Source organism: Kribbella sp. NPDC104740, assembly GCF_055583505.1.
Genome location: NZ_JBVJNV010000002.1, coordinates 619227 through 676897 on the forward strand (window position 1 = coordinate 619227; position 57671 = coordinate 676897).

Genomic DNA, 57671 nt, shown 5'->3' on the forward strand with positions numbered 1-57671 from the left:
TTCCCGGTTCCCGGCCCACCGGTCAGCACGGTCGTCCACTGCCTGGCAGCCGTTTCGGCCGCGGCCCGCTGCTCGACGTACGAGTCGCCGGGGAACAGCCGGTCGAGCCCGGCGATCAGCGCGGCCTCGTTGGCGATCACCGGCGCCAGTCGCGTCGTCTGCCGGCGCAGGTCCTGCTCGACCTGCTCCTCCTCGCGCCAGTACCGGTCGAAGTACAGCCGCGTCTCGTCCAGCCGCAACGGAAAAGGTGCCCCCAGCAACGGACTCGCGCGCAGCGCCCGCTGCCACGCGTCCAGCGCCGGCCACTCCAGCTCGGCGCCCTCCTCCGCCACCTCGTCCCGGACGAGCGCCAGATCCAAGCACGTCGACCCGGCCCGTACGGCGCGCGCCACCAACGCACAGGCCAGCGCGACCGTCTCGTCGGTCTCCTCCAGCATCGCCGTCAGCCGCAGCGCGACATGCACGTCAGCGGCCAGGATCACCCCGGCGGCGTTGAACTCCTGCAGGAGCCCCGTCGCGGCCAGCGCCAGCGTCGAGTCGAACTCGTCCACGGCCGTGCTCATCAGGCCCTCCCGTCCAGCAGCTCAGACAGCGCGACGACCAAGGCCGACGGCAACGACCAGCTGAACACGCCGGTCGGATGCCCATCCACCACTGGCGTCTCAGCCCCACACATCCCGCGCAGGTACAGGTACACCACCCCACCGAGATGCTTCGAGGGGTCGTACCCCGCGAGCCGCCATCGCAGATACCTGTGTAGCACCACCGAGTACAGCAACGCCTGCAGCGGGTAGTCCGAGTGCAGCATCGCCGCGCCGAGCTGGTCCTGCGTGTACTCCGCCGAGGTCGACGGCTGCTCCGGATCGCCGAGCCGGTTCGTCTTGTAGTCGACCACCACGAACCGATCACCCGGCACCCGCAGCACGACGTCGATCGACCCCGTCAGATATCCGCGCAGACTCTGACCACCGAGCAACGGCTGCTCCAGCCGCTCGGCGTACGCGAGCAGCGGATCGCCAACCGGCAGATGTGCACGCAGCAGCGGCGCCAGCTCCTCCAGCCGTACGTCGGCGCCCGCGTCGTCCCCACCGGCCAGCGGGATCTCGAAGTCCAGCTCCCGCAACCGGTCCTCGCGCCCAAGCTCCCGCAGTGTCAGCCCCGGCACCAGCGGACCGAGCGGCGTCGCGTGCATCGGGAGCATCGCCTCCGCGAGCACCTCCGGCGTCACGTCCACCCGCCACAACGGCAGCTGCTCGCGAATCCGCAACGCCAACTCGGCCTGCAGATCAACCGCCTTCGGATCGGCCTCCTCCAGCACCCCGTGCACCAGCGACCCGAACTCCGCACCCACCGGCAACCCGTCCATCGGCGACGGCACCGCGTCCACCGACGCGACCACGGTCGGCACCGCGTCGACGGACTCGTCCTCGAGCTGCCCGTCCTCCGGCTCGCTCGTCACTCCACCGGGCTGCTGATCGGCCGCCCGGATCAACCCCGAGTACGACGTACGCCGCCACGCCAGATCCACCTCGCGCGAGAAGGTCGCGATCCCGAGCCGCCCCGGCAGCCGCTCGTCGACCGGCTCGAGCTGCTCGGCGATCACCGAGTCCTCCACCACCGGACCGCCCGCCTGCTGCCAGCGCCGCAACCAGACCAGCACCTCGTCGTCGGACGACGCCCGGTCGAGCTGGTCCGGAACGACCGGCTCGCCCTGCTTGCGCCCACGCAGCAGCCGGGACACCCCACCGTTGATCTCGTCCCACGACGGCGCCCACCACGCCACCACCTGTGACTGCGCCCGCGTCAGCGCGACGTACGTGAGCCGGATGTCGTCACCCGCGACCTCGGCTCGCCAGCGCTTCTCGTTCGCCGCGTAGCCCTTGCGGTTGCGCCCGCCGATATCGAGGCTGCGCACACCGTCCTCGTGGAAGAGCAGCAGCTCCTCCTCGTCGAAGATGTGCCGGTTGAAGCCGAACGGCAGGTAGACGATCGGGTACTGCAGCCCCTTGCTCACCCACACCGTCATGATCTGTACGGCGGCCGCGTCGCTGTCCAGCCGACGCGTCCGTTCCGCCGTCCGGCCCTTGCCGGTGCACTCCTGCCGCAGCCAGTCGAGCAGCGCGGGCAGGCCGAAGCGCTCCCGGTGCGCGGTGTCGTGCAGCAGCTCGGCGAGGTGCGCGAGGTCGGTCATGTCCCGCTCGCCACCACGCCAGCCGAGCACGCGATCAGCCATGCCCCGCAGCTGCGCGGCCTCGAAGACCGCGGCGACTCCCCTGGTCCGCAGCAGATCGGCCCAGGCGCGCAGCGTCTGCCCGATCCGGTCGGTCAGGTCGTCGCCTCCGGCGTACAGGGTGGCGGCGGTGTGCCCGAAGAACATCGTGGTCGCGGCGGCCCGGACCAGCCCGGAACGGTGCGGCTGGTCGAACGCCTCCAGCAGGCTCAGCCAGTCCTTCGCGGCCTGCGAGGAGAAGATGTCGAGATCACCCGAGTAGACCGCGGGGATCCCGGCCGCGGCCAGCGCCTCGCGACAGGCCCGCGCGTCCTTGTGCGCCTCGACGATCACCGCGAGATCGCCCGCGCGCAGCGGCCGGCCGTCGTACGTCGCACCGGAGGCGAGCAGCTGACCGATGTCGGCCGCGAGGTCGCGGGTGATGTGGTCGCGCAGGTCGTCCATCGGCACGCTCTTGCGCCGCGGCGACCCGAACCACTCCCGCTGTACGGCGCGCAGCCGGAACGGTGAATCGCACGGCGCACCGGCCAGCCGCGTCCCCTGGTGATGCGCCTCGACGGGGTGCACCACGATGTCCTCGTGGCCGAGCCGGGCGCCGCCGAGCACGACCTGCAGGCAGTCGACCAGCGGCTGGTCGCTGCGCCAGTTCGTCCCCAGCGTCCGGCGCTGCCCGGCGGTCGCCGCCGCGGTCAGGTACGTCGCGATGTCGCCGCCGCGGAACGCGTAGATCGCCTGTTTCGGGTCGCCGATCAGCACCAGCGTGCTGGTCCCGTTGAAGGCCCGGTCGATCACCTTCCACTGCACCGGGTCGGTGTCCTGGAACTCGTCGACCATCACCACCGACCAGCGCCGCTGCATCCGCTGCCGGGCCGGGGCGTCCGGCTGCTCCAGCGCGGTCGCGAGCCGGGTCAGCAGGTCGTCGTACCCGAGGATGCCGAGCCGGCGCTTGCGCCGCTCGACCTCGGCCAGGACCTCGTGCGCGAACGCGACCCGGACGCCTTCGGGCGTCGCCGCGTCGTACTGCTCGGGGACCAGCCGGGTGTGCGGATTGTCGACGACCTTGATCGCGAGCTCCAGCGCGACCGCGCGGGTGATCGGTGGCTGCGCGGCCGACCGGGCGAAGCGCGCGAGGTACAGGTCGTCGACGACCTCGGTGACCAGGTCGGTCAGGTCCTCGACCAGCGTCACCCCGGCGTCGGTGTCACCGGCGACGCCGAGCGAGCGCAGCACGAGCTGGCAGAACTGGTGCGTCGTCGCAATCGTCGCCGCGTCGAAGTTCGCCAGCGCGTCGCGCAACCGGGTGTGCCGCAGCGCGACCTCGGCCTCGCTGCCGCGAGCCAGATGCCCGAGCAGCCCGTCGTCGTCGTGCCACTCCTTCGGGTCGGCGAGCGCCTGCTCGGCGTCCGAGATCTGCGAGCGGACGCGTTCGCGCAGCTCCTGGCTGGCCGCGCGGCCGAAGGTGATCAGCAGCATCTCGTCGAGCCGGGCGGCGCCTTCGGCGACGTACCGGGTGACGAGTCCGGCCAGGGCGTAGGTCTTGCCGGTCCCGGCGCTCGCCTCGAGCACGGTGGTTCCGGTCGGCAGCGGGCCGAGCAGGTCGAAGGGGTCCATCAGCGGGCTCCCTGCTCGAAGCGCAGCATCGGCTCCCAGACGCGCGCGGCATACGCGCCGAGCCGCGTCGACTCACCCGGCATCTCCTCGCCGGGCCGCGGCGGTTCGAGCAGTACGTCGAGCGGCTTGTTCGCACCCCAGACGCGGACGTGCGCCGGGTCGGCGTTCTCCCCGTCGTAGTTCGTCGGCCGCCAGCGGCGTCCGGCCGCGACCCTCGGGTCGTCGTCGGTGCGCGTCGCCTGGCACCAGGCGAACGACGTCTTCAGCGGCAACGGCAGCGGCGCCTGCCGGCCGGCGTCGTACACGGCGACCAGGTCGGACAGGAAGGTCTGCGCCTGCCCGTCGACCGGGCCGAACAGCCGGCTCGCCGGCGTACTGCGGCCGCGGCCGATCGCCTGGGTCGTCCAGTTGTGGTCCTCGTCGTCGGCCGACAGCGCCAGCAGCTGGATCCATGCCGTCAGCAACTGCTTCGCGTCGAGCCGCGAGTAGCTCACCGAGACCAGGCGGTACCCGTACACCCCCGGCACCGTCCCGGTCAGCCGCCGGCCGCCGCCGAGGTCGATGTCCACGTCGAACGCCTTCGCCTCGCCCTGCCGGTGCGGGTACGCCGCGACGGCCAGGCCGCGCGCGATGTCGCGGATGTCGGTCGCGGTCCGCCAGCCGAGCCGTCCCGGCGGCAGCGTCCCGCGCCGCCACTCGGCCTGCAGCGCCTGGTCCGGGTGGATGCCGGAGAGCATGTCCTGCAGCATCCGGTCGCCCACCGACCACTTCTCCAGGTTGTCGATCTCCACCGGCATCGCGTCCGACACCCCGTCGACCTCCCAGGGCAGCGTCACGTCGAGCGAACGGAAGAAGCCCTTCACGGGGTCCTTGAAGAACTGGATCAGCTCGGCCAGCCCGACGTCCTCGCCGCTCGCCAGCAGCAGCGGCGCCCCGACGAACTCCGGGCGCGGCTCGCGCGGCTTGTTGTCGACCCGGGCCGCGACCAGCGCGGTCGGGTCGAACGTGAACGGCCCGGGCGTCCCGAGCCGCCCGGCCTCCAGGTTCTTGCGGTCGAACGGCTGCAGCGGGTGCTTCACCACGACGCTGTCGCGGACCGGCGACTCCGTCGTCCGGTCGAGCGCGTCGACGAGCTCGCCGAGCGGTACGGCGGGCGGCCGCGGCTGCCCCGAGTACTCGTTGGCGCCGGTGTAGGTGATCACCAGCGACTCGGTCGCCGCCATGATCGCGTCCAGCATCAGCTGCCGGTCCTCGCTGCGCACATCGCGCTCGCCGGTCACCGGCTGCCGGGCCAGGACGTCGTCGCCGTCGGCCAGCCCGATCCGCGGGAAGATCCCGTCGTCGAGCCCGAGCAGGCAGATCACCCGGTGCGGCACCGACCGCATCGGCACCATCGTGCACACCGTCAGCGTTCCGCTCCGGAAGTTCGCGCGCGTCGGCCGCCCAGCCAGATGCGCCGACAGCAACGACCGTACGTCGGCCAGCCGCAGCTCCGTCCCGGACAGCTCCCCCGCCCCGGCCGCGACCTGCGCGAACTCGCGCTGCACCTGCCCGAGCTGCCAGCCGTCGTCGCGGCTCACCGAGGTCAACCGGTCGATGCCGCCGCGCAACGCCTCCAGCCAGGCGGCCAGCGAGTGCGTGCCGTCCAGCAGATCAGTTGCCGCACGCAACCGATCGACGTACTCCGCGAACCGGCCGGCCAGCTCGATCCGCGTGCTGCCGACGTCGTCGAGCGGCAGCGTCGTCCCGATCCAGGCATGCGCGTCGGCCGACATCGTCACCCCGGCGAGCACCCGGTCGAGACCGAACTGCCAGGTGTTCTGCGGGAAGTCGGCCAGCCCGAACCGGTCCCGGTCGTCGCGGCCGAACGCCCAGCGGACGCCGGACTCACGAACCCACGCGGTCACCGTGTCGAGGTCGTCGTCGGTGAAGCGGAAGCGTCGTCGTACGGGCTCGGCCTGGGCGAGGTCGAGGACCTGACTGGCCGTTGCCCGGCTGCCCGCGAGGTCGAGCAGCTGCGCGGCGACCGACAGCAGCGGGTTCGTCTGCGTCAGCGACCGATCGGCCAGCTGCACGCGGAGCTTGTGCGCCGGGTGCCCGTTCCGGTCGAGGTCGGCCAGGCCGAAGCGGGCGCTGATCAGCGGCGCGTAGGTCTCGATGTCCGGGCACATCACGAGGATGTCCCGCGGCTCCAGCGTCGGGTCGTCCTGCAGCAGGCCGAGCAGCACCTCGCGCAGTACGTCGACCTGCCGCGCGGTCCCGTGACAGGCGTGCACCTGCACGCTCCGATCGGTCGGCGCGAGCCGGCGGCCTTCGGCGTTCACCGTGTTGTCGCGCAGGTCCTGCTGCAGCCAGCCGAGCAGAGAGTCAGGCGTCGGCAGCGACGAGAGGTGGTTGTCGACGGTCGGTACGGCGGCGATCGCCAGCTCCAGCTCGCGGCTGTCCCGGCCGAGCGTCGCCAGCAGCGGATGCTCGGCGCGCTGGTGGCTGGTGTCCTCGGCGCGGATGCCGGCCTGAGCCCCCTGCAGCCGCTCCCACAACGCACCGCTCGGATTGGGCAGCCACAGGTGCACCTCGCGCTGCTCGGCCAGCGCCGAGATCAGCTCGATCTCGGTCGACGGCAGCCGCGTGTGCCCGAACAGCGAGAGCCGGGTCGGCAGCTCGAACGCCGACGGCTCCTCACGCAGCTGCGCGATCGTCCGTGCGTGGCGTTCAGCCGGCGTCGGCTCGCCGATCCGCGCGACCAGGCGGCGCCAGAGCTCGGGCTGCCAGGACAGGTCGCGGTCGATCGCCGTCCCGAGTCCGTCGGTGTCGCGACCGTCGCTCCAGTCAGCGAGCAGCGTCGGCCGTTGGACGCCGTACGCCGCGAACAAGCGCGCGAGCCGCGCGGCCACGGCGTACCGGCGGCCGCGCCGCAGCTCGCCCTCGGCGCCGGTGTCGAAGTGCCCGAGGTGCCGGGCGACCGGCTCGCACCACGGCTGGTCGAGCGAGTCGTCGAGCACCGCGAGCAGCGGCCACGCCAGCGCGTCCGCGGCCCACGGGTCGTCGTCGTTGATCCCCAGCACGGTCGACACCAGCGACCGCGGCGACGTGAACCGCACTCCCGCGCAGACCCCGTCCCGGCCCGCCGGCCCCGCACCCAACCGGTGCGACAGCCGCTGTGACAGCCAGCGCTCGACGCCCTTGGCCGGAACGACCACGAGCTCCTCGGCGAACGGATCACCAAGCGGTACGGCGAGCAGCTCGCCGAGACCGTCGGCCAGCACGTCCGTCCGCTCGGCGCGGTGCAGGTACAAGGTCACCGGGGAAAGGATGCCACGCTCGGCCGACGGTTTTCGGCAGGGTGTGGACTACCAGTCGTGGACCGTTCCGTCCTTGAGCCGGTTGTACGGCAGGTACGCCGGCTGGTACGGGAACTTGGCCGCCGCGTCCTCGTCCAGCTCGACCCCGAGACCGGGCTGGTGACCCGGGTGCAGGTACCCGTTCTCGAAGGTGAACGTCTGCCGGAACACCTCGTTGGTGGCGTCGCCGTGCTGCATGTACTCCTGGATCCCGAAGTTGTGGATGGCCAGGTCGAGGTGCAGCGCGGCCGCCATCCCGACCGGCGAGATGTCGGTCGGGCCGTGGATGCCGGACTTGATCTGGTACTGCGCGGCGTAGTCGAGCAGCTTCCGCATCGCGGTGATGCCGCCGGTGTGCGTGACCGCGGACCGGACGTAGTCGATCAGCTGGTCCTTGATCAGCGTCTGGTAGTCCCAGACGGTGTTGAAGACCTCGCCGATCGCCAGCGGCGTCGTCGTGTGCTGACGGACCAGCCGGAGCGCGTCCTGGTTCTCGGCCGGCGTGCAGTCCTCCATCCAGAACAGGTCGTACGGCTCCAGGTCCTTGCCGAGGCGCGCGGCCTGGATCGGGGTCAGCCGGTGGTGCACGTCGTGCAGCAGCGGCAGCTCCGGGCCGAACTCCGACCGGACCGCCTCGAAGACCTTCGGGATGTGCCGCAGGTACGCGCGGGTGTCCCAGTCCTCCTCCATCGGCTGCGCGGCGCGCAGGGCCGGCTCGTAGTGGTGCTCGGGCTCTTCACCGGCAGGCGCGCGGACGCCGTACACGGCGTCGATCCCGGGGACCGAGGTCTGCACGCGGATCGAGCGGAAGCCCTGGTCGAGGTGCCGGCGGATCGAGTCGAACAGCTCGGCCTCGTCGCGGCCGGAGGCGTGCCCGTACGCCATCAGGCCGTTGCGGGAGGCGCCGCCGAGCAACTGGTAGAGCGGCATCCCGGCGGCCTTGGCCTTGAGGTCCCACAGCGCGACGTCGACCGCGGCGATCGCCGCCATCGTGACCGGACCTCGCCGCCAGTACGCCGACCGGTACAGGAACTGCCAGGTGTCCTCGATCCGGTGCGCGTCGCGGCCGAGCAGCAGCGGGACGACGTGGTCGGTCAGGTACGACGCGACCGACAGCTCGCGGCCGTTCAGGGTGCCGTCACCCCAGCCGACCAGCCCGTCGTCGGTGGTCAGCTTCAGGGTGACGAAGTTGCGGTCCGGGCTCGTCACGATCACCTCGGCGGCGGTGATGTTCACGATGCGGTTTCCTCCTCGGTGACCAGCTCGAGCGCCTGGCGCGCGATCTGCCACTCCTCGTTGGTCGGGATCACCAGGACGGCGACCTCGCTGTCGTCGGTGCTGACCAGGCCGTCCTCGGCCGGGTCGGCGTTGCGGACCGGGTCGAGCCGGATGCCGAGCCGCTCCAGCCCGTGCAGGGCGGCGGCCCGGACGTCGGCCGAGTGCTGGCCGACCCCGGCGGTGAACACGATCGCGTCGACCGTGCCGAGCACGGCGTAGTACGCACCGACGTACTTCTTGATCCGGTGGCAGTACACGTCGAAGGCCAGCTCGGCCTTCGGGTCACCGGCCGCGCGCAGCTTGCTCAGCGCGCGGAAGTCGTTCTCGCCGGCCAGGCCCTTCAGGCCGGACTTCTTGTTCAGCGCGTTGTCGATCTCGTCGACCGACCAGCCGGCCTCGCGGACCAGGTGGCCGTGCACCGCGGGGTCGAGGTCGCCGGACCGGGTGCCCATCACGAGACCTTCGAGCGGGGTCATGCCCATCGAGGTCTCGACCGACTCGCCGCCCTGGACGGCGGCCGCCGAGCAGCCGTTGCCGAGGTGCAGGACGATCAGGTTCAGGTCGGCCAGGTCGCGGCCGAGCCGGTGCGCGGCCTGCTCGGAGACGAACGAGTGCGACGTGCCGTGGAAGCCGTAGCGGCGGATGCCGTGGTCGTCGAGCCATTCCGACGGTACGGCGTACGTGTAGGCGTGCGGTGGGAGCGTCTGGTGGAAGGCGGTGTCGAAGACGGCGACCTGCGGGAGGTCGGGGAAAAGCCTGCGCGCGACCTCGATGCCTTCCAGGTTGGCCGGGTTGTGCAGCGGCGCGAGCGGAACCAGGTCGGTGACCTCGGCCACGAGCGCGTCGTCGATCAGACTCGGTGCGGCGAACTTCGCGCCGCCGTGGACGACCCGGTGGCCGACGGCCGCGAGCTCGAGGTCGTCGAGCGACGGACCGTGCTTCGCGAACGCGTCGAGGGCGGCGCGGAGGGCGTCCTCGTGGCTGGCGAGCGCGTCCGAGCTCTCGGTCTCGCCGTCCGGGCCGCGGTGCTGCTGGTGGCCCTCGGACTCGCCGATGCGTTCGATCAGCCCGTCGGCGAGCGCTTCCCCGGAGCCCGCGTCGACGAGGCTGTACTTGAGCGAGGACGACCCCGCGTTGATCACGAGCACGTAGTCGCTCATCGGCTGCCACCTTCCGCCGGCGGGATCGCCGCGCTCGTCTGCTCCGCCGCGCCCTGCTGCGCCTGCAGCGCGGTGATCGCGACCGTGTTGATGATGTCTCGCACCGTGGCTCCTCGGGACAGGTCGTTCACCGGTTTGCGCAGGCCCTGCAGCACCGGGCCGACCGCGACCGCGTTCGCCGAGCGCTGGACCGCCTTGTACGTGTTGTTGCCGGTGTTCAGGTCGGGGAAGACGAACACGGTCGCCCGCCCGGCGACCGGAGAGTCGGGCAGCTTGGTCCGGGCGACCGCGGCGTCGATCGCCGCGTCGTACTGGATCGGCCCCTCGACGAGCAACTCCGGCGCCCGTTCGCGCACGATGGTCGTTGCCTTCGACACCTTCTCGACGTCCGTGCCGGTGCCGGAGGAGCCGGTCGAGTACGACAGCATCGCGACCCGTGGGTCGACACCGAAGGCGACCGCCGTCGAGGCCGAGGAGATCGCGATGTCGGCCAGCTGCTCGGCGGTCGGGTCCGGGTTCACCGCGCAGTCGCCGTACACGAGGACCTGGTGCTGCAGGCACATGAAGAACACCGACGACACCACCGAGACGCCGGGCTCGGTCTTCACGATCTCCAGCGCCGGGCGGATCGTGTGCGCGGTGGTGTGGATCGAGCCGGACACCATCCCGTCGGCGAGGCCGAGCTGGACCATCATCGTGCCGAAGTACGAGACGTCCTTGACCAGCTCGCGGGCCCGGTCGAGATCGACGCCGCGGTGCTGCCGCAGCCGGTGCAGCTCGACCGCGAACTGCTCGGCCAGCGGGTCGTTGTCGGGGTCGACGACGTGCGCCGCGGACAGGTCGAGGCCGAGCCCGGCCGTCTTCGCGCTGATCGCGACCGGGTCTCCGAGCAGCGTCAGCTCGGCCACTCCGCGCCGAATCAGCACGTCGGCGGCGCGCAGGATCCGCTCCTCCTCGCCCTCGGGCAGCACGATGTGCTTGCGGTCGGCAACGGCCGCGTCGATCAGCCGGTGCTCGAACATCAGCGGCGTGACCGCGTTGCTGCGGGCGACCGCCAGTTGGTCGAGCAGCGCCTGGCTGTCGACGTGCTGCTCGAACAGCGCGAGCGCCAGGTCGATCTTGCGCGGCGAGTCCTTGGTCAGGCGGCCCCGGACGGCGGTCAGCGCCGCCGACGCCGCCTGGGTGTCGAGATCGGTCTCCAGGATCGGCAGCGTCACGCCGAGGCTCTCGATCAGCTGCTGGACCTGCGGCGGCAGCGTGAAACCGCCGTTCAGCACGATCGCCGAGATCTGCGGGAAGGTCCGCGAGGCGTGCGCCATCAGAACCCCGAGCACGACCTCTGGCCGGTCGGCCGCCGTGATCACCGCGGCGCCGTCGAACAGCCGGTCGAGCACGTTCGGCATCGTCATCCCGGCGACCAGCAGCCCGCTGACCTCCCGCGAGAGCAGCTCGGGATCGCCGCTGACCATCCGTCCGTCGACCGGCGCCAGCAGGTCCGCCGGGGTCGGCTGGCTGAGCACCGGCTCCTCGGGCAGCGCGTACGCCGGTACGCCGTCCGCGCCGAGCGCCGTCGCGAACCGGTCGAGGTCCTGCGGGTCGGCGCGGTTCACGACGACCGCTGCGAGCGCACCGTGGTTGGCGGTCAGCTCGGCGACGGACAGGTCTCTGATCGCCTGCAGGTCGTCGAGGGTCCGGTCGAACCCGTTCAGCACCAGCAGCACCGGCGTACCGAGGTTGGCGGCGATCTTCGCGTTGTAGGAGAACTCGGTCGGCGTCCCGACGTCGGTGTAGTCGCTGCCGACGACCAGCACGGCGTCGGCCTGCTCGGCGACCGCGTGGTACCGGCGCACGATCACGTCCAGCGCGGCGTCCGGGTCGTCGTGCACCTCGTCGTAGGTGACGCCGACGCAGTCCTCGTACGCGAGGTCGACCGCGTCGTGCGAGATCAGCAGGTCGAGCACGTAGTCGCGCCCGCCGTGCCGGTCGGTGTCGGGTCGGACGATCGGCCGGAACACGGCGACCCGCCCGACCCGGCGCGAGAGTTGCTGCAACACCCCGAGGGCGACCGTCGACTTCCCGGTGGACCCTTCGACGGATGCGACGTACACGCTGCTCCCCATGCCAGAACCCTATGTCAGGAGCTGGCCTTCCACTCCCCAGACGTTCAGGAGTGCGAGTGCCTCGGCGTCCCGGGAACCGGCCGGCGCGCTGTAGAGGACCAGGTTCTGGTCGCGGTCGGTCAGCGCCATCGCGTCGCAGTCCACGGTGATCTCGCCGACCGCCGGGTGCTTGAACGTCTTCGTCAGCATCTGCTCAGCCTGGACGTCGTGCCGCTCCCACAGCCTGGCGAACTCGGGGCTGCCTTCTCGGAGCTCCTGGATCAGCCCGGTCACCGTCGGGTCCTGTGGGTAGCGCGCCACGGTCGAGCGCAGCTGCATCACCACGTGGTGCCGGAACTCGGTCGCGTCCGACACGCCGTACAGCGTCCGGCCGCCGCTCGGCGCCGGCGCGAGGAACGCCCGGCGGGCGAGGTTTGCGGTCCTCCGGCGTCAGGGCACCGAAGTCCTCCATCAGCGCCGCCGCCAGCTCGTTCCACGCCAGCACCTCGAACGCCGCGGACGTCACGAACGCCGCCGTCTGCGGCAGCCGCTCGATCAGCGCGAGGATGCTCGGCCGCACGTCCCGCCGGTGCAACCCGCTCCGGCTGGGCGCCGTACCGGCCAGCACGTGCAGGTGATCCGACTCGGCATCCGTCAGCAGCAACGCCCGCGCGATCCCCGCCAGCACCTCACCCGACGGCCGCGGCGCCCGCCCCTGCTCCAGCCGCACGTAGTACTCCGTGGAGATGTGCGCCAGCACCGCCACCTCCTCCCGCCGCAGCCCCGGTGTCCGTCGCCGGGCACCCGACGGCAGCCCGACGTCCTCCGGCCGGAGCCGCTCCCGCCGGCTCCGGAGAAACGCCCCGAGCTCCTGCTTGTCCATACCCCCAGTCTGCCCGCCGCCTCGCGCCGCAGCCTGGTACAGCCTGTGCCTGTCTGGGCTCCTCGCGCCGCAGAACAGTGGTCGGCATGACAACTGGACTGCTCACCGACAAGGTCATCTTCATCACCGGAGCCAGCCGCGGCATCGGCGCCGCGGCCGCGCACCTGTTCGCCGCCGAGGGCGCGGCGGTCGTCCTCGCCTCCCGCGGCATCGAGGCACTCGAGAAGATCGTCGCGGAGATCCGCGCCGACGGCGGCGCGGCGGACGCCGTACAGCTCGATCTCGCCGACAGCGCCAGCATCCGTACGGCGGTCGACCGCACCCACGAGCTGCACGGCCGCCTCGAAGGTGCCTTCAACAACGCGGCCGCGATCCAGACTCGCCCCGGCCCGCTCGACACGACCAGCGACGCGGACATCGAGGAGCAGTTCGCGGTCAACTTCCGCGCCCACTGGACCGCGATGAACGCCGAGGCCGCGCTGATGCGCCGGGGCTCCGGTGGCGCGATCGTGAACACCTCCAGCATCGGCAGCCGCCGCGCGAACCCCGCACTTCCGGCGTACGGCGCGATGAAGCGCGCCCTGAACAGCCTCACCGAGACCGCCGCCGTCACCTGGGCCGCCGACGGCATCCGCGTCAACGGCATCACTCCCGGTGGCACCGCGACCGAGATGATCGACACCTGGGAAGCGGCGACGCCGGGCGTCGTCGACATGATCACGTCGTCCAGCCCGCTCCGCCGGATGGCCGAGCCGCGCGAGATCGCCGAGCTGGCCGCGTGGCTGCTCAGCGACCGGGCGTCGATCGTCACCGGTGCGATCATCCCCGCCGACGGTGGCGCCGGGGCCTAGCCGGCTGCCTCGGCGGCCCACAGCCGGTTGCTGGCCTCGACGTCGATGCTGCCTCGGCGCAGTGACCCCGGCGGCGACCCCGTACCACCGGCGAACGCGCCGATCACGAACACCCCGAAGTCGACCAGCCAGGAGAAGAACAGCGCCCACTGCGTCGCCCGGAGGTACCGTCGCCCGTTGCCCAGCGGCTCGACCCGCTGGGCAACGTCGGGACCGAGGACCTCGGCCGGGTCCAGATGTCTGTTCATGCCGCGAGACGCTAGCGCGTCGGAGACCGCTCCGAACTACGGGCGAAGTACGGGCAGCGCCACGACGTCACCGCTCCCTGTCCTCCCTCCCGGGCCAGTTGCCGAGCGCAAGCATCTGGCCGTTCGGTGACCTGGGGGCGTCAGTAGGATGACCATCGTGTCCCGACGGCCGCTGGATGACCTCGCGGGTGAATCCCCTGCCCACGGACCGCCGGCCGGCCGCTTCGGCGAGCTGCTGCGCTCCTTCCGCCGCCGGTCCGACCTGACGCAGCATGCACTCGCGGACCAGGCCGGCCTCAGCACCGCAGCCGTTCGCGACCTGGAACAGGGCCGGACCAGAAGCCCGAAGCCGGATTCGATCGACGCGCTGGCCGCCGTTCTCGCATTGAGCACGCACGACACCGGCGTCCTCCATGCCGCTGCCAAGCCCCCGCGCACCAGCCGCCCCAGCACCGGTACGGTCCGGATCAACATCCTCGGCCCGCTGGACCTGCGCTCCGGTGACGCTTCCGTCCCGGTCAACTCCGCCGCCCAGCGCACGCTGCTGGCCCGCCTGGCCCTCTCACCTGGCACGACGGTCAGCCAGGACGAGCTCATCGACCTGCTGTGGCCCCGCCGAACACCGGCGAACGCCGCAAGCCTGCTCCAGACCCGCATCGCGAGATTGCGCCGGCTGCTGGAGCCGGGTGGCCCGTCAGCTCTCTCGCTGGAGCCCGGGAGCCCGTCGATCACCGGCGACCGCACCGGCTACCGGCTGGACGCGACCGCCGAGACCCTCGACCTCCTCGCCTTCCGCCAGCTGGTCGCGCAAGCCACCGAGACACCGAAGGCCGCGCTGGAGAAGCTCACCAGCGCGCTCGCACTCTGGCGCGGTGAGCCCGACAGCGACGCGTCCCACCTGCTCTACCTGGCGATCACCAACGAGTACGCCAAGGCCGTCCACACCTTCGCCGCAGTGACCCGTGAGGCCGGCGTACCAGAGCGCGCGCTGCAGCCCCTTCGGGACCTGACCGCGCACCACGAGCTCGACGAACCGCTGCACGCCGAGCTGATCCAGACCCTCGCCGCGGCCGGCCGGCAAGCCGAAGCGCTGTCGGCGTACGAGCGCATCCGTACGGCGCTCGCCGACCAGCTCGGCATCGACCCCGGCGAACGACTCCGCGAGGCACACCTGGCAGTCCTCCGCGCACCCAGTAGCAGAAGGCAGCAGCAAGCGCCCTCAGCGCCACCGGACTTCGTCGGTCGCGACGAGGAACTGGCCGCGATCTGCACAGCCCTCCGCCAACCAGCGGCCGTCTCCTCCCGCGCCGTCCTCGTCAACGGCATCGCCGGCGTCGGCAAGACTGCCCTGGCTCTCACCGCCGCTCACCACCTCCGTGCTGAGTACCCCGACGGCCAGCTGTACGCCGACCTGCGCGGCGCCGACACCGTTGCCCCACAGCCGTTGCAGGTACTCGGCCGGTTCCTGCGAGCGCTCGGCGTGCCCAGCAGAAGGATCGGTACCGAGGAGGCGGAGGCGGCCGCGCTCTTCCGCAGCGAGCTGGCCGACCGCCGTCTGCTCGTCGTCCTCGACAACGCCCAGGACGCGGCACAGGTCCGTCCGCTCCTCCCCGGCGCCGGCCGCAGCGACGTGATCATCACCAGTCGTCGCCGCCTCCCCGACCTGATCGCCACCGAGGTCATCGACCTGGAGCCGCTCCCCACCGACGACGCCGCCCGCCTGATCGCCTCCACCGCCAGGACCCTCGACGCCCACGCCGAAGACGTAGCAGCACTCGCTGAAGCTTGTGGGCGCCTCCCCCTGGCCCTCCGCATCGCCGGCGCCCGTCTGGCGACCCGCCGCGAGTGGACGGTCGCCGACCTGGCTCGCCGCCTCGACGACAGCAACCGCCGTCTGTCCGAGCTGACCCTCGGCGAGTCCAGCGTCCTCACCAGCTTCCAGCTCAGCTACGCCGACCTGAGCCCCACCGCGCAGCGCGCGTTCCGCCTGTGCAGCCTCCACCCCGGTGACGACTTCAGCGCCGACAGCACCGGCGTCCTGCTCGGCCTGACCACCCCTGACGCCGAACGCATCCTGGACGACCTGCTCGAAGCCAACATGCTCCTGCAGCACACCAGCAACCGCTACCGCTTCCACGACCTCCTCGGCCTGTACGCCGCCCGCCTCCTCGCCGACGACCCAGAGTCCGACGCTGCTCGGACAAGACTCCACACCTGGTACGCCGACACCGTCACCGCCACCATCGACCGCGCGTACCCCCAGCTCCTCCGCCTCACTGCCGGCGAGCCGAGCACCTCCTCCTCCAACGCCACCCTGACCTGGCTGGCGGACGAACTCCGCTCCCTGGTCGCCCTGGTGACCACCACCACCGACCCGCAGCTCGCCTGGCACCTAACCGACCAGCTCCGCGGCTACTACCTCATGTGCCGCGAGGCAGACGGCTGGCTGCAGGTAGCCCAAGCCGGTACGACGGCCGCCCAAGCCTCCGGCAACCACAGGGCGCTGGTAGCCATGCTGATCAACCGCGGCCAGGCCCTGGCCGCGGCAGGCCGCGACGACGACTCCCTCGCCGACTGTCTTGCCGCCCATGTCCTGGCCGTAGCCACCGGCTGGACCACCGCAGCCGCCTACAGCGCCCACCAGGTCGGCTGGCACCACCTGGAACGCGGCACCCTGCACGAAGCCGCCCACTGGATGACCCGCTCCCTCAGCTGCACCCAGACCGAACCGCCCGGTCACGTCGCGGCGATCGCCGTCAACGGGCTCGGGATGGTCCGGCTGTACCAGGGCGAGCTGCGCGAGGCCGCCGACCTGTTCGCCGAGGCGCTCAGGCTGAACGCCGGCAGCCGCCCGGCGTCCGACCTGATCATCAAGGGCAACCTGGCCAGCGCCCTCCGCCAGCTCGGCGACGTCGACGCGGCCGCTGACCTGCTGAACGACGTACTGGACGCTTATCGGCAGCAGTCCTACCCGCGCGGAGAGCTGTCGACGCTGGACGAGCTCGCGCGGCTGCACCTCCAACGGGACTCCGCCGCTGCGCTGGACCTGGCTCTGCGAGCCCGCGACCTCGCCGTCACCGGCCGCGACCGCAAGGCCCAGGCCCAGACCATGGCCACGGTTGCGCAGGCCCACCTCGCTCTCGGCGACCGCGCCGCGGCGATCAGCTCCGGCGAGGAGTGCCTCGCGATCGCCCGCATCTCCTACCCGTACATCGAAGCCGAGGCCCTGATCGTTCTCGCCGCCGCACATCACGACGCCCCCGCCGCTCTGGCCCATGCCGTCCACGCCGAAGCGATCGCCGAAGCCTGCGGCTTCACGCTCCTGGCGGCCGAGGCAACGACGCTCCGCCGCCGGCTGACCCCGGAACGCACGGATCCACGGCCCCGCTGACGAACTCGCCCTTCCGCCCAGCCGCAACAGCCGGAAATTGTCCGTGGGCTTGGGTAGCGTCCTCCTGTGGACGTTGGGAAACGGATTCAGGAACTGGCCGACCAGATCGTCGAGCTGCGCGACGCCTACTACCGGGGATCGCCCTCGGTGGCGGACGCCGAGTACGACGCGATCGAGGACGAGCTGCGTCAGTTGATCACGGACAACCCGGCCCTGGCGCCGGACCCGAATCCGCTGGAGCAGGTCGGCGCCCCGGCGGTGCTGCACGCCCCGGTGCGGCACTCGCGGCCGATGCTGTCGTTGGAGAAGGCAACCAAACCGGAGCAGGTCGAGGCGTTCTTCAACCGCTTCCCCGGCCGGTCGGTGGTGGTGATGCCGAAGCTCGACGGGCTGTCGCTCGCCCTGGTCTACGAGGACGGCAAGCTCGCCCGCGCGATCACCCGTGGCGACGGCACGACCGGTGACGACGTGACGCCACTCGTCCGCGCACTGGCGGACGGCGTACCGGCGTCGGTCGAGGCGGAGGGCCGCGTCGAGGTCCGCGGCGAGGCGGTGATGCTGCGCTCGACTTTCGCGGCGTACAACAAGAACCACGCCGACAAGCCGCTGATCAACCCGCGCAACGCCGCGGCCGGGACGCTGCGCGCGAAGGACCCGGCGACGGTCGCCGAGCGCCGGTTGCAGTTCCTCGCCTTCGACCTGCTGACCGATGCCGACAGCACCGACTCCGACCTCGATCGCGCGCTGCGCACGTTGGGGTTCACCGCCGCCGACATGCGGCACTGCGACGACGCGGCCGCGGCGCAGGCAGTGATCAGCACGATCGAGGAGCAGCGCAACGATCTCGACTACGACCTCGACGGTGCCGTGCTCCGGCTGGCCGACCGGGACGCGTTCGCCGCGGCCGGGACGAGGTCGAGCTCACCGCGCGGCGCGCTCGCGTTCAAGTTCGCGGCCGAGGAGAAGACGACCGTGCTGGCCGACGTGCGCTGGGACGTCGGGAAGACCGGCAAGATCGCCCCGGTCGCCTGGCTGGAGCCGGTCTTCGTCGGCGGGACGACGGTGACCCGCGCGACGCTGGCCAACCAGGAGGTGATCCGGGCCCGCGGCATCAAGATCGGTGACACGGTGCTCGTCCGACGCGCGGGTGACGTGATCCCGTTCGTGGCCGGCGTCCTGGACGCGTCGAAGCGGACCGGCGCCGAGCAGGACATCGTGCCGCCGACCGTCTGCCCGTCGTGCGCGCAGCCGCTGACCGAGCAGGGCAACAGCCGCGAGCTGTTCTGCACCAACGTGTCCTGCCCGGCCCAGACCGTACGCCGCCTGATCCACTGGGCGTCGCGGGCCGCGGCCGACATCGACGCGATCGGCGGGGTCTGGATCGAGCGGCTCGCCGAGGCCGGGATCCTGGAGAACCCGTCGGACTTCTACCAGCTGACCAAGGAAGGGCTGCTCGAGTTCGACCGGGTCGGCGAGGTCTCGGCGACGCGGATGATCGAGTCGATCGACACCAGCCGCCAGGTCGGGCTGCGCCGGGCGCTGATCGGGCTGGCGATCCCGATGGCCTCGGAGGGGACGGCGGCGCGGCTGTGCCGCGCGGGCTTCGGGTCGCTGGAGGACGTGCTCGACGCCGGCGAGGAAGGGCTGGTCGCGGTCGACGACATCGGGCCGAAGGTCGCGGCGTCGCTGATCGAGCACCTGACACGGCTCCGGCCGGAGTTGGAGCGGCTGCGGGCGGCGGGCGTTTCGCTCGACGTACTGGAGGAGGACCTGCCGCCGGTGATCGCCGCGGGCGCGCCACTGGCAGGCAAGACGGTGGTCGTGACCGGGTCGATCAGCGACCCACGCTCAGGTGAGAAGGTGCCGCGGCCCGCGTTCCAGCGCCTGTGCGAGACCGCGGGCGCGACGATCGCGTCGTCGGTCTCGGCGACCACCGACCTGCTGATCACCGGCGCGGACGTGGGCGCGTCGAAGCTCACCAAGGCGGAGAAGCTCGGTGTCCAGGTCGCGGACCAGTCCGAGATCTGGCCGCAGCTGTTCGCCGCGGGGATCACCGTCTAGCCGGCCACTCCTCCAGCTGGACAGCGCGCTGCCGCTCGCGGGGCTCGCCGTCCAGCCGCAGGGAGGGGCCGGACGACTAGCTGGAGGTTTGGCGCAGCCGCTGCTTGGCGTCCCGCTCCACGAAGAGCGGGACGAAGTCGCGGATCGGCGCCTGGTCGAACTCCGGCTGGACCTGGTGGACGACCTCCGCGACGCTCTCGCTCGGGACGCCAGGGAACTGCTTCGCCAGCCGGTCAACGATCTCGTCGATGGCCCGGTGCTCTTCTGACCTGTCCATGTTTCAACCATCGCGCAGCCCACCGGGCGACACAATGCGGGCCAGATTTGTTCACCTGCTGTCCATCTGGCCCAGACCGCCTGCCTCAGCGCCAGCGCGCGACCAGCTCGGCCAGCGGATCGGCCAGCGCCATCTGCAGCAACGGCCCGAAGGTGATCCGCTGCACGCCGGCCGCCTTCAGTTCGTCGTACGAGCCCGACGCCGCGCCCTTGACCGGATGCGCCGTCACGTTCACCGACCCCGACAACTCCCCCATCAACGTCCGCAACGACGCCGCGTCCGGCACCAGCACCGGGTACACGCACCGGGCCCCCGCGGCCTCACAAGCCTGCGACCGCCGAATCGCCTCGGCGAGCGGGTCGTCGAACTTCTCGTACTTCCCGATGAACGCGTCGGTCCGCGCGTTGATCACCAGCTCGACCCCGGCCGCGTCAGCCGCCGCCCGAATCGCTCCGATGTAGTCCGCGTGCTCCTCGACGGACCGCAGCCGCCCCTCGCTGTGCACCGTGTCCTCGATGTTGATCCCCGCAGCCCCGGCCTCCAGCACCCGCTCGACCAGCTCGGCGGCAGGCGTGTCGTACCCCGACTCCACATCAGCCGTCACCGGTACGTCGACCGCCCCGGTGATCCGCCGGATCCCGTCCAGCGCGTCGTCCAGCGACATCGCCTCGTTGTCCCCCTGCCCCCGAGCCTCCGACAACGGATGACTCCCGACACTCAACGCCGCGAACCCGGCCCCCACCACAGCCCGCGCCGACCACGCGTCCCACACCGTCGGCAGCACCAGCGTCGTCCCGGTGTGATGCAGCTTCAACAGCTCGGAGGCCTTCGCGGCGATATCAGTCATGCCTGAAAGCTACCTGACCCAACGTGTCCGATTCCGGACGTGCGGTGGTGGCTCGTCGGCTCAGCGGGAAGGGTGGAAGGGAGTCGAGGGAACGGAGCAGCGGATGAGTGACCGCAGGGGCCGTGAGGCGACCGGGTTCCAGGAGCAGGCGGCGTACGACGCGACGATCGATCTGCGGACCGACTTCGTGATGGTGTACGGGCTGAACGACAGCACCGCGGAGCGGATCGCGCGGTGGCGGGAGGCCGGGTACCGGGTGCATCTGATGACCGGGATCTCCTGGGGGGACTACCAGGACTACCTCGACGGGCGGTGGGACGGGAACGACCACTGGGACGACGCGCAGACCGCGGGCGACGGGTCGCCGATCCTGCACGGGAAGAGCGTGGACATCCCGTACATGGTGCCGACGTTCGCGTTCACGGAGTACCTGATCGAGAAGCTGCGGCCGGTGCTCGCGCTCGGGGTGGAAGGGATTCACCTGGAGGAGCCGGAGTACTGGGCGCGCGCCGGGTACTCGGCGTCGTTCAAGCGGGAGTGGCTGGCCTTCTTCGGTGAGCCGTGGCAGCCGCCGCACAGCACCGCCGAGGCGCACTTCCGGTCCGGGCAGCTCAAGCAGCATCTGCTCACACGGAGCCTTGATCGCGTGACGTCCGTACTGCGCGACGAAGCGCTGCAGCAGGGTCGCGAGGTGCGGTTCTACGTCCCGACGCACAGCCTGCTCAACTACACCCAGTGGCAGATCGTCAGTCCCGAGTCCCGGCTGCGTACGCTGCCCGCGGTCGACGGCGCGATCGCGCAGGTCTGGACCGGGACCGCCCGCACGCCCAACGTGTACGACGGCGAGGTGGCCGAGCGCACCTTCGCGACGGCGTACCTGGAGTACGGCATCGCGCAGGACCTGACCCGCGGTACCGATCGCCGGATGTGGTTCCTGCACGACCCGATCGAGGACCACCCGGACCGCACCTGGGAGGACTACCTCGCCAACTACCAGCGCACGCTCGTCGCGTCGCTGCTGCATCCGGGCGTCTCGCGGTACGAGGTCGCGCCCTGGCCGAACCGGATCTTCAACCGCTCGTACCCACGCCAGGGTTCCACCGAGCGCGAGCCGATCCCACCGGAGACCGCGACCAGCTACCTGGTCGCGATGAACAGCCTCCGCGATCTCGACCAGCCCGACGTACGCCGTCACGGCGACGGCCCGCGGATCGGCGTCGCGCTCTCCGACACCGCGATGTTCCAGCGCTGGTCCCCCGGTGGCGAGAGCGGCCACTACGACGGCCTGCAGGACGCGCTCGCCCTCGAAGGCCGCGAGCAACTGCACTTCTCCGACTTCTACGGCCTCGCCCTGCCGCCCCTGTACGACGGCCAGCAGGTCTGCCCGGTCCAGCTCGAGAACGTGATCGACACTCCTGACGCGCTCGACGACGTCGACCTGCTCGTGCTCAGCTACGAGTTCCAGAAGCCGCTCGCGCCCGGCATCCACTACGCGCTGGCCGGCTGGGTGAACCGCGGCGGCACTCTCCTGTACGTCGGCAACGACGCCGACCCGTACCACGCAATGCGTTCCTGGTGGACCGGCCGCTACCCGACCTGCGCCGACCACCTGGCCGAGGCTCTCGGCGCCGATCGCAGCAACCCGACGATCCAGCCCGTCGGCAAGGGCCGCGTCCAGTTCCTCACCGCGCGGCCCGCCGACTTCACCGAACAACCCGCTGCCCTCGTCGCCGCCCTCGAAGCCCTCGCCAAGGACGCCGGCCGGCGCTGGACGCCGACGAACTGGCTCGCGGTCCAACGCGGCCCGTACCTGATCGGCGCCGTACTGCACGGCACCCACACCATCGAGGGCTCGTACGTCGACCTGCTCGACCCGCAGCTCGGCATCGTCACCAGCCGCGAACTGCAACCCGGTGCCGTGACCTGGCTGCGCGACCTCACGTACGACGACTCACCAGTGATCGCCTCCGCCGGCCGCATCACCGACTGGCACCGAGACTCCACCGGCATCCGCTTCACCTGCGAGGCGCCACGCGGAGTCGAAGTCCTCACCGCGCTTCGTACTTCACAGCCGGTCGAGGGCCATCGCTACGACCCCGAGACCGGAGTCCTCTGGGTCCGCCATCCCGGCGACCCGGGCGGGACCGAGATCCACCTACCCGGCAACGACCTGTGACCCGGCGAGGCCGACGGCCAGCCCGGCCACGATCAGCAGCGCCCCGACCAGAACCCGGTAGCGCATGGTCGCGACCAGGCCCAGCAGGACGGCGACCAGACCGACACCCCAGATGAGGTTCCCGATGAGCATCCGGGAACCCTATCCACCGGAACTGCCGATCCCCCGCGCCCTCACAGCTCTCTAACAAGTAGCAGCACGTTGTACCTCGCGGACGGCCTCGGCCACCGCGTGGTGGTCCTTGCGCAGGATCGCCCCGTGGTTGCTCGGCACCTTTGCGCTCAACTCGATGTTCGGGTTCCGCTCGACCACGCCGGCGATGCTGGTGCGGATCTGCTCCTGCTCGTCACCGCGGCTGCCCAGCGACGTCCCCGACGCCAGCACGTACCGGGTCGGCACCGTGATCGCGTCCAGCACCGGCCCCAGCTCGGCGACCTTCGAGATCCGGCCGATCTCGATGTTGCTCTCCGCCTGCTGCGCGGCGTTCAGCCGCGGGACCAGACCGGTCGGGCGCAGCAGCGGCAGGAACCAGCCCATCCGCCGGAACATCGTGCGGATCCGCTCCTCCATCGCGTCGTCCAGCCAGTCGTACGGCTGCGCGCCGTCGACGAGTACCGCGCCGATCGCGCGGTCCGGGTTCCGGCTCGCCCAGTGCGCCCCGACGAACGCGCCGTACGACCAGCCGACCACGATCGCCCGCTCGACGCCGCGGGCCGCGAGCACCGCGTCGACGTCGCGGATCGCGGCCTCGAAGGAGTAGTCCGCGGAGCGCTTCGACTTCCGGCCGCGCGCCCGTTCGTCGTACGTGATGTGCCGCAGGTCGCCGCCGAGGTCGGCGATCACCCGCCGCCAGTACCCCTGGGTGGCGAACTGCCCGTTGAGGTAGAGCACCGGAACACCGCTGCCGCCGCTGTCGGTGACGGCCAGCGCGGTGTCCTCGATCGGGACCATGCCGGTCCACGGGGAGATGCTCGGGGAAGTGGTGTTCGTCATCGTCGTCTCCTGCTGTGGCGAGTGGTTTCTGACACCAGAAACGCTACGTTGCGTTCACAAATCTGGCAACGCCAGAGAAGCATCGGATCTACGTTCCCGCAGGTCAGAGCAGAGATTTCGTTGCGCAGGATCGAGAGCTAACGCAACACCGCGTTGCACTGACCAGTCGCCGAACGCTACGCTGAGCACCGAACACACCAACGAGAGGAACCCCCCGGTGTCCGGTGGCAGGCTCAGTCAGAAGGAACGCCAGCAGATCGCGCTCGGCCTCGCGGACGACCTCGCGTACGCCGAGATCGCGCGCCGCCTCGACCGGCCCACCTCGACGATCACCCGCGAGGTGATGCGCAACGGCGGCCCGACCGGCTACAAGGCCGACGCCGCGCACCGCGCGACCGAGCGCCGCGCGCACCGCCCGAAGCAGGCGACCCGCCGCACCCAGGGCAAGCCACTGCTGGCCGGCAACGGCCGCGACCCCGAAGCCGTCCGCGCGTACGAGGAGCTCTTCACCACCCTCCTCGCCGCCCAGGGCCTGCCGAAGATGGCCGCCCGCGTGCTGACCTGCCTGCTGATCGCCGAGGCCGGCAGCCTGACCGCCTCCGAGCTCGTCCAGCACCTGCAGGTCAGCCCCGCGTCGGTCTCCAAGGCGATCGCGTTCCTCGAGGAGCAGGGCCTGATCCGCCGCGAACGCGACGAACGCCGCCGCGACCGCTACTTCGCCGACAACGACGTCTGGTACCAGTCCACGATCGCCAGCGCCCAAGGCATCGGCCGGCTCGCCGAGATCGCCCGCCAGGGCGTCCCGGTCGTCGGCCACGGCACCCTGGCCGGCACCCGCCTGGAGAACATCGCCCGCTTCAGCGACTTCATCAGCGAAACCATCCTCCGCGCCGCCGAACAGGTCCGCGACGTCCTGCACACCCAGGCGCCCTCGACCGAAGACTAGCCGGTAAGCGTTTGCAGCGGCCGCGACCCTCTGCCTACTCTGGGCAGTAACACATCTAGAAACAATCTAGTTGTTACTGCCCAGCGAAAGGCCGTTCCATGGTCGCCTTGTTCGTCGATCTGCCGTCCGAGCTGGAAGGGGAGTTGTTCGGTCCGGACGAGCTGGCGCGACTGGAGAGCTTCGGCCGCGTGAGCCGGGCCGGAGACCGGCTGGCGGCCGACGTCCTCGTCACCGGGTGGGGCTCCCCGCCGCTACCGGCCGATCCGGGACCGCAGCTGAAGCTGGTCGTGCACAGCGCGGGCACGATCCGGCACCTGGTCACCCCGGCGCACCTCACCAACGGCCTCAAAGTCAGTCAGGCGTCAGCGGGGATGGCGCAGTCGGTGGCCGAGCTGGCGCTGTTCATGACGATCTCGCGGCTGCGCGACCTCGACCAGGTCGACCGGGTGATGACCACGAACCTGCGCGACCACGCCTGGCACAACGCCGACTTCGGGCTCGGCCGGACGCTTGCCGGAACGACGGTCGGCGTCATCGGCGCGAGCCGGGTCGGGCGCGCGTATCTCAAGCTGGTGGTCGCTTCCGGCGCTCAGCCGCTGCTCTACGACCCGTACCTCGACGAGCGCGAGGCGAAGGAGCTCGGCGCCCGGCTCGTCCCGCTCGAGCTGCTCCTGACCTCGTCGGCCGTCGTCGCGCTGCACGCCCCCGTCACCGCGGAGACCCGGCACCTGCTCGACGCGAAGCGGCTCAGCCTGATCCCCGACCGCGGTGTCCTGATCAACACCGCGCGCTCCGCCCTGGTCGACACCGAGGCACTCCTGAACGAGCTGCGCAGCGGGCGGATCAGCGCGGCGCTCGACGTGTTCGACCGCGAGCCGCTGCCGGCCGACTCCGAGTGGTGGCGGCTGCCCAACGTGCTGCTCACGCCACACCTCGGGGCCCAGACCTGGCACTCGCGCCGGACCCAGGGCGCGATCGTCGTCGACGAGATCCGCCGCTATCTCGCCGGACTGGAACTGCGCCACGAAGTGCGGACGGACACCTACGACCTGATGGCCTGAGCGCCCAAGTTTCAGAGAGTTCACGAGGGTATTGCGAAACGATACTAGAAATGCCTACTGTGTCGGGAAGCGTTTACCGGCCCGATCGACGCGGCCGCCGACAGGAAGTGGTGAAGGACATGCAGCGAGGACTCAAGGCCGCGGCCGCGCTGGCCGTCGCGCTGACGACAGTGCTGGCCGGTTGCTCCTCCGGTGAGGACGGCGGGCAGGAGGGCCAGGACCCGGCGACCGCCACCGGCACCCTGCGTGTGGTGGTGCCGAACTTCTCCGCCGACAACGAGGGCCAGGCGGTCTTCCAGGGGATCGTCGACATCTTCCACAAGACCTACCCGCAGATGAAGGTCGAGCCCGACTTCGTCCCGTACGACAACCTGAACCAGAAGATCTCCACCGCGCTCTCGGCCGGTAGCAACTACGACGTGGTCAGCGCGGGCATCGGCTGGGTCCAGCCGCTCGCCGACCTGGGCGCGATCCAGTCGCTGACCAAGCTCGGCGTCAGCACCGACGAGCTCGAGAAGACCGTGTACCCGGCCTTCGTCCCGCCGATGAAGTTCGACAACGACCTGTACGCCGTACCGGTGGTCGCCAACCCGCGGCTGCTGGCGTACAGCAAGAGCGCCTTCACCGAGGCCGGCCTCGACCCCACCAAGCCGCCGCAGTCGCTGGCCGAGCTGCGTGAGGACGCGAAGAAGCTGACCAAGCGCGACGCCAAGGGCCAGATCACCCGGACCGGCTTCGACTTCTGGGCCCCGGCCAGCAACTACCGCCAGCAGTTCGTCGCGTTCATGGGTGCCAAGGGCGGCCAGATGTTCGACGCGGACGGGCAGCCGACGTTCGACAGCCCGGCCGGGATCGACGCGCTGCAGCTGGTGCACGACATGGTCAGCGTCGACAAGACCTCGACGTACGGCTACCAGAACAGCGCCAAGACCGCGCTGGTCACCACCGGCGAGGCCGCGATGGGCTTCGCCAGCCCGTACGTCGACTGCGGCAAGGGCGGCGAAGGCATCGGCGACAAGTGCAAGGACCTCGTCTACTTCAACCTGAAGGACAGCAAGGAGGTCATGTACGTCGGCGGCCGCGTCGCCGCCGTCGGCGAGGGCACCAAGTACCCGCAGGCCGCGCTGGCGTTCGTGAAGGCGATGCAGGACCAGAAGTCGCAGGAGGCGATCTCCAAGCTCGACGTCGGCGTCCCGATCAGCAGCACCGCCGGGGACAGTGCGTTCGTGAAGGCCAACCCGGCCGGCTCGTTCGCCTGGAAGAACCTGGACAAGGCCGTCTTCGAGTACGGCGGCGCGACGTTCCTCGACTTCCGCTCCAAGTTCGGCCCGTCGCTCGACGAGGTCATCCTCGGCCGCAAGTCGCCGCAGGACGTGCTGAAGGAGCTGGACGGTGTGGCCCGCAAATGAGCACCCAGACCATCGCTCGCCCGGTCGCGGCGGCTCAGCCGCGACCGGAGCGGCGCCGCCGCAACGGGGTCGAGCGCGCGAAGGCGCGGGCCGGGTGGATGCTGCTAGCGCCGTCGCTGGTGCACTCGGTGATCTTCATCGCGATCCCGGGCGTGATGGCGGTGTACCTCAGCTTCACCAACGCGCGGGTCGCCGGTCAGGGCAAGTGGATCGGTGTCCAGAACTACCTCGACCTGTTCGGTGACGCGGATTTCCTGCGGGCGCTGAAGAACACGCTGCTCTACACGGTCGCCGTGGTTCCGGTCGCGATGGCGGTCTCGCTCGCCGTCGCGATCGGGCTGAACCAGAAGATCCCCGGCCGGGCCTTGTTCCGGACGCTGTTCTACATCCCGGTCGTCACCTCGACCGTCGCCGTCGCGGCGGTCTGGCTGTGGATCTACAACCCGGCCGCCGGCCTGGGCAACCAGGTGCTCGCGTTCTTCGGCGTCGCCCGCTCCGGCTGGCTCACCGACCCCGACGTCGCGCTGCCGGCGCTGATGCTGGTCGGGATCTGGCAGGGCCTCGGCGCGAAGATGATCATCTACCTGGCCGCCCTGCAGAGCATCTCCCCCGATCTGCTGGAGGCCGCCGAGCTCGACGGCGCCTCGAAGTGGCAGACGTTCTGGAACGTCACCTGGCCCGGGCTCGCGCCGGTGCACTTCTTCGTCCTGGTCACGTCGATCGCCAGCTCGTTCCAGGTCTTCGACCTGATCTACGTGACCACCGGCGGCGGCCCGGCCAACGCCACCAACGTGCTCACCTTCGACATCTTCAGCAACGCCTTCGAGCGGCTGCACATCGGCTATGCCTCGGCGGAGACCGTCGTGATGCTGGTCTTCGTCGGCATCCTGATCAGCCTCGGCCGCCTCAGCCTGCGCGGCAACCGGGAGGACCTGTGAGCACCGCCACCGTCACCCGACCAGCCGTACGCCGCGACCGCGCGGACCGGCTGACCGCCGGCAAGACCGTCCTCATGGTCGTGCTCGCGGTCGGCGGCTTCCTCATGGTCGTGCCGTTCCTCTGGATGATCCTGACCTCGTTCAAGACCCTCAACGAGGTGAACGGCTTCGCCTGGCTCCCCGACCACGTCGAGTGGATGAACTACGTCAACGCGCTGAAGGCAGCGCCGTTCGCGACGTACTTCCGCAACAGCCTGATCGTCGTGGTCGGCCAGACCATTCCCGTCCTGCTGTTCTGCACGGCGGCCGGCTACGCCCTCGCGCAGCTGCCGATCCGCGGCCGGAAGGGGATCCTGAACTACTTCATCCTGCTGCTGATCGTGCCGTTCCAGGTCCTGATCGTGCCGCTGTTCCTGGTCGTCCGGCGGATTCCGCTTGCCGGAGGCAACGACATCCTCGGCCACGGCGGCACCGGCTGGCTGAACACCTGGGCGGCGCTGATCGTCCCGTTCGTGTCGGCGCCGCTGTTCACCTTCCTGGCCCGGCAGTTCTTCGTCTCGCTGCCGGCCGAGCTGGCCGACGCGGCCCGGGTCGACGGCGTCACCGAGCTCGGCATCTTCTTCCGGATCATGGCGCCGCTGGCCGCACCGGCATTCGTCACGATCGCGCTGTTCAACGTGGAGTCGGCCTGGAACGGGTTCATCTGGCCGCTGGTCGCGACCAGCTCGGAGAGCCTGCGCCCGCTGCAGTTCGGGCTGGCCACCTTCGCGCAGGGCCAGGGCAGCGTGCAGTGGCCGTTCCTGATGGCGATGTCCGCGCTCGCTACGCTGCCGATGATCCTGCTGTTCGTCTTCGGCCAGCGCTACTTCATCGCCGGCATGGCCACGTCGGGGATCAAGGGATGACAGAGAGGCACTCGATGAAGCCCGAACTCGCTCCGCTGGACGTGACCGGACCGTTGGCCGCGCTGCTCCCACCGGAGGACCGGACGCTCAGCCCGTACACCGGTATCACCCGGGAGCACTGGATCGCGGTCGCCAACCACCTGCTCACGGCGGCCGCGGCGTACCGGTCGCCGCAGGGCGCCCGGATCAACTTCCCCGGCCGCCCATCCCAGCAGGGCCCGGCGACCGACGGGCTGGAGGGCTTCGCCCGGACGTTCCTGCTGGCCGCCTTCCTGCACGCCGGCGGTGCCGACCGCAACAACCACCTCCAGGCGTACGTCGACGGCCTGGTCGCCGGGACCCGCACGGTCGGTGCCGACGACCACGAGTCCTGGCCGGAGGTCGGGCACGTCGGCCGGACCGGGCAGCCGCACGTCGAGGCCGCCGGGATCGCGCTCAGCCTGCACCTCACCAAGGACGACAGCTGGGGGCGGCTGAAGCCGGACGAGCAGGACCGGCTGGCGGCGTGGTTCCGGGCGACCATCGAGAAGGAGCCGTCGCCCAACAACTGGTACCTGTTCCCCGCGACGATCGCGAGCTTCCTCGAAGGCGTCGGCCGCGGCGACGAGCAGACGCAGTACGTGCTCGACCGGGCGCTCGGGCTGATCGAGGTCTGGTACCGCGGCGAAGGCTGGTACTCCGACGGCGCCGGCGAGGCCTACGACCACTACGTGGGCTGGGCGATACATTTGTACCCGGTGCTGCACGCGCACCTGCGCGGGCTGACCGCGCTCGCCGACAAACTCGGGCCACGGCTCGACGAGTTCCTCGGCAGCTTCAGCCGGACGTTCGACCGCGACGGCTCTCCCCTGTACTACGGCCGCAGCATGACGTACCGGACCGCGACCCTCGCGGCGGTGGCACTCGGCGAGGCGGTGGGTCGGACCCCGCTCACGCCAGGGCAGTCGCGCCGGATCCTGTCGGCCGGGCTGCGGTACTTCGTCGAGCGCGGGTCGATCACCGAGCACGGCGTACTGTCGCTCGGGTGGCACGGAGAGCACCTGCCGAGCATCCAGCGGTACTCCGGGCCGGGTTCGCCGTACTGGGCTTCGAAGGGTTTCCTCGCGCTGATGCTGCCGGCCGACCACCCAGTCTGGACGGCGACCGAGGAGGCGCTGCCCGCCGACTCCGGCGATCATGTCCGGTCGCTCGGTGTCGGGCTGCTGATCCAGACGACGGCTGCTGACGGTCTGGTGCGCGTGCACAACCACGGCAACGACCACCTCAAGCCGGACGCGGCCGACGCGGGCGCGCCGGATCCGCTGTACGCGCGGTTCGGCTACTCGACGCGGACCGGGCCGACGTCGCTGCACGACCCCGCCGACAACGATCTGCAGGTGCGGATCCGGCGGGTGTGGAGCGCGCGGCGGCGGATCCACCGTGTGGCGACCGGGGAGAACTGGGCGGCGTCGTGGCACGCGCCGCGCTTCCCGCAGTACGGGCCGTGGGAGGGCAGCGACACCGCGGACGGCGGACCGGTGCTGCCGTCGGCGCGGATCGAGAGCGTGACCGCGGTACGGGGTGCGCTCGAGGTGCGGATCCATCGGCTGGTCCGGGTGCCGCCGTCACTACCGCTTCGGCTTGGTGGGTGGGCGGTCGCCGCTGCGCATCCGCACGACTTGGAGATCGGGCAGACGGGAACGACAGTGGGTGTCGAGGCCCGCGGGCTGCGGTCGACCCTGTCGGGTCTGCACGGGTGGGAGTCGGCCGGGACGCAGCCGGCGCCGTACGGGACGGCGTACGGGGAGTGGGCGGTCGTGCCGGAGCTGCTCGGGACGACGTCGGTCGAGAACACCGTGTACGTCGCCTCCGCTTCGCTGAGCGGGGTGGCCGTGTCCGAGGAGGTGGCGGCCTCGGTCGACGGTGGCGTGGTCACGGTTCGCTGGCCCGATCAGGAACAGGCCTTCGACCTGGACGATATTTTCACCGGGATCAGGTAAGAAGTACGGATGGGTGAGATCGAGGGGGCGCGGCGGAACGGACCGACGCTGCGGGACGTGGCCCGGCGGGCGCAGGTGTCGGTCGCGACCGCGTCGCGGGCGCTGACGAGCGACTACCCGGTCGCCGAGCTGACGCGGGCGAAGGTGCTGCAGGCGGTCGAGGAGCTGAACTACGTCGTCACGACGCGGGCCACGAAGCGGAGCCCGGCCGGGTCGCTGATCGCGATGGTGGTCTCGGATGTGGTGTCGCCGCTGCGCAGCCTGGTCGCGACCGGGGTCGCCGAGGCCGCCGCTGACTACGGGCGACTCAGCTCGGTCTACATCACCGGTCGCGACACGCGGCGCGAGGACGAGGTGTTCGCGCGGCTGGAGGAGCAGGACGACGTCGAGGCGGTGATCGTCGTCGGTGGAGTCGAGGTCACCGACGAGTACGAGCAGCGGATGGCGGCGCACGCGCGGGCCTTGCACGCGAAGGGATCGCAGCTGGTGCTGTGCGGTCGGCCGCCGCTGCCTGCCGGGGTGCCTGCATTGGTGGTTGAGTACGACAACCGCGGCGGGGCTTACGCGGCGACGAGCCATCTGCTGTCGATGGGCCACCGGCAGATCCTCACGCTGACCGGGCCGGAGCGGTCGACCACGACGCTGGGTCGCGTCGACGGGTATCAGCAAGCGCTCGCCGACTTCGGCGTGGAGGTCGATCCCGCGCTGGTCCTCGCCAGCTCGGCCGACCGCAGCGGGGCGTACCAGAGCTGCCAGCGGGCGCTCGCGGACGGGCTGAAGTTCACGGCGATCTTCGCGCACAACGACGTGATGGCGTCCGGGGCTCTGGCGGCGTTGAAGGAGCACGGCCTGAGCGTGCCGGACGACATCTCGCTGGTCGGCTACGACAACATCCCGGTCGCCCAGGAGCTGTCGCCGCCGCTCACGACGGTCTACATGCCGCACGAGGAGCTGGGCAAAGCGGCGGTCCGGCTCGCCGTCGAGCGCCCAGCCCCCGGGTCGGGGCGGGAACGCCAGCTGCTGGGCACCCACATCGTCATCCGTACGTCGGTTCGTCCGCTGACCCGTCAGAGCAGCTAGCGGCCGCGCGCCGTACTGCCGTTCTAGTTGCTTACGGCAACAGCCCGGGAACGCAGTGTCCGGCTGACCAGCAGTGCGCCGGTCAGGGAGACCGCGAAGACGACGCTGAACGCGATCGCGCCGGTGAGCAGGCCGGTCATCAGGCCGTTGGCGGTGACGATCGCGCCGAGGGCCGGTGCGCCGATGCCCTGGGACAGGTAGCCGACCAGGTAGCCGCCGGAGACCATGCTTGCCCGGTGGTGCGGGGCGGCGTACCGGTTCAGGATGGTGAGGCCGCCGGCGAAGTCGAACGCGTACCCGATGCCGGCGCAGGCCGAGGCGAGGAAGAAGACGACGACCGAGTGCGCCGTGCCGGTGACGACGAACAACCAGACCGCGCCGGCCGAGAAGACCGCGCCGAGGATGACGGTGGTCCAGATGTCCAGGCGCTTCGCGAGCAAGGCCGTGACGGCGATCGACAGCGCGAAGACCGACAGCAGCGCGCCGGTCACCAGTGCGTTGTCGGAGCCGGCGAGTTGATGTGCGATCTTCGCGCCGAGCGGGAGCACCAGCGAGCCGAGCACGAACGACGACGCGAACGCGATCGAACCGGCCGCGAAGATGCCGCGGTTGCCGCGCGGGATGACGATCGCGCGGACCCGCCAGCGCGAGCTGTCCTCGTTCGGGGTGTGCCGCGGCAGTCCGAACGCGAAGGCGGCGACGACCACGATCACCACTGCCAGGACGACGAACGTCAGCCGCAGCGGGTAGGCGGCGTACTCCGACAGGCCGCCGCCGACCAGCATCGCGAGCGCGATCCCGAACGCCGACACCGCCGTACCGATCGCTCCGGCGCGCTTCTCGGCGCCCGCCGTACTGAACTCGACCATCGCCACGCTCGCCGGGCTCAGCGACAGGCCGACGCCGAGACCCATGAAGGCGCGGCCGATCAGCAGCCAGGTGACGTCGCGGGCGAGTACGAACAGCAGTACGCCGATCAACTCGGCGGCCAGGCCGAGCAGGATCGTCGCCCGCCGGCCGATGTGGTCGGACAGGTCGCCGAAGATCACCAGCACCGGGATCAGCGCGATCGGGTACGCGGCGAAGATCCAGGCGACCGTCGTCGAGGTGACGCCCCAGTCGGCCTGGTAGAGCGGGTAGATCATCGTCGGGCACGCACTGGTCCACAGCGCCAGCGCGACCACCGCGCCGGCGGTCCAGAAACTGGCGCGCTCACTGAGCGATCGCAAGAGGTCCTCCATGAAGTATCTGGGTTTACTTTTTGAAGTTAGCACCCCCTGGGTATACTTTCATAACTCAGCTCGGAGGACGGACGGATGCCCAAATCGCTCGGCAAGGACTCGACCTGCTCGATCGCGCGCAGCCTGGAGGTGCTCGGCGACCGCTGGACGCTGCTGATCCTGCGCGAGGCCCTGATCGAGGGGTCGACGCGGTTCCAGGAGTTCCGCGAGGCGCTCGGCGTCGCCCCGAACCTGCTGACCCAGCGGCTCGCGTTCCTGATCGACGAGGGCCTGATGACGCGCCGGACGTACCAGGAGGAAGGCACGCGGGCGCGTGACGAGTACGTGCTGACCGAGACCGGTCGCAGCCTCAATCTGGTGATCGCCGCGCTCAGCGACTGGGGCCGCACCCGCCGCCCGCGCCCCGACGGCACCTCACCGAGCTACGCCGTCGGCGACACCGGTACGCCGGTCCGCCTGGCCTTCGTCACCGACAGCGGTGACACCGTCGACGCCGGGCGCCTGGTCGCCCACCGCACGAACGACCGCGACTTCTAGCCGTTCAGATCGGCCTCGTACGCCGCCGCCAGGTCGGCGTCCCACGGTTCGCTCTCGGCGGCGAGTGAGTCGAGCACGGTCTCCGGCCGCGTCGCGCCGGAGACGACCGAGAGCACCGGCGACGAGGCGAGCAACGCCCGCAACTGCAAGCGCTGCACCGAGACCCCGCGCTCAACCGCCTCGACCTCCAGCCGAGGCCAGGTCGAACCCCGCGCCGGCGTAGATCCGCGCAACGGCGAGTAGGCAAAGAACGCCACGTCGTTCGCCTCACACCACGCCAGTACGTCCGCGGACTCGCGTCCCATCGCGCTGTGCCGGTTCTGCACCGCGTCGATCCGAGCCACCGCCGCCGCCCGCTCCAGATCCGTCACGCTGACGTTCGACAGCCCGATCCGCGCGACCTTCCCCTCGTCCCGCAGCGCTGCGAGCGCACCCACCCCTTCTTCCACCGGCTGCTCGGCGAGATCCACGCGATGCAGGTAGAACAGGTCGAGCCGCCCGAACACCCGCAGGCTCGCCTCCACGTCGGCGCGGATCCGCGCCGCGCTGATGTCGGCGTCCCAGGTGTCGACACTCGTGCGCGAGTGCCCACCCTTGGTACCGACCAGAACCTCGGATCCCCGCGCAGCCTCGGCCGCCAGCTCCTCGCCGTACGACGGCTCGTCCACCCGGGTGTAAGCCCGAGCAGTGTCGAGAATCGCCGCACCCGCGGCGATCCCGGCCCGAAGCGTCGCCACATCGGTCGCACGGTCCCGCGGGTCGAAGGAAAGTCCGGCCACACCGAGCGCGACCCGACCGGTGAGCAGGCCGCCGCCGAGCGGGTCACCGCTGACCAGCGGGCCGCCGCCGAGCGGGCCTCCGCTGACGAGCGGGTCGCGATCCGCGCCGCTCACAGCGTGACCGGGACGCGGAAGTCGGGGCCGTCGTCGTCGAGCAGCACCGACGCCTCGACGACGCTCGCCCGGTACAGCCGCAACGGCGCCGGCCCCCGCAGTCGATCCGGGCCGAACGCATCCAGTTCCGGGAACCGCGCGCTGTAGATCGCGGAGCACTTCTCCAGCTCGCCCAGGGAGACCTCAGCGGCCTGCACGCTCAAATACACCGCCTCGGCCCGGAACAGCGCCACCTGCGAGTCGAAGATGACGACCCCCGCCTCCGGCCGGACGGCGAGGTTCTGCGAGTGCCGGCTGTCCGGCCGCGACACCCAGTAGAAGTCGGTGCCCGACGGCGTGTAGCAGACCGGCGACGCCCACGGCCGCCCCTCGGCGTCGGCCGTGGCCAGCGTCAGGTAGTTGTTCGCGGCGATGATGCGGCGAGCGATGTCCGGTGGGTTCATCCACCCATCATCCCCGGCGCGCGCCGGTCCGGGAGCGGTCGACCATGTTCCGCAGGCGGCGCAGGACCTGGTCGGTGAACAGACCGGCCAGACAACCGGTCAGCACCAGGACGGCGATGCCCGCGCTCGACGTGGTCTCGTCGCCGATGCTGATCAGCCCGGTGTTGACGGCGATCACCGAGACCGAGCCCAGCAGCGCCGACCACAGCGGGCGCAGGACGTACCACCAGATCGACCGGCCCGCGGCGCTCCTGGTCCGCCGGGTCAGCGTCATGCTCTGCCGGATGACGCTGCCGACCGCACCCGCGGCCGCACCGACGACGAGCAGGCTCATGTTCAAGGTGACCGGGACGTCGACGATCCACCAGTCGAACGTCCGGCTGGCCACCGTGTGCGGTCCCGCCGCCTCCTGGTCGGCCACCAGCCGTTCGGCCAGACCGTACGCCGTGATCAGCGCGAGCAGCGCCGCGACGGCTTCGGCGATGTTCACCACCACGACCTGCCACCAGGCCGTCCCCTTCGACGCCGGACCGCGGACGTGCCGCGGCGCGGTGGGCTTCAGTGCTCTGGTCATCGGACGCCTCCGTTCAGAACTGCCGTCCATCTGCACGGAGCGCGCGGGGTCCGGCGAAAATACGTCGGCCGTTCGATGTATCAGGACCCCCGCCGCGGCCTCCGAGTCTGCGAGGGACCCATTCGGGGGGAGGGTCCGGGGCGCCGGCGCGGCGGGAAGTCCGTGGGAGGGAGGGACTTCGCGCCGCGGCGGCGGTACTGTCCGGAGACGACGAACGAGGAGGACGGCGATGCGTGACGACCCGGCCGTCATCCGCATGGTCACCGGGGCCCGCGACGGGGACCGCGGTGCCTGGGACGACCTGGTGGAGCGGTACGCACCGCTGGTCTGGACGATCTGCCGGCGCTTCGGCCTGTCGACCGCGGACATCGACGACATCGGTCAGAGCGTGTGGCTGCTGCTGGTGGAGCACCTGCCCGGCCTGCGGGAACCGGCAGCGCTCCCCGGATGGATCGCGACCACAACTCGGCACGAGTGCCTGCGAATGGTGCGCGCCGGTCACCGGACCGAGCCGGCCGACCCGGTCGAGCTGCTCGCGGCCGCGCCGTACGACGAGGTCCCGCTCGACGAGGAACTGCTGCTGCACGAACGCCGTACCACCGTCCGGACCGCGTTCGGGCAGCTGTCGCAGCGATGCCGGCTGCTGCTGTCGATGCTCGTGCAGGACCCCCCGCCGGCGTACCGAGAGATCAGCGACAAGTTGCACATGCCGATCGGCAGCATCGGCCCGAACCGGGCCCGCTGCCTGGACCGGTTGCGCCAGACCCCGGCGCTGGCCGCACTGATCGGCCCCATCGAGGACGGAGGTGAGCAGCATGGATGACCAGTGGTGGACCGACGACGACCGGCTGCTCGAAGTTCTGCAGGACGCGCTGGTGAGCGCGCGCGACGTGCCGCCGAGTCTCGTCGCGGCCGGCAAGGCCGTGTACGCGTGGCGCACGATCGACGCGGAGCTCGCCGCCCTGACCTACGACTCCGCGTGGGAACGCGAAGCCGTCGACGTCACCCGGGCCGCCGAGAGCGCGGCGCTGCGGCGGCTGACGTTCGCGTCGGACCAGGTGAGCATCGAGCTGGAGCTGACCCCGGACGAGCTGCTCGGGCAGCTCAGTCCGCCGCAAGGCGGGACGGTCAGTCTCGCGGCCGGCTCGGAGGATCTCGGGACGGCGACGGTCGACGAGTTCGGGTTCTTCGTCGTCCGCCCGGTGCCGGACCGCCCGTTCCGGCTCACCTGCCGGACCGACTCCGGGACGACGATCACCACCGGTCTGGTGTCGCCCTGACAGTGACCGGCGATCAGGCTCCCAGCGCGATGAACGACTGTGCGGCCGTCCGCGCGAACCGGCTCGTGCCGGCCGCCGCACGGCTGAGGGCGAGCGCCTCGGCGAGCCCGTCTCCGGACCGCAGCCGCACGTGCAGATCGAGCATCAGCGGGACGGTCCCCGGATCGTTCACCGGTACGACGCTCGCGACCACGCCGGCCGAGCCGAGGGCGGCCAGCGCGCTGACCAGCCCGAGCAGCTCGTCGGCGCCGCTCGGGCTGCCGACCGCCGAGCTGCAGCTCGACAGCACCACTCGATGCGGAGCCCGCTGCAGCCGTTCGAGGTCGTACACGGTGAGCGGCCCGTCATCCAGCTGGAGCGCCGAGAACAACGGGCTGTCCGCGCGGAACGTCCCGTGCGCCGCGACGTGGACGAGGGCCGCACCGTCGATCGCCTTCAGGACGGCCTCGGCCGTGGCGGCGCCGTCGGTGAGCACGACCGCGTCGGGGTACAGCTGTGCGAGTCGCCGGACTTCTTCGTGTCCTGTCGAGAGCTTCGGGCCGCCGATCAGCACGACTCGGTCGGTCGTCGGCGGCACTGCTTTGCGGGCCCGCAGCCAGGCCGCCGCGGAAGGCGCCACCGAGGTCGGCCGGTCCCGCAACGACGGCAGCAGACTCCACGGAACCGCGTGCAGCCGACCGGTCGGTACGACGACCACCGGGCCGTCGTCGAGGTGCCGGACCGAGGATCCGAGCAGCAGCGTTTCGAGCCGCGCGCCGATCGCGTCGAGGTCGAGCTGGTTCGTGCCGCGGCCGGACGCCTCACGGCGGAGCGCGAACAACGCATGGGACAGGCGATGAGTCGCCGGCGCGACCGGCCCGACGAGGTCGAGATGCACGCGGCCGCGCGCGACCACGAGGGCGTAGAGCTGGTCGTCGACCTCGGTGAGCTCGATCAGGCTGCGCGGCCCGAGGTGTTCGAGCAGATCGGCGGTGTGGAACGGGCGGGCAGTCCGTGCAGCGTCGCCGCCGGCCCGGCCGTCGCTGGACCGCTCCCCCTCGGATCGGGCGCCGCCAGACCGCTCGCGCTCGGGCCCAGCCTCGACCGTCCCCGGCGCAAGCAGCGCGCGACGGCGTACCGACGACTCGAGGCGACGGCGTTCGCGTTGCAGCGGGCCGGCGGCCGGGCCGTGGTCGTAGTTGGCCTCGAGGCGGTGGGTGAGGCCGCGCAGTGCGGCCAGATCGGCGACCAGCGCGTCGTCCTCCTGCGGGCGGACCGGCGGGATCGCCAGCACGGTGGCTCGCCAGCGTTCGCTCCACTCGAGGACCTGCCGCGCGTTGTGCCGTCGTACGGCGTACCGCAGCGCTATCGCGGCGAGTTCGGAGCCCTGCGCCGTCGCCAGCACGCGCAGTTCGGTCGCGCCGAGCGTGCGCAGGTAGACCTCGATCAGGCTCAGGCCCTGCCGGCAAGCAGCCAGCATCGCGCGCGACCGGCCTTCGCCCTGGCGGAGCGTGGCCTGGGCGAGCCAGCCGGCACCCCGCGTCCGCAGCCCGCGGTGGCGGGCGGCGGCCGCGATCGACAGGTGCTCGCCGGCCGTGGCCGGATCCGTGCGGGCGAACGCGAGCCGGCCGGTCAGCAGGTGCGCCTCGGTCGCGAGGTCGGGGTCCAGGTGGTCGAGCTCGGAGCTGACTCGCTGGACCGCGCGCAGCAGCCGAACGGTCCGGTCGCCGCCGTCGTACCGGGACTGCAGCAGCGCCAGCTCCGCGCGGGCCGCCCACCACGGACGTTGCTGACGGCGGAACAGCTTCAGCGCGGCCCGGCCGCGGCTCTCGGCGACCTCCCGCGCGCCGCTGGCGTTGGCCGCGAGAGCGGCGCAGTAAAGGAGTTCCGCGCGGCGGGCGTCCGAGCCGCGCTGCTGCTCGATCCGGCCCAGCGCACTGTCGATCTCGGTGAGCGCATCGCGCGTGAGACCGGCCGCGAGCTGCACCAGGCACTTGTTGGCGTACAGGTCCGGCTCCAGGATGCCGAGCTCCTCCTCGACCACGCGCTGGGCGTCGTCGAGGAACCTCAGCGCGGCCGGCAGGTCGCCGCGCGCGAAGGCGGCGGCGCCGCGGGCCTGGCGGGTGTCGGCGTACTCGGCGATCTGGCCGCGGTCGGAGAACAGCTCCTCACTGCGGGCGTAGTCCTGGTCGGCGCGGTCGATCGCGCCCATCGCCAGCAGCACCATCGCGCGGTGCGTCAGCGCGCGGGCCTCCCAGACCAGGTCGCCGGCGTCGCTGAGCAGCGCGACGGCCTGCTCGGCGTCGGCGAGCGCTTCGTCGTACCGGCCGAGCAGGGCGCCGCGCACCCAGGCCCGGCGGATCAGGATGCGGCCGGCGTGCACGCCGGTCCGGCCGGGGACGATCGCGTCCAGCATCGCGACGCCGCGGTCGGTCTGGCCGGCCATCACCAGCGCGACCCCGAGACTGGCCTGGACGTCGGCCTCCCGGTCCGGATCACCGGCCCGGCGAGCGAAGCGGTACGCCGACCTGAGCTCGGTCACCGCCTCCTGGATGTCACCGAAGTCGCGGTGCACGACGCCGATCGCCTGGTGGGCCACGGCCGCTTCGGCGTCGGACGGGGAGTTCGCCAGCACCTCGCGCGCGATCCGCAACGCGTCGGTGGGCCGCGACAGCGCGAGCGCCTGCAAGTCGTCGATGTCCACGGCCACCGGCCGCCCTCCCCTCACCGGACGTCCTCAGATCGTAGTACGACCCACCCCTGCAGCTTCACCGTCGAGAGGAACCACCATGTCGGCTGACCAACGGCTCAAGGACGCCCTGCGCCTGATCATCGAGGACCGGGACGGCAAGGACCCGGGGCCGGGCAACGAGCGCTGGTTCGGCACCACGGCCGTGCACCCGTACAACTGGGAAGAGCTCGGGTACGCCGAGTACTTCTACCGCCGCGACACCATGCTGGTCCGGACCGAGGACGTCGAGCTGGTGCTCGGCGCGCTGCGCGAGGAGCCGCTGGGGCGCGGCAAGGAGGACCCCGAGGGGCCGATCATCCCCGAGGAGGTCGCGATCGACCGGCTGCCGGTCGTCGAGGGGGTCACCGGCCTGGTCTGGCGGTACGGCCGCAACCCGCGCTCGGTCGAGGCCGGCCGTCCCGGCGTGTTCGGCGGCCGCGAGTTCCCCGGCGAGCCGAACGGCCGGTACGACGACAGCGATCCCCTGTCGACCCCGGTCGTGCTGGACCGGCTGGACCGCTCGATCGGCGAGGGCGTCGCCAGGCCGTGCGCGGCGCTGCCGCTGAACGGCAACGGCCATCCCTGTCCGGCGTCGGAGCCGGCCGAGGTGCCGTCGAGCTCGGTGACGCCGGTGCCGCCGGTCAGCAGCGGGATCTGTTGCGGGAAGCACGGGTGGGACGGACGCGGCGTACTGGTCGGTGTCGTCGACGGCGGTCTGGTCGAGGCGACGACGCACCAGTGGCCCTGGATGGAGGGCGTGTACGGCGACCCGGACCCGGCCGCGCTGCCCGGCCAGCCGATCGGCGCGTACTCGTGCCACGGGACCTTCGTGGCCGGCTGCGTCCGTACGACGGCGCCGCAGGCGGAGGTCTGCGTCAAGCGGGCCAAGGAGATCGACTGGCGGCTGTACGGCGGGATGGCGTACGAGTACGAGATCATCCAGCGGATGAGCGACCTGCTCGACCTCGGCGCGGACATCATCGTCTGCGAGTTCGACGGCGCCACCCGGCACCACCTGCCGCTGCTCACCTTCGACGCGTTCTACCGCAACCGGCTGCGGTACCTCAACGTCACCGTCCTCGCCCCGGCGGGCAACGACGAGACCCACCTCCCGACGTTCCCGGCGGCGTACACCTGGACGGTCGGCGTCGGCGCCCTGACCGCGGACGGCAACAGCCGCGCCCACTTCTCCAACTACGGCCACTGGGTCGACGTGTACGCGCCCGGCGAGGATCTGGTGAACGCCTTCGGCACCGGCAAGTACAAGTGCGAGGAGTCGCCGTACGAGGAGCGCACGTTCGCCGGCCTGGCCAACTGGAGCGGCACCTCGTTCTCCACTCCCCTGGTCGCCGGCATGATCGCCGCCCGGATGTCCGGCACCGGCGAGAACGCTCCGCAGGCGACCGAAGCGGTCCTGCGTTTCGCCCGCTCACAGGCCGCGCTCGGCATCGGCCCGGTCCTCCAGCCGCACCAGATCTGCGGCGCCTGCCACCAGCCCTGCCAGCACTCCTGCGGCTGCTCCTGCGATCACTGAACAACAAGAACAGCCCCAGCCTGGTCGGCCGGGGCTGTTCTTCGCGGTACGGCGTACTAGCGCTTGCTGCGGGCGGCGAGTCCCTCGGCGGTGCCGACGAGCATCACCGACGCGATCACCGCGACGACGAAGCCGAGCACGTTCAGCTCGAAGATGCTGCCGGTGCCGAGGAGGTTGGCGATCACGCCACCGATCACCGAACCGGCCAGGCCGAGCAGCAGGGTCCAGAGCAGCCCGAGCTTCTGCTTGCCCGGGGTGAACAGGCGAGCCAACGCGCCGATGATCAGGCCGGCGACGATGAATCCGATCATGCTGAGTCCTCCACAAGGTCCGGGCCGCATCCGCGGCCGCACCAGTAACTCAACCAGGTCCGCGGGGCACGGACATCGAGGCTCGGCCGGGTTCCGTCCCTGGCCTACCCTGACTTGCCCCTGAGGTGCAGCAGCTGGGAGCCCGCCCAGACGACCAGGCCGAGGACCGCCATCGCGATGCCGAGGACCGCCACGCCGGTCCAGCCGGCGCGCTCGTACAGCAGACCGGACAGGCCCGAACCGATCGCACCGCCGAAGAAGACACTGCCGATGAAGACCGTGTTCAGCCGCGACCGGGCCTCCGGCCGGAGCGCGTAGATCTCCTGCTGGCTGAGCACGAGGTTGCCCTGGACGGCGAGGTCGAGCAGTACGCCGGCCAGCGCGAGCACGATCAGGTTGTGCACACCGACACCCGCGACGACCATCGCTCCGGCGGCGAGCGCGAAGACGACACCGGTCGCAGGTCGCCCGTGGCCGCGGTCCCCGACCCGGCCGGCAATCGGGGCGGCGAGCGCTCCGGCCGCGCCGACGAGCGCGAAGACCGCGATCTGCGTCTGCGAGAGGTGGTGCTGCTTGATCAGCTCGTAGGTGACCGAGGTCCAGAACGCGGAGAAGGTGCCGAACATCAGCGCCTGCATGACCGCCCGGCGGCGCAGTGCGGGCTCCTCGCGGATCAAGTGCCCGATGGAGACCATCAGGCTGCCGTAGCTGCCGGTGTGGTCGGGCTTGCGCTTCGGGAGCGTGATCGCCAGGACCACGGCCATGATCACCATCAGTACGGCGGACAGCAGGTAGACCGATCGCCAGCCCCACAGGTCGGCGAGGAAGCTCGACACGCTCCGGGCCAGCATGATGCCGAGCAGCAGCCCGCTCATCACCTGCCCGACGTACCGGCCGCCCTGGCCGGGTGGCGCGAGGTGCGCCGCGACCGGGACGACGATCTGCGCGACCACGGAGGTGAAGCCGAGGATCGCCGAGAAGACCAGGAACAGCGTCAGGTTCGTGGCCAGGGCGGCGACCGCGGACGCGACGGCGGTGACGATCAGCACCCGGGACGCGAGCGCCCGGTTCTCGATCAGGTCGCCGAGCGGCATCAGCACGATGATGCCGGCGGCGTACCCGAGCTGGGTGACCGTGACGACGATCGCGGCGGTGCTGTCGGTGACCGCGAAGGTGTGCGCGATCAGCGACAGCAGGGGCTGGGAGTAGAAGATGTTCGCGATGGACACGCCGGAGGCGGCGGCCAGGACGAAGGTCAGGGTGCGGAGCCGGCGGGAGCTGATCCCGGGTGGCGCCGCGGTGGTCTGGTGCATGCGGTTTTCCTCATCATCGAAGCGATCTGGGGCGCGGTGAGACCGAGCTCGGTCAGCAGGTCGGCACGCGCGCCGTGGGCGAGGAAGTCGTTGGGGAGCCCGAGCACGGTGACCGGGGTGGTCACGCCGTCGTCGAGCAGGGTCTGGCGCAGGCCGGCGCCGAAGCCGTTGGTCCGGACGCCGTCCTCGATGGTCACGACGCGTTGGTAGCGGCGGGCCAGGACGAGCAGGCTGTCCGGGATCGGGATGATCCAGCGCGGGTCCACGACGGTGACGCCGAGCGAGCGGGCCCCGGTCGCGCCGGCCGTGCCGTCGAGCTCGTTCGCGACCTCGAGCGCGGTCGCGACGAAGGGGCCTAGGGCAACGATCAGGACGTCGCGCCGCGGGGACTCGTGGAGGACGTCGACGCCGTCGGGGAGGCGGCGGAGCGCCGGGAGGTTCTGGGTGGCGAGGCCTTTGGGAAGGCGGAGGGCTGTTGGGGCGTCGCTTGTTCGGACGGCTTCTGCCAGCTCCTCGCGGAGAGTCGTCGCGTCGCGCGGGGCGGCGAGGCGGAGGCCGGGGACGGACTGCAGGAGGGCGATGTCCCACAGGCCGTGGTGCGTCGGTCCGTCGGGCCCGGTGACACCGGCGCGGTCGAGGACGAGGGTGACGCCCGCGCGGTGCAGGGCGACGTCGGCCTGGAGCTGGTCGATCGCGCGGGTGAGGAACGTGGAGTAGATCGCGACGACGGGGTGCAGGCCGCCGTACGCGAGGCCGGCGGCGCTGGTCACGGCGTGCTGCTCGGCGATGCCGACGTCGATGACGCGGTCGGGGAAGCAGTCGGCGAACCGCTGGAGACCTGTCGCCTGAAGCATCGCGGCGGTGACGGCGACGAGCTTCGGGTTGTCCTTGGCTTCGGCGAGCAGGGCTTCGCCGAAGACTGCCGTCCAGGTATCACCTGGGGTGCGGAGGGAGCGGCCGGTGTGCGGGTCGATCGGGCCGATGGCGTGGAACTGGTCGACCGGGTCGCGGCGGGCGAGGTCGTAGCCGCGGCCCTTCTCGGTGACGGCGTGCACGATCACCGGGCGGTTTCGGCGTTTGGCCTGCCGCAGCGCGGTTTCGAGCGCTGGGAGGTCATGGCCGTCGATCGGGCCGATGGCCTCGAGGAAGCCTGAGCGGAGGAGCTTGGGGATGGCGCCGACGGTCGGTGCGTAGGAGCGGCCGTTGTCGTTGACGACGACGACCAGGTTGCGGTCGCTTGCCGTGGTGAGGTTGTTGAGGGCTTCCCAGCTCGGACCGCCGGTGAGTGAGCCGTCGCCGATCACGGCGACGACGTGGCGGTCGTGCCGGCCGGTCAGTGCGTAGGCGCGGGAGATCCCGTCGGCCCACGACAGCGAGCTGGAGGCGTGCGAGCTCTCGACGATGTCGTGCTCCGACTCCGCACGCTGCGGATATCCCGCGAGACCGCCGCGCTGCCGGAGCCCGCTGAAGTCCTGGCGACCGGTGATCAGCTTGTGCACGTAGGTCTGGTGACCGACGTCGAAGACGATCGCGTCGCGCGGTGACGCGAAGACGCGGTGGACGGCGAGCGTCAGCTCGACGACACCGAGGTTCGGCCCGAGATGGCCGCCGGTACGGGTGACGTTGGCGACCAGGAACTCGCGGATCTCGCTCGCCAGCTGGGCGAGCTGCTCGGCGCCGAGATCGTCCAGGTCGCGGGGCCCGGTGATGCCCGGGAAGATCATCCGGCGACCACCCCGTGTGAACCGATCAGTGACACCAGCGCAGTCCCTTCCACCGACTTATTGACTTCGGGGTACACAATCACCCACCGCGCCGGGCCTGCGCAACTCGGGCCGCACGACGTCGAGGCCGACTTTTTGAACTCGCGTCATAAAAGTGGGTAGACTGCGGACATGGCGATGGGCAGACCGATGAAGTTCGAGGCCGAGCAGGTCGTCGACAAGGCGGTCGAGGTGTTCTGGCGGCAGGGTTTCGCCGCGACCACCCCGCAGAACCTGGTCGACGAGCTCGGCATCGGCAAGGGCAGCCTCTACAACACGTTCAAGAGCAAGCACCACCTCTTCGAGCTGTCGCTGCGCCGGTACAGCGCGACCCGCGTGGCCGCGCTGGCGAAGGGGCTCGAAGGGCCGGGGCCGATCGTCCCCCGGCTGCGTGAGGCGATGCGCACGCTCGCCGGGATCGGCGACCACCGCTTCGGCTGCCTGATCGTGAACTCGGTGGCCGAGCTCGGCAGCACCGACGAGAGCGTCGCCGCGGTCGCCAAGGACCTGTTCGACCAGGTCGAGGAGGCGTTCCGCTCCGCGCTGGAGCGCGCCCAGGCCGGCGGTGAGCTGACCTCGCGGCGCGCTCCCCGCGACGCGGCCGGCGCGCTGCTGGCCGCGGTGATCGGCGCCAGCGTGCTCGCCAAGAGCGGCAGCGACCCTGCCGACCTCTTCCGGACCCTCGACGCCGCCCTCCAGGACAGCTGAGCTTGCCGAGGGCAACTTCCATCAGAGATTTGCGAACGAAAGCAGGAGATCGGCAGTGTCGGTCAGCGTCACGCGGCCAGTAGCAACCAACGAACCACCACAAGAACCCGACCCGGTCCGCCCGGTCGCGCGGACCACCTCGGTGCCGCCGAAGCCGGTGCCGGTCCCGGCTGACACCCCGCCCGGCCGGCCGCCGGGCGCACCGGACGACGAGCCCCGCGAGGCCGTCGTACCGCTGCGTGGGGTGGCGAAGTCACTGGCCGCGAACATGAGCAGCAGCCTCGGCGTACCGACCGCGACCAGCGTGCGGACGGTCGCGGCGAAGCTGATGATCGACAACCGGATCGTCGTCAACAACCACCTGCGCAAGGCCCGCGGCGGCAAGGTCAGCTACACGCACCTGATCGGCTGGGCGATGGTCCAGGCGGTCAAGGACCAGCCGGGGATCAACATGTACTACGACGAGGTGGACGGCAAGCCGGTCGCGGTCACGCCGGCCTCGGTGAACCTGGGGATCGCGGTCGACGTCGTCCGGCCCGACGGAACGCGGTCGCTCGTCGTACCGAATCTGAAGCGGGCCGAGACACTCGGCTTCTGGGAGTACCTGCAGGCCTACGAGGACCTGGTCGTCCGCGCTCGCGCGAACAAGCTGACCGTCGACGACTTCACCGGTACGACGATCTCGCTCACCAACCCCGGCGCGATCGGGACCGTGCACTCGATGCCGCGGCTGATGCAGCACCAGGGCTGCGTCGTCGGCGCGGGCGCGCTGGAGGTGCCGGCCGAGTTCCAGGGCGTCAGCGACCAGGCGCGCGCCGAGCTGGCGATCGGCGCGACCGTCACGCTGACCAGCACGTACGACCACCGCGTCATCCAGGGCGCCGCGTCCGGTGAGTTCCTGCGCCGGATCGACGAGCTGCTGACCGGCGGCGACGGCTTCTACGAGGACATCTTCGCCGCGCTGCGGATCCCGTACGCGCCGATCCGCTGGGCCCGCGACATCCATGTCGACCCGGCCGGCGCGATCGGCAAGACCGCGCGCGTCCAGGCGCTGATCAACGCGTTCCGGGTCCGCGGGCACCTGATGGCCGACACCGACCCGCTGGAGTACGTGCAGCGCTCGCACCCCGATCTCGACCTGGCCGGGCACGGCCTGACCTTCTGGGACCTCGACCGCGAGTTCGTGACCGGCGACTTCGGCCCGGAACCGACGATGCTGCTGCGCGACATTCTCGGCGTCCTGCGGGACGCGTACTGCCGCACGATCGGCGTCGAGTACATGCACATCCAGGACCCGGCGCAGCGGCGCTGGTTCCAGGACCGGCTCGAACGCCCGTACGCCAAACCGAGCCACGACCAGCAGCTGCGGATCCTCGGCAAGCTCAACGAGGCCGAGGCGTTCGAGACCTTCCTGCAGACCAAGTACGTCGGCCAGACCCGCTTCAGCCTCGAAGGCGGCGAGTCCGCGATCGCGCTGCTCGACGCGCTGCTGGCCGCGGCGACCCGCGCGGAGCTGGACGGCGCGGCGATCGCGATGGCGCACCGCGGCCGGCTGAACGTGCTCACGAACATCGCCGGGAAGACGTACGCGCAGGTGTTCCGCGAGTTCCAGGGCACCGACGCCACCGACGGGTCCGGCGATGTGAAGTACCACCTCGGCACCGAGGGCCGGTACCGCGGCGCGGACGGTGCGGAGCTGCCGGTCTACCTGGCCGCGAACCCGTCCCACCTGGACGCGGTCGACGGCGTCCTGCTCGGAATCGTCCGCGGCAAGCAGGACCGGCGCGGGCCCGGCACGTTCGCGACCCTGCCGATCATCGTGCACGGCGACGCGGCGATGGCCGGGCAGGGTGTGGTCGCCGAGACCGTGCAGATGTCGCAACTGCGCGGGTACTCGACCGGCGGGACGATCCGGATCAACCTGAACAACCAGGTCGGGTTCACCACGCTGCCCACCGAGGCGCGCAGCTCGGTCTACTCGACCGACGTCACCAAGTCGGTCCAGGCGCCGGTGCTGCACGTGAACGGGGACGACCCGGAGGCCGTCGTACGGGTGGCTGAGCTGGCGTTCGCCTACCGGCAGGAGTTCGGGCGGGACGTGGTGATCGACCTGGTCTGCTACCGGCGCCGCGGGCACAACGAGGCCGACGACCCGTCGATGACGCAGCCGCGGATGTACAGCCTGATCGAGGCCAAGCGCAGCGTCCGGACGCTGTACCTCGAGGCGCTGGTCGGGCGGGGTGACATCACCCGCGCGGAGTACGAGCAGGCCGACCGCGACTTCCACGAGCGGCTCGAGCGGGCCTTCACCGAGACCGACGTGCCCGCTCGGGCTGTCGGCTCTGCGTTGATCCCGGCTGCCGGCTCGCTCGTCGTACCGGCGGTCTCGGAAGCGACCATCCAGACCATCGGCGACGCGTTCCTGAATCCCCCGGCCGGCTTCACCGTGCACCCCAAACTGCAGCAGCTGCTGGTGAAACGCCGGCAGATGAGCCGCTCCGGCGGCATCGACTGGGCCTTCGCGGAGCTGCTCGCCTTCGGATCGTTGGTGCTGGAGGGTACGCCGGTCCGGATGGCCGGCCAGGACTCGCGCCGCGGCACGTTCGTGCAGCGGCACGCCGTACTGCACGACCGCGCGAACGGCCAGGAGTGGCTGCCGCTGACCAACCTCGCCGACGGCCAGGCCCGGTTCTCGATCTACGACTCGCTGCTCAGCGAGTACGCCGCGATGGGCTTCGAGTACGGGTACTCCGTCGAGCGGCCGGACGCGCTGGTGCTCTGGGAAGCGCAGTTCGGCGACTTCGTGAACGGCGCGCAGATCGTGGTCGACGAGTTCCTGTCGTCGGCCGAGCAGAAGTGGAACCAGCGCTCCTCGCTGACGCTGCTCCTCCCCCACGGCTACGAGGGCCGCGGCCCCGACCACTCCTCGGGCCGGATCGAGCGCTTCCTGCAACTGAGCGCCGAGAACAACCTGACCGTCGCCCAGCCGTCGACGCCCGCGTCGTACTTCCACCTGCTGCGCCGCCAGGCCCAGCCCGACTCCACGACACCGCTGATCGTCTTCACCCCGAAGTCGATGCTCCGCACGCGCGGCGCCACCAGCTCGGTCAGTGAGCTCACCACCGGATCCTTCGCTCCCGTCATCGACGACCAACGAATCGGTGACAAGTCGGCCGTTCAGCGCGTACTGGTTGTCTCCGGCAAGCTGTACTACGAGCTGCTGGCCGAGCTCGCGAAGACGAACGATCACGCGGTGGCGCTGGTTCGCCTCGAGCAGTACTACCCGCTGCCTGCCGACGAGCTACGGGCTGTGCTCGCCTCCTACCCGAACGCCGACGCGTTCTGGGTGCAGGAGGAGCCGCGCAACCAGGGAGCGTGGACGTTCCTGCTGTCCGAGCTGGATCACCCGCTTCAGGTGATCTCCCGGCCGCGGTCGGCCGCGCCCTCGACGGGCTCCGGCAAGCGGCACGCGCAGGAGCAGGCGGCGCTGATCGAACGCGCGCTGCACTGACCCGGCGTGCGGCGCTGACCCGGCGTGCGGCGCTGACCGGCTCTCCCCGCCGTGCGGACTCACGGCGGGGAGGCTCTCAGTCGCGCAGGTCGAGGCGCATCAGCACGCGCGGGTGCCGGGCGAGCACCGACGTGGTGTCGGCGGCCTTGGTGTACCCGGCGCGCTCGAAGTTCTTCCGCAGCCCGGCGTACGCCATCGTGAGATCGACCTTGGCGCCCTGGTTGTCGAGCGGGTAGGCCTCGACCATCGGCGCGCCCTGCTCGCGCGCGAACTCCGTCGCACCGGTGATCAGCGCGTGCGAGATCCCCTGCTTCCGGTGACCGGGACGGACGCGGACGCACCACAACGACCAGACCGGCAGGTCGTCGAGCTGCGGGATCTTGCGGTTGCGGGCGAAGGACGTGTCCGCGCGCGGGGCGATCGCGGCCCAGCCGACCGGCGTCTCCCCGTCGTACGCCAGGACGCCGGGCGCCGGCTTGACCTTGCAGAGCTTCTCGACGTACTCGCCGCGGGCGGGGCCCTGGAGCTCGTTGTTGAGCTTGGAGGGGATCCGGTAGCTCAGGCACCAGCACACGTTCGCGGTCGGCGACTTCGGGCCGATCACCGCGCGTACGTCCTCGAACACGACCGCCGGCCGGATCTCGATCACCATGCCCCCACGATGCCACGCCCGGGGGCGTGATTCGCGCCACGACGTGTCACATGCGAGCGGGCTGCGGGGTCGTATCTGTGACGGCGTGAACGATCCACAGGAGGGCCGAGTCATGCAACGTCCCTGGAGCAACCTGCGTACGCGGGTGTTTCCCGACCACTGGTCGCTGCTGTTCGGCCAGATCGCGTTCTACAGCTTCGTGGTGATCGTGCTCACCGGCGTGCTGCTGAGCATCTTCTACGAACCGTCGATCGAGACCGTGGTCTACAACGGGCCGTACATCCCGTTGCGCGGCGTACCGATGTCCGGGGCGCTGGAGTCCACGCTGAAGATCAGCTTCGAGGTCCGCGGCGGGCTGCTGGTCCGCCAGATGCACCACTGGGCCACGCTGCTGATGGTCGCGGCGATGATGCTGCACCTGCTGCGGCTGTTCTTCACCGGTGGGTTCCGCCGGCCGCGGCGGCTCAGCTGGTTGGTTGCCTTCGGCCTGCTTCTGGCGATGCTCGGCGCGGCGCTGACCGGGACCGGGCTGCCCGACGACATGGCGTCCGGGATGAGCCTCGCCGTCACCGACGGCGTCCTGCAGGCGACACCGTTCGTCGGCACCTGGATCTCGTCGCTGGTGTTCGGCGGCGAGTTCCCCGGCAACGTGATCGCCACCTTCTACCCGCTGCACGTGATCGTGCTGCCGGTCGCGATCCTCGGCCTGTTCGTGGTGCTCGCGCTGCTCGCGCTCAAGCACGGACCCGCCCAGTACGCCGGTCCCGGGCACACCGAGGACAACGTGGTCGGGAACTCGTTCAAGATCTCCGCGGTGAAGAGCTTCGGGCTGTTCTGCTTCGTCACCGCCGTCACGTTCCTGATGGGGTCGACGGCAACCATCAACCCGATCTGGCTGTACGGCCCCGCCGACCCCGCGAACGCCTCGGCCGGTGTCGGACCGGCCTGGTACCTGGCGTTCCTCGACGGCTCGCTGCGGCTGGCGCCGCCCGGCTGGGAGTTCGTGCTGTGGGGCAAGACCTTCACGCTGGCGATCCTGGTCCCGGTCGCGCTCTGCACGCTGTTCCTCGGGCTGGTCGCGGCGTACCCGTTCATCGAGGAGTGGCTCACCGGTGACCACGCCGACCACAACATCCTCGACCGCCCCCGCTTCAACCCGACCCGGACCGGCATCGGCGTCGCCGGGATGACCTTCTACGGCGTGCTCTGGGCCGCCGCGAGCGCCGACACGATGGCGATCCTCTTCCACCTGTCCGTCAACACCCTCCTGCACGCCTTCCAGGTGCTGCTGTTCATCGGCCCGCCGATCGCGTTCCTGGTCACCCGCCACATCTGCACCGGCCTGCAGGACCACGACCTCGACGTCGCCACCCACGGCATCGAGACCGGCCAGATCATCCGCCAGCCCGACGGCGGCTACGTCGAACTGCACCGCCCGGTCACCGAGCTCCGGCGCCGGGAGCTGACCGAGGGTTCCGAGCCGACCGAGAGCACCGAGGTCGCCGTACCGGCGCACAAGTGATGGTCAGAGGACCTGGGTCGAGCGCAGTGCCTCGCGGAGGTGGCGGCGTTGGGTGACGCCGAGTTTGGCGAAGACCTTGCGCATGTGCCACTCGACGGTGCGGGGGCTGATGAACAGCTCGGCGCCGATCTCCGGGTTGGTGAGGCCGTCGGTGGCGAGGCGGGCGATGTGGAGCTCCTGGGCGGTGAGGCCCTGGGTCGTGTCGACGGTGCGTTTGCGGGCGGTCTCGCCGGTCGAGGCGAGTTCGCGGCGGGCGCGTTCGGCGAAGGCGTCGAGGCCCATAGCGTTCGCGGCGTCGTGCGCGGCGCGCAGCTGGTCGCGGGCCTCGACGCGGCGGCCCTCGCGGCGTAGCCACTCGCCGTACAGGAGCTTGGCGCGCGTCAGCTCAGTCTGTACGGCGGTCTGCTGCAACTGCTCGATCGCCTCCCGGTACAGGTCCTCAGCAGCGCCACCTTCCCGCAGCTGCGCCTCCGACCGCGCCGACACCCCCAGCGCCCACGCCGTCCCGCTGGCCTGCGTCAGCTCAGCCAGCTGCTCGTACGCCGCCACTGCCGTGTTCCGCTCGCCAGCACGCACCGCCGCCTCGACCAGCTCGACCAGTCCCCAGTTCGACACCCCGATCTCGGTCGGGTACGCCGCGGCCTCGCGCGCGGCGACCAGCGCGTCGCCGTACCGGCCGAGGCCGTTGAACAGGATCGCCCGCGCCCAGTTCGTCAGTGAGACCCCGATCCCCTCGCCGCGCGCGCTGACCTCGGGCAGCGCCGCGGCGATCAGCGGCAGTGCGACGTCCTCGTGCCCGCGGAACGCCGCCAGCCCGATCGCGGCGTACGGCGACAACCGGCTCTCGGCCGCGCCGGCGACCACGTCGATCTCCTCGACCATCCGCCCAGCCGCAGCCAGATCCCCCGTGAACAGCTCGACGAAGACCCGCGTCGTCAGCGCGAGCGGCAGCGCACTCAACGCTCCCGCTTCGCGCACGATCTTCAGGTGCCGGTCGGTCAGCCGCCGCCAGGTCTGCTCGTCCCACAGGTCCGACGCCGTCACCGCGGCCAGCCACATGAACCGCACGCCCTCCTCCAGCGACAAGTCGTCGCTGTCGAACGCACGGGTCGCGAACCGGAGCAGCGGCGCGCCGGCCGCATACCCGTCGGCGTACAGCACGGCGACGCCGCGCAGCAGCAGGTCGCCCCGGCTCAGCTCGGTGATCGAGGCCGCCGCACGCCGCGCCGCCTCCGCGACCTCCGAAGGCCCCGAGCCCGAGACCAGTCGCCCGGCGAAGAGCGCGGCGGTCAACGCATCCACGTAGCAGTCGAGCGCCTGCCGAGCATCCAGTGGCTCCAACCGCCGTGCCGCCTTCAAAAGCATCGGCAACGCCTCGTTCGCCCGGTGCGCGGCAAACCCGATCTGCGCCCGCAGCACGTCCACGTGCACCCGCTGCAGATCGTCGAGCGGCCCGTGCTCGGCCACCGCCAGCAGACTGAGCGCAGCCTCCAGACTCCCCGCATGCAACATCGCCTGTACGGCGGCCAACTGGCGCCGGGCCCGATCCTCGGCCCCCGGCGTCAGCATCGCGGCGTACTCCAGAAAGGCGGCCGCCGCGGCCAGCCCGCCGTGCTCGAGCGCCCGGTCGGCCCGATCCTCCAGCTCGGCCGCGATCCCCTCGTCCGGACCGGTCGCCGCGTGCGCCATGTGCCAGGCCCGCCGATCCGGGTCCACCTCGGCATTCGTCACCGAGGCCAGCGCCCGGTGCACCGCGCGCCGCTCAGCCGCCGACGCGAACCGGTACACCACCGACCGCACCAACGGATGCCGGAAGCGAACCGTGTCCCGCAGCTCGATCAGCCCGGCCCGCTCCGCCGGCCCGGCCGCCTCTGGACCAGCGCCGACCAGCGCCGCCGCCCGCCACAGCAACGCCACGTCACCCAACGGCTCGGCCGCAGCAGTCAGGAGCAACCGCCGCGAGTCCTCAGGCAGCGGTTCGAGCTGAAGCCGGAACCCGTCCTCCATCCGGCTCACCAGAGGCCCGGCGGGGTGCGGCCCGAAGGTCAGCTCGGTCGCCGTCAGCCAGTGCGGCAGCTGAAGCAGCGCCAGCGGATTCCCGTGCGCCTCGGCGAGGATGCGGCGCCGTACCCGGTCATCCAGCGGACCGGTGAGCGCCGACTCGAGCAACGCCTCCGCGGCGTCGTCGGCCAGTCCGCGAACCGTCAGCTCCGGCAGCCCGGTCCACAGCCGGTCGTGCTTCCCGGGCCGCGTGGCGAAGACCAGTACGACGGACTCCACGGCCAGCCGCCGCGCGACGAACACCAGCGTCTGCACCGACGCGTGGTCGAGCCACTGCGCGTCGTCGATCAGGTACACCAGCGGCTGCGTCCGCGCGCCTTCGGACAGCAGGCTCAGCGTCGCGAGCCCGACCAGGAACCGGTCCGACGGCCCGGTCCGCAGCCCGAACGCCGTCCCGAGGGCATCGGCCTGCGGCGACGGCAGCCGCCGTACGCCGTCGAGCAACGGCTCGCACAGCTGGTGCAGGCTCGCGAACGCCAGCTCCATCTCGGACTCGACGCCGGAGACCCGCAGGATCCGGCTGCCGGCCGCGGTCTCGGCCAGGTGCTCGAGCAGCGCGGTCTTCCCGATCCCCGGTTCACCGTGCACGACGAGCGCGGCGCTGCGGCCGGACCGTGCGGTCCGCACCAGACCGTCCAGCGTCTCGCACTCGTGGTGCCGTCCGTACAGGCCCGGCCACGCGCTGTTCGGTTCCGGCACGGCCCCTCCTGCAACTCGCCTCTCACAGTCCCAAAAACCCGGCCGGGACCGCAACCACCCCAGCCAGGGAGGGGACCAGGCAACGACACGGGCGCGACCGGCCAGTACTCACACCGAAGCTCGGGGTGGCATCCCAGATCCGTTCCCCTGAAGGGAGTTCACCCATGAACAGCACCGAGGAGGGCGCCACCCCGCAACGCCTGTCCCGTCGCGGTTTCGTCGGCACCGCCGCGGCCGTCACCGGGGTCTCACTGGCCGGCGCCTGGGCCGTTCCGGCGTCCGCCGGTACGCCGGAGGGCTTCGGCGCGGTCTCCACGTCGCCGAATCTCCCGTCCGGTTTCGGCCGGACGTTCAAGAGCCGCTTCGTGCACGCCAACGGCATCCGCCAGCACGTCGTCGTCGGGGGCGACGGCCCGCCGCTGCTGCTGATCCACGGCTGGCCGGAGAACTGGTACGCCTGGCGCTTCCTGATGCCCGCCCTGGCCAAGGACTTCACCGTGATCGCCGTCGACCAGCGCGGGATCGGCCTGACCGACAAGGCCCGCGACGGGTACGACACGGCGACGCTCGCCGACGACCTCGCCGCACTGATGACCGCGCTCGGCCACCAGCGGTTCTCCGTGGTCGGCCACGACACCGGCTACATCATCGGGTACGCGCTCGCCGCCGACCACCGCGACCGCGTCGACCGGCTGGTGGTCGCCGAGATCCCCGGCCCGCCCGGGCTGGTCGATCCCGACCACGCTCCCCCGCCGTTGTTCGTCCCGGCGTTCCTCAACGACAAGCTCTGGCACATCCCGTTCAACCGGGTGAACGACGAGCTGATCGTCGACATGGTCCGCAGCAACGCCGACGCGTACTACCGCTACGAGTACACGATCCAGGGCGGCGGCCCGCCGCTGCTGCCGGAGTCCGCGATCAAGTACTACGTCGCCCTCTACACCCGCGACCGCGCGACGCTGCGGGCGAGCTTCGGGCTGTACCGGGCCTGGGACGCGATCCTGGCGCAGAACGCGCAGCGGCAGGCCGACAAGCTGACCATCCCGGTGCTCGGCATCGGTGGCGCGAACAGCTGGGGACCGGCCGCGGCCGACGGGATCAGGCCGGCCGCGACGAACGTCCAGGGCCTGGTGGTCCCGAACGCCGGCCACTGGCTCGCCGAGCAGGCGCCCGCGGTGATGATCCAGGCCGTCCGCCGCTTCCTCACCGCCTAGGTAGTGGCTGTGTACGGCCCATTGCTGATGCCACAACCCGGTGCCAAGGTGAGCAGATCGGCCCGCCGACCCACGACGGGCCGTCAGGGTGCTGGGCGGTGTGGCATGGAGGACTGGCCGGGGCTGCGCGGGCGGAGCAGCGAGCGCGAGACGTTGACCGAGCTGGTGCGGACCACTGTGGCCGGCCGGAGTCAGGTGCTGGTGCTGCGCGGCGAGGCCGGGATCGGCAAGTCGGCACTGCTGGAGTACCTGCTCGGGCTCGCCACCGACTGTCGGGTACGGCGGGCCGCCGGGGTCGAGTCGGAGATGGAGCTGCCGTTCGCGAGCCTGCACCAGCTGTGCGGCCCGTTCCTCGACCGGCTGCCCGAGCTGCCGGAACCGCAGCGGCAGGCGCTCGCGACGACGTTCGGTCTGCGGCCGGGCAACCCGCCGGACCGCTTCGTGGTCGGGCTGGCCGTGCTGACGCTGCTCTGCGACGCCGCCGAGGAGCGGCCGCTGATCTGCGTGGTCGACGACGCGCAGTGGCTCGACCAGGCCTCGGCGCAGACGCTGGAGTTCGTCGCGCGCCGGCTCGGCGCGGAGCGGCTCGCGATGGTCTTCGCGGTCCGTACGCCGGAAGCGTCGCCGACGCTGACCAACCTGCCGCAGCTCTCGCTGGCTGGTCTCGCCAGCCGCGACGCGGCGGAGCTGCTGGAGTCGGCGATCGGCAGCCGGCTGGACCAGCGGGTGCGTGATCGGGTGCTGGCGGAGGCGCGCGGCAATCCGCTTGCGTTGCTGGAACTGCCGAGGCAGCTGTCGTCCGCGGAACTGGCGTTCGGGTCGGTCGGGGACGCCGGTGACTCGGGCCAGGCTCTCCTCCCCGTCGACCCAGTTGGCCGGGTGCAGCAGGCGTTTCTGATGCAGCTCGATGACCTGCCGGCTGCGGCGCGGCAGCTGGTCCTGCTGGCAGCCGCCGACCCGGTCGGCGATCTCGATCTGCTCCGGCGGGCCGCCGTACGGGCCGGGATCTCGTACGAGGTCGATCTGGGCGACCTGCTCGACCTTCGGCACCGGGTCGAGTTCCGGCACCCACTGATCCGATCGGTGGCCTACCGCGCAGCGCCTCCGGCAGAACGCCGTACAGCGCACGAAGTACTCGCCGCCGTCACCGACCCCGAGACCGATCCCGACCGGCGCGCCTGGCACCGCGCCCGCGCGGCGGCCGAGCCGGACGAGCAGATCGCCGCCGAGCTCGAACAGTCCGCCGACCGCGCCCAGGGCCGCGGCGGGCTCGCCGCAGCCGCCGCGTTCATGGAGGTCGCCGCGACCCTCACCCCCGACCCGACTCGCAAGGCCGAGCGCTCCCTGGTCGCCGCCCAGGCGAAAGCAACCGCCGGAGCCTTCGACGACGCGCAGGCTCTCCTGGCGATCGCCCAGGCCGGGCCGCTCGACGAGGCCGAGAGCGCGCGGCTGCAGCTGCAGCAGGCGCAGATCGCCCACTACTCCCAGCACGGCAACAAGGCCCTGCCGCTGCTGCTCGCCGCCGCCCGCCGGCTGGAGCCGACCGACCCGAAGCTCGCCCGCGAGACCTACCTCGACGCGCTGGCCGCCGCGATGTTCGCGGGCCGGCTCGCCGAGGGACAGGGCGACGGCATGCGGCAGGTCGCCGAGGCGATGCGGAAGGTCCAGCTCCCCAGTACGCCGAGCAAGCCCGACCAGCTGCTGCAGGACATCGCGGTGCTCTACACCGACGGGTACGCCGCGGCCGCGCCGCGGCTGCTCGACACCGTGCAGGCGTTCGGGCGCGACGAGCTGACGATGGACGAAGCGGTTCGCTTCGCCTGGCTCGCCGCCTGCGCGGCCACCGACCTGTGGGACGACGCCAACTGGGACACGCTGACCCGGCGGCACCTGGACGCGATCCGGTCGATCGGCGCGCTCAGCGTGCTCCCGGTCGCGCTGAACAGCCGGATCATCTACGACCTCTACAGCGGCGACCTGACCGAGGCGAAGGCGCTGGTCGCCGAAGCGGAATGGGTCGCCGACGTCACCGGCGGCCAGAACACGATGATCCCGTACGGCGACGTCAGCCTGCACGCGGCGCGCGGCGACGCGGCATCCGCGGAAGGTCGCTACCAGCAGCTGCTCGCCGACGTCGGCGCGCGTGGCGAGGGCGTCGGGCTGAACATGATCGGCTGGTTCCAGGCGATCATGTTCAACAGCCTCGGCCGGTACGACGAAGCCGTCGTCGCCGCGCGGATGGCCGCGATGGCACCGCTCGAGATCGGGCCGCCGAAGTGGGCGCTGGCCGAGCTGGTCGAAGCCTGTGCCGGCAGCGGGAACCGCAAGGAGGCTGCGGGCGTACTCGAGCAGTTGGCGTCGTACGCGCGGGCCAGCGGGACCGAGGCGGCGCTCGGGGTGCTGGCCGGGCGGACGGCGTTGGTGACCGGCGCCGAGGACTGCCACCGCGAGGAGATCGAGCGGCTCGAACGCACCACGCTGCGGGTCGAGCTGGCGCGGGCCCGGCTGCGGTACGGCGAGTTCCTGCGGCGGTCGGACCGGCGCAGCGATGCTCGCGCGATGCTGCGGACGGCGTACGAGCAGCTGGACGGGCTCGGCCTCGACGGGTTCGCCGAACGCGCCCGCAAGGAGCTCAGCGCGCTCGGCGAATCGATCACGCGCACCGACCGGACGCCGGAGAACCTGACCAGCCAGGAGGCGCACATCGCGCGGCTGGTCGCGGACGGGCTGACCAACCCCGAGATCGGTGCGCTGCTGTTCATCAGCCGGCGCACAGTCGAGTGGCACCTGCGCAAGGTGTTCGCGAAGCTCGGCGTCTCCACCCGGCGGCAGGTCCGCCAGTCGCTGCCGGGCTTCGTGCCGGGCTGACCCCAGGGAGCACCGATGAGCCACCACCCGCCGCTGCGCCGGCCGCCGTCGCTGGACGGGCAGTCCGCCGTCT

The 57671-nt window shown here is 71.2% G+C and carries 43 protein-coding genes and 1 pseudogene (2 of these 44 cut by a window edge); 21 read left to right on the forward strand and 23 right to left on the reverse strand.

Annotated elements, in window-relative coordinates; all coding sequences use genetic code 11:
* From recD to ACZ6Z4_RS12535, 8 genes and pseudogenes are all read right to left on the reverse strand, one after another.
* A protein-coding gene (recD, locus tag ACZ6Z4_RS12500; RefSeq protein WP_465562035.1) for an exodeoxyribonuclease V subunit alpha crosses the window boundary here: on the reverse strand, positions 1–563 show its beginning. Its footprint begins 1204 nt before the window's first position; 563 of the gene's 1767 nt are visible here — the first part of the coding sequence; it begins with the start codon at positions 561–563; the stop codon falls past the left edge of the window.
* Positions 563–3841 carry a UvrD-helicase domain-containing protein gene (locus ACZ6Z4_RS12505; RefSeq protein WP_465562037.1) on the reverse strand — a complete coding sequence of 1093 codons (3279 nt, stop codon included), beginning with the start codon at positions 3839–3841 and terminating at the stop codon, positions 563–565. The genes recD and ACZ6Z4_RS12505 overlap by 1 nt, the downstream gene beginning before the upstream one ends.
* Complete coding sequence (recC, locus tag ACZ6Z4_RS12510; protein WP_465562039.1) at positions 3841–7143, reverse strand: exodeoxyribonuclease V subunit gamma; 3303 nt, start codon at positions 7141–7143, stop codon at positions 3841–3843. The genes ACZ6Z4_RS12505 and recC overlap by 1 nt, the downstream gene beginning before the upstream one ends.
* Before the next feature lie 48 nt (positions 7144–7191).
* A complete protein-coding gene (gene manD / locus ACZ6Z4_RS12515) occupies positions 7192–8418 on the reverse strand; it encodes a D-mannonate dehydratase ManD (protein ID WP_465562041.1) in 1227 nt (408 codons plus the stop codon).
* Positions 8415–9620, reverse strand: a complete 1206-nt coding sequence (locus ACZ6Z4_RS12520) for an acetate/propionate family kinase (protein ID WP_465562043.1) — start codon at positions 9618–9620, stop codon at positions 8415–8417. The genes manD and ACZ6Z4_RS12520 overlap by 4 nt, the downstream gene beginning before the upstream one ends.
* Positions 9617–11740, reverse strand: a complete 2124-nt coding sequence (pta, locus tag ACZ6Z4_RS12525; protein ID WP_465562045.1) for a phosphate acetyltransferase — start codon at positions 11738–11740, stop codon at positions 9617–9619. Before pta ends, ACZ6Z4_RS12520 begins: the two co-directional genes overlap by 4 nt.
* A gap of 9 nt (positions 11741–11749) precedes the next feature.
* A complete protein-coding gene (locus ACZ6Z4_RS12530; protein WP_465562047.1) occupies positions 11750–12094 on the reverse strand; it encodes an MmyB family transcriptional regulator in 345 nt (114 codons plus the stop codon).
* 121 nt (positions 12095–12215) lie between these two features.
* Positions 12216–12602: pseudogene (locus ACZ6Z4_RS12535) on the reverse strand (helix-turn-helix domain-containing protein); the annotation flags it as partial.
* Between the two features lie 86 nt (positions 12603–12688).
* Here ACZ6Z4_RS12535 and ACZ6Z4_RS12540 point away from each other — a divergent pair.
* Positions 12689–13453, forward strand: a complete 765-nt coding sequence (locus ACZ6Z4_RS12540) for an SDR family NAD(P)-dependent oxidoreductase (RefSeq protein ID WP_465562049.1) — start codon at positions 12689–12691, stop codon at positions 13451–13453.
* On the opposite strand, the gene ACZ6Z4_RS12545 is transcribed toward ACZ6Z4_RS12540, so the two are convergent.
* A complete protein-coding gene (locus ACZ6Z4_RS12545) occupies positions 13450–13701 on the reverse strand; it encodes a hypothetical protein (RefSeq protein ID WP_465562052.1) in 252 nt (83 codons plus the stop codon). The genes ACZ6Z4_RS12540 and ACZ6Z4_RS12545 overlap by 4 nt on opposite strands.
* Positions 13702–13858: 157 nt before the next feature.
* On the opposite strand from ACZ6Z4_RS12545, the gene ACZ6Z4_RS12550 reads away from it, so the two are divergent.
* The gene (locus ACZ6Z4_RS12550; protein ID WP_465562054.1) at positions 13859–17092 is read left to right on the forward strand and encodes a BTAD domain-containing putative transcriptional regulator; all 3234 of its coding nucleotides are present in this window, start codon (positions 13859–13861) and stop codon (positions 17090–17092) included.
* A 66-nt stretch (positions 17093–17158) separates the two neighbouring features.
* On the forward strand, positions 17159–19153 hold the full coding sequence (gene ligA, locus ACZ6Z4_RS12555) for an NAD-dependent DNA ligase LigA (protein WP_465562056.1): 1995 nt from the start codon (positions 17159–17161) through the stop codon (positions 19151–19153).
* 76 nt (positions 19154–19229) lie between these two features.
* Here ligA and ACZ6Z4_RS12560 read toward each other — a convergent pair whose 3' ends face one another.
* Both ACZ6Z4_RS12560 and ACZ6Z4_RS12565 read right to left on the reverse strand, forming a co-directional pair.
* Positions 19230–19430, reverse strand: coding sequence for a three-helix bundle dimerization domain-containing protein (locus ACZ6Z4_RS12560; protein ID WP_363673573.1), 201 nt, complete (start codon positions 19428–19430; stop codon positions 19230–19232).
* Positions 19431–19515: 85 nt separating this feature from the next.
* Positions 19516–20277 carry an isocitrate lyase/PEP mutase family protein gene (locus ACZ6Z4_RS12565; protein ID WP_465562059.1) on the reverse strand — a complete coding sequence of 254 codons (762 nt, stop codon included), beginning with the start codon at positions 20275–20277 and terminating at the stop codon, positions 19516–19518.
* Positions 20278–20380: 103 nt separating this feature from the next.
* Here ACZ6Z4_RS12565 and ACZ6Z4_RS12570 point away from each other — a divergent pair, with 103 nt between their 5' ends.
* On the forward strand, positions 20381–22453 hold the full coding sequence (locus ACZ6Z4_RS12570) for a hypothetical protein (protein WP_465562061.1): 2073 nt from the start codon (positions 20381–20383) through the stop codon (positions 22451–22453).
* On the opposite strand, the gene ACZ6Z4_RS12575 is transcribed toward ACZ6Z4_RS12570, so the two are convergent.
* Both ACZ6Z4_RS12575 and ACZ6Z4_RS12580 read right to left on the reverse strand, forming a co-directional pair.
* Positions 22433–22585: a hypothetical protein gene (locus tag ACZ6Z4_RS12575; protein ID WP_465562063.1), complete on the reverse strand. Its 153-nt coding sequence runs from the start codon at positions 22583–22585 to the stop codon at positions 22433–22435. The genes ACZ6Z4_RS12570 and ACZ6Z4_RS12575 overlap by 21 nt on opposite strands.
* A gap of 51 nt (positions 22586–22636) precedes the next feature.
* Positions 22637–23446: an alpha/beta fold hydrolase gene (locus ACZ6Z4_RS12580; RefSeq protein WP_465562065.1), complete on the reverse strand. Its 810-nt coding sequence runs from the start codon at positions 23444–23446 to the stop codon at positions 22637–22639.
* Positions 23447–23663: 217 nt separating this feature from the next.
* On the opposite strand from ACZ6Z4_RS12580, the gene ACZ6Z4_RS12585 reads away from it, so the two are divergent.
* From ACZ6Z4_RS12585 to ACZ6Z4_RS12615, 7 genes are all read left to right on the forward strand, one after another.
* Positions 23664–24392 (forward strand): helix-turn-helix domain-containing protein, encoded by a 729-nt coding sequence (locus ACZ6Z4_RS12585; RefSeq protein WP_465562067.1) that lies wholly within the window; start codon positions 23664–23666, stop codon positions 24390–24392.
* 98 nt (positions 24393–24490) lie between these two features.
* Positions 24491–25453: a hydroxyacid dehydrogenase gene (locus ACZ6Z4_RS12590; RefSeq protein WP_465562069.1), complete on the forward strand. Its 963-nt coding sequence runs from the start codon at positions 24491–24493 to the stop codon at positions 25451–25453.
* A gap of 119 nt (positions 25454–25572) precedes the next feature.
* Positions 25573–26862 (forward strand): extracellular solute-binding protein, encoded by a 1290-nt coding sequence (locus ACZ6Z4_RS12595; protein ID WP_465562072.1) that lies wholly within the window; start codon positions 25573–25575, stop codon positions 26860–26862.
* Entirely contained in the window at positions 26859–27800 is a 942-nt protein-coding gene (locus tag ACZ6Z4_RS12600; RefSeq protein ID WP_465562074.1) for a carbohydrate ABC transporter permease, read from the forward strand. The genes ACZ6Z4_RS12595 and ACZ6Z4_RS12600 overlap by 4 nt, the downstream gene beginning before the upstream one ends.
* On the forward strand, positions 27797–28705 hold the full coding sequence (locus ACZ6Z4_RS12605; RefSeq protein ID WP_465562076.1) for a carbohydrate ABC transporter permease: 909 nt from the start codon (positions 27797–27799) through the stop codon (positions 28703–28705). Before ACZ6Z4_RS12600 ends, ACZ6Z4_RS12605 begins: the two co-directional genes overlap by 4 nt.
* 14 nt (positions 28706–28719) lie before the next feature.
* Complete coding sequence (locus tag ACZ6Z4_RS12610) at positions 28720–30684, forward strand: DUF2264 domain-containing protein (protein ID WP_465562078.1); 1965 nt, start codon at positions 28720–28722, stop codon at positions 30682–30684.
* A 9-nt stretch (positions 30685–30693) separates the two neighbouring features.
* Positions 30694–31764: a LacI family DNA-binding transcriptional regulator gene (locus ACZ6Z4_RS12615; protein WP_465562080.1), complete on the forward strand. Its 1071-nt coding sequence runs from the start codon at positions 30694–30696 to the stop codon at positions 31762–31764.
* A 23-nt stretch (positions 31765–31787) separates the two neighbouring features.
* Here the strand turns inward: ACZ6Z4_RS12615 and ACZ6Z4_RS12620 are convergent, their stop codons facing one another.
* The gene (locus tag ACZ6Z4_RS12620; RefSeq protein ID WP_465562082.1) at positions 31788–32993 is read right to left on the reverse strand and encodes an MFS transporter; all 1206 of its coding nucleotides are present in this window, start codon (positions 32991–32993) and stop codon (positions 31788–31790) included.
* An 87-nt stretch (positions 32994–33080) separates the two neighbouring features.
* On the opposite strand from ACZ6Z4_RS12620, the gene ACZ6Z4_RS12625 reads away from it, so the two are divergent.
* Positions 33081–33542, forward strand: coding sequence for a winged helix-turn-helix transcriptional regulator (locus ACZ6Z4_RS12625; protein WP_465562084.1), 462 nt, complete (start codon positions 33081–33083; stop codon positions 33540–33542).
* On the opposite strand, the gene ACZ6Z4_RS12630 is transcribed toward ACZ6Z4_RS12625, so the two are convergent.
* Genes ACZ6Z4_RS12630 through ACZ6Z4_RS12640 form a run of 3 tightly spaced genes read right to left on the reverse strand, consistent with a single transcriptional unit; the run spans position 33539 to position 35452 of the window.
* Positions 33539–34435: an aldo/keto reductase gene (locus ACZ6Z4_RS12630; RefSeq protein WP_465562086.1), complete on the reverse strand. Its 897-nt coding sequence runs from the start codon at positions 34433–34435 to the stop codon at positions 33539–33541. The genes ACZ6Z4_RS12625 and ACZ6Z4_RS12630 overlap by 4 nt on opposite strands.
* Entirely contained in the window at positions 34432–34878 is a 447-nt protein-coding gene (locus ACZ6Z4_RS12635) for a pyridoxamine 5'-phosphate oxidase family protein (RefSeq protein WP_465562088.1), read from the reverse strand. The genes ACZ6Z4_RS12630 and ACZ6Z4_RS12635 overlap by 4 nt, the downstream gene beginning before the upstream one ends.
* A gap of 7 nt (positions 34879–34885) precedes the next feature.
* A complete protein-coding gene (locus ACZ6Z4_RS12640; protein ID WP_465562090.1) occupies positions 34886–35452 on the reverse strand; it encodes a hypothetical protein in 567 nt (188 codons plus the stop codon).
* Positions 35453–35681: 229 nt separating this feature from the next.
* Here ACZ6Z4_RS12640 and ACZ6Z4_RS12645 point away from each other — a divergent pair, with 229 nt between their 5' ends.
* Together ACZ6Z4_RS12645 and ACZ6Z4_RS12650 are read left to right on the forward strand one after the other, a co-directional pair.
* A complete protein-coding gene (locus tag ACZ6Z4_RS12645) occupies positions 35682–36275 on the forward strand; it encodes an RNA polymerase sigma factor (RefSeq protein ID WP_465562092.1) in 594 nt (197 codons plus the stop codon).
* The gene (locus tag ACZ6Z4_RS12650) at positions 36268–36732 is read left to right on the forward strand and encodes a hypothetical protein (RefSeq protein WP_465562094.1); all 465 of its coding nucleotides are present in this window, start codon (positions 36268–36270) and stop codon (positions 36730–36732) included. Before ACZ6Z4_RS12645 ends, ACZ6Z4_RS12650 begins: the two co-directional genes overlap by 8 nt.
* Before the next feature lie 13 nt (positions 36733–36745).
* Here the strand turns inward: ACZ6Z4_RS12650 and ACZ6Z4_RS12655 are convergent, their stop codons facing one another.
* On the reverse strand, positions 36746–39421 hold the full coding sequence (locus tag ACZ6Z4_RS12655; protein ID WP_465562096.1) for a CHAT domain-containing protein: 2676 nt from the start codon (positions 39419–39421) through the stop codon (positions 36746–36748).
* A gap of 79 nt (positions 39422–39500) precedes the next feature.
* Here ACZ6Z4_RS12655 and ACZ6Z4_RS12660 point away from each other — a divergent pair, with 79 nt between their 5' ends.
* The gene (locus ACZ6Z4_RS12660; RefSeq protein ID WP_465562098.1) at positions 39501–40976 is read left to right on the forward strand and encodes a S8/S53 family peptidase; all 1476 of its coding nucleotides are present in this window, start codon (positions 39501–39503) and stop codon (positions 40974–40976) included.
* A 56-nt stretch (positions 40977–41032) separates the two neighbouring features.
* Here the strand turns inward: ACZ6Z4_RS12660 and ACZ6Z4_RS12665 are convergent, their stop codons facing one another.
* The 3 genes from ACZ6Z4_RS12665 to ACZ6Z4_RS12675 form a co-directional block, all read right to left on the reverse strand.
* Positions 41033–41287 carry a GlsB/YeaQ/YmgE family stress response membrane protein gene (locus ACZ6Z4_RS12665; RefSeq protein ID WP_465562100.1) on the reverse strand — a complete coding sequence of 85 codons (255 nt, stop codon included), beginning with the start codon at positions 41285–41287 and terminating at the stop codon, positions 41033–41035.
* A gap of 104 nt (positions 41288–41391) precedes the next feature.
* Entirely contained in the window at positions 41392–42600 is a 1209-nt protein-coding gene (locus ACZ6Z4_RS12670; RefSeq protein ID WP_465562103.1) for an MFS transporter, read from the reverse strand.
* Positions 42543–44324 carry a 1-deoxy-D-xylulose-5-phosphate synthase gene (locus ACZ6Z4_RS12675; protein ID WP_465562105.1) on the reverse strand — a complete coding sequence of 594 codons (1782 nt, stop codon included), beginning with the start codon at positions 44322–44324 and terminating at the stop codon, positions 42543–42545. Before ACZ6Z4_RS12675 ends, ACZ6Z4_RS12670 begins: the two co-directional genes overlap by 58 nt.
* 171 nt (positions 44325–44495) lie before the next feature.
* On the opposite strand from ACZ6Z4_RS12675, the gene ACZ6Z4_RS12680 reads away from it, so the two are divergent.
* Together ACZ6Z4_RS12680 and ACZ6Z4_RS12685 are read left to right on the forward strand one after the other, a co-directional pair.
* Positions 44496–45071, forward strand: coding sequence for a TetR/AcrR family transcriptional regulator (locus tag ACZ6Z4_RS12680; protein WP_465562107.1), 576 nt, complete (start codon positions 44496–44498; stop codon positions 45069–45071).
* Positions 45025–48582, forward strand: a complete 3558-nt coding sequence (locus ACZ6Z4_RS12685; protein ID WP_465563754.1) for a multifunctional oxoglutarate decarboxylase/oxoglutarate dehydrogenase thiamine pyrophosphate-binding subunit/dihydrolipoyllysine-residue succinyltransferase subunit — start codon at positions 45025–45027, stop codon at positions 48580–48582. Before ACZ6Z4_RS12680 ends, ACZ6Z4_RS12685 begins: the two co-directional genes overlap by 47 nt.
* Positions 48583–48658: 76 nt before the next feature.
* Here the strand turns inward: ACZ6Z4_RS12685 and ACZ6Z4_RS12690 are convergent, their stop codons facing one another.
* Positions 48659–49234 (reverse strand): GNAT family N-acetyltransferase, encoded by a 576-nt coding sequence (locus ACZ6Z4_RS12690; RefSeq protein WP_465562109.1) that lies wholly within the window; start codon positions 49232–49234, stop codon positions 48659–48661.
* 112 nt (positions 49235–49346) lie between these two features.
* Here ACZ6Z4_RS12690 and qcrB point away from each other — a divergent pair, with 112 nt between their 5' ends.
* The gene (gene qcrB / locus ACZ6Z4_RS12695) at positions 49347–50756 is read left to right on the forward strand and encodes a cytochrome bc1 complex cytochrome b subunit (RefSeq protein ID WP_465562111.1); all 1410 of its coding nucleotides are present in this window, start codon (positions 49347–49349) and stop codon (positions 50754–50756) included.
* Between the two features lie 3 nt (positions 50757–50759).
* Here the strand turns inward: qcrB and ACZ6Z4_RS12700 are convergent, their stop codons facing one another.
* Positions 50760–53516, reverse strand: a complete 2757-nt coding sequence (locus ACZ6Z4_RS12700) for an ATP-binding protein (RefSeq protein ID WP_465562113.1) — start codon at positions 53514–53516, stop codon at positions 50760–50762.
* Between the two features lie 164 nt (positions 53517–53680).
* On the opposite strand from ACZ6Z4_RS12700, the gene ACZ6Z4_RS12705 reads away from it, so the two are divergent.
* The 3 genes from ACZ6Z4_RS12705 to ACZ6Z4_RS12715 form a co-directional block, all read left to right on the forward strand.
* On the forward strand, positions 53681–54730 hold the full coding sequence (locus ACZ6Z4_RS12705; protein WP_465562115.1) for an alpha/beta fold hydrolase: 1050 nt from the start codon (positions 53681–53683) through the stop codon (positions 54728–54730).
* A gap of 105 nt (positions 54731–54835) precedes the next feature.
* Complete coding sequence (locus tag ACZ6Z4_RS12710; RefSeq protein WP_465562118.1) at positions 54836–57598, forward strand: ATP-binding protein; 2763 nt, start codon at positions 54836–54838, stop codon at positions 57596–57598.
* Positions 57599–57613: 15 nt separating this feature from the next.
* Positions 57614–57671 carry the 5' end (the start) of a hypothetical protein gene (locus ACZ6Z4_RS12715; RefSeq protein ID WP_465562120.1) on the forward strand. It continues 623 nt past the right edge of the window, so the window shows 58 of its 681 coding nt (coding positions 1–58); the start codon lies at positions 57614–57616; the stop codon falls past the right edge of the window.

What these genes read in the sequence shown, in the direction of transcription:
- ACZ6Z4_RS12615 (WP_465562080.1), top strand. Translation starts at nt 30,694, where the DNA reads ATGGGTGAGATCGAGGGGGCGCGGCGGAACGGACCGACGCTGCGGGAC.
- ACZ6Z4_RS12600 (WP_465562074.1), top strand. Translation starts at nt 26,859, where the DNA reads ATGAGCACCCAGACCATCGCTCGCCCGGTCGCGGCGGCTCAGCCGCGA.
- ACZ6Z4_RS12705 (WP_465562115.1), top strand. Translation starts at nt 53,681, where the DNA reads ATGAACAGCACCGAGGAGGGCGCCACCCCGCAACGCCTGTCCCGTCGC.
- ACZ6Z4_RS12680 (WP_465562107.1), top strand. Translation starts at nt 44,496, where the DNA reads ATGGCGATGGGCAGACCGATGAAGTTCGAGGCCGAGCAGGTCGTCGAC.
- ACZ6Z4_RS12625 (WP_465562084.1), top strand. Translation starts at nt 33,081, where the DNA reads ATGCCCAAATCGCTCGGCAAGGACTCGACCTGCTCGATCGCGCGCAGC.
- ACZ6Z4_RS12670 (WP_465562103.1), bottom strand. Translation starts at nt 42,600, where the DNA reads ATGCACCAGACCACCGCGGCGCCACCCGGGATCAGCTCCCGCCGGCTC.
- pta (WP_465562045.1), bottom strand. Translation starts at nt 11,740, where the DNA reads ATGGGGAGCAGCGTGTACGTCGCATCCGTCGAAGGGTCCACCGGGAAG.
- ACZ6Z4_RS12520 (WP_465562043.1), bottom strand. Translation starts at nt 9,620, where the DNA reads ATGAGCGACTACGTGCTCGTGATCAACGCGGGGTCGTCCTCGCTCAAG.
- ACZ6Z4_RS12650 (WP_465562094.1), top strand. Translation starts at nt 36,268, where the DNA reads ATGGATGACCAGTGGTGGACCGACGACGACCGGCTGCTCGAAGTTCTG.
- ACZ6Z4_RS12540 (WP_465562049.1), top strand. Translation starts at nt 12,689, where the DNA reads ATGACAACTGGACTGCTCACCGACAAGGTCATCTTCATCACCGGAGCC.
- ACZ6Z4_RS12575 (WP_465562063.1), bottom strand. Translation starts at nt 22,585, where the DNA reads ATGCTCATCGGGAACCTCATCTGGGGTGTCGGTCTGGTCGCCGTCCTG.
- ACZ6Z4_RS12595 (WP_465562072.1), top strand. Translation starts at nt 25,573, where the DNA reads ATGCAGCGAGGACTCAAGGCCGCGGCCGCGCTGGCCGTCGCGCTGACG.
- qcrB (WP_465562111.1), top strand. Translation starts at nt 49,347, where the DNA reads ATGCAACGTCCCTGGAGCAACCTGCGTACGCGGGTGTTTCCCGACCAC.
- ACZ6Z4_RS12640 (WP_465562090.1), bottom strand. Translation starts at nt 35,452, where the DNA reads ATGACCAGAGCACTGAAGCCCACCGCGCCGCGGCACGTCCGCGGTCCG.
- ACZ6Z4_RS12660 (WP_465562098.1), top strand. Translation starts at nt 39,501, where the DNA reads ATGTCGGCTGACCAACGGCTCAAGGACGCCCTGCGCCTGATCATCGAG.
- ACZ6Z4_RS12610 (WP_465562078.1), top strand. Translation starts at nt 28,720, where the DNA reads ATGAAGCCCGAACTCGCTCCGCTGGACGTGACCGGACCGTTGGCCGCG.
- ACZ6Z4_RS12505 (WP_465562037.1), bottom strand. Translation starts at nt 3,841, where the DNA reads ATGGACCCCTTCGACCTGCTCGGCCCGCTGCCGACCGGAACCACCGTG.
- ACZ6Z4_RS12635 (WP_465562088.1), bottom strand. Translation starts at nt 34,878, where the DNA reads ATGAACCCACCGGACATCGCTCGCCGCATCATCGCCGCGAACAACTAC.
- ACZ6Z4_RS12580 (WP_465562065.1), bottom strand. Translation starts at nt 23,446, where the DNA reads ATGACGAACACCACTTCCCCGAGCATCTCCCCGTGGACCGGCATGGTC.
- ACZ6Z4_RS12590 (WP_465562069.1), top strand. Translation starts at nt 24,491, where the DNA reads ATGGTCGCCTTGTTCGTCGATCTGCCGTCCGAGCTGGAAGGGGAGTTG.
- ACZ6Z4_RS12675 (WP_465562105.1), bottom strand. Translation starts at nt 44,324, where the DNA reads ATGATCTTCCCGGGCATCACCGGGCCCCGCGACCTGGACGATCTCGGC.
- ACZ6Z4_RS12710 (WP_465562118.1), top strand. Translation starts at nt 54,836, where the DNA reads ATGGAGGACTGGCCGGGGCTGCGCGGGCGGAGCAGCGAGCGCGAGACG.
- ACZ6Z4_RS12665 (WP_465562100.1), bottom strand. Translation starts at nt 41,287, where the DNA reads ATGATCGGATTCATCGTCGCCGGCCTGATCATCGGCGCGTTGGCTCGC.
- ACZ6Z4_RS12570 (WP_465562061.1), top strand. Translation starts at nt 20,381, where the DNA reads ATGAGTGACCGCAGGGGCCGTGAGGCGACCGGGTTCCAGGAGCAGGCG.
- ACZ6Z4_RS12645 (WP_465562092.1), top strand. Translation starts at nt 35,682, where the DNA reads ATGCGTGACGACCCGGCCGTCATCCGCATGGTCACCGGGGCCCGCGAC.
- ACZ6Z4_RS12560 (WP_363673573.1), bottom strand. Translation starts at nt 19,430, where the DNA reads ATGGACAGGTCAGAAGAGCACCGGGCCATCGACGAGATCGTTGACCGG.
- ACZ6Z4_RS12690 (WP_465562109.1), bottom strand. Translation starts at nt 49,234, where the DNA reads ATGGTGATCGAGATCCGGCCGGCGGTCGTGTTCGAGGACGTACGCGCG.
- ACZ6Z4_RS12565 (WP_465562059.1), bottom strand. Translation starts at nt 20,277, where the DNA reads ATGACTGATATCGCCGCGAAGGCCTCCGAGCTGTTGAAGCTGCATCAC.
- ACZ6Z4_RS12545 (WP_465562052.1), bottom strand. Translation starts at nt 13,701, where the DNA reads ATGAACAGACATCTGGACCCGGCCGAGGTCCTCGGTCCCGACGTTGCC.